General features: G+C 43.0%; 38 protein-coding genes and 7 pseudogenes. 14 read left to right on the plus strand and 31 right to left on the minus strand.

Going from position 1 to position 45,967, the window contains the following annotated elements; genetic code table 11:
- Positions 1 to 15 precede the first annotated feature (15 nt).
- Entirely contained in the window at positions 16 to 939 is a 924-nt protein-coding gene (locus SU60_RS18575) for a cation diffusion facilitator family transporter (RefSeq protein ID WP_000167917.1), read from the plus strand.
- Positions 940 to 1,195: 256 nt separating this feature from the next.
- Here SU60_RS18575 and SU60_RS18580 read toward each other — a convergent pair whose 3' ends face one another.
- Entirely contained in the window at positions 1,196 to 1,837 is a 642-nt protein-coding gene (locus SU60_RS18580) for a recombinase family protein (RefSeq protein ID WP_001567361.1), read from the minus strand.
- A 167-nt stretch (positions 1,838 to 2,004) separates the two neighbouring features.
- On the opposite strand from SU60_RS18580, the pseudogene SU60_RS18585 reads away from it, so the two are divergent.
- A pseudogene (locus tag SU60_RS18585) lies at positions 2,005 to 4,991 on the plus strand (Tn3 family transposase).
- A gap of 116 nt (positions 4,992 to 5,107) precedes the next feature.
- Here SU60_RS18585 and SU60_RS18590 read toward each other — a convergent pair.
- The 4 genes and pseudogenes from SU60_RS18590 to SU60_RS18605 form a co-directional block, all read right to left on the minus strand.
- Positions 5,108 to 6,001 (minus strand): DNA replication terminus site-binding protein, encoded by an 894-nt coding sequence (locus tag SU60_RS18590; protein ID WP_041156837.1) that lies wholly within the window; start codon positions 5,999 to 6,001, stop codon positions 5,108 to 5,110.
- Positions 6,002 to 6,444: 443 nt separating this feature from the next.
- Positions 6,445 to 6,719 (minus strand): annotated as a pseudogene (locus SU60_RS18595) (transposase); the annotation flags it as partial.
- A gap of 85 nt (positions 6,720 to 6,804) precedes the next feature.
- Entirely contained in the window at positions 6,805 to 7,323 is a 519-nt protein-coding gene (locus SU60_RS18600) for a helix-turn-helix transcriptional regulator (protein WP_041156838.1), read from the minus strand.
- A gap of 2 nt (positions 7,324 to 7,325) precedes the next feature.
- Complete coding sequence (locus tag SU60_RS18605; protein ID WP_041156839.1) at positions 7,326 to 8,060, minus strand: cytochrome b/b6 domain-containing protein; 735 nt, start codon at positions 8,058 to 8,060, stop codon at positions 7,326 to 7,328.
- Between the two features lie 275 nt (positions 8,061 to 8,335).
- On the opposite strand from SU60_RS18605, the pseudogene SU60_RS18610 reads away from it, so the two are divergent.
- Positions 8,336 to 8,946 (plus strand): annotated as a pseudogene (locus SU60_RS18610) (VIT1/CCC1 transporter family protein).
- A gap of 128 nt (positions 8,947 to 9,074) precedes the next feature.
- Here SU60_RS18610 and SU60_RS18615 read toward each other — a convergent pair.
- On the minus strand, positions 9,075 to 9,338 hold the full coding sequence (locus SU60_RS18615) for a copper resistance protein B (RefSeq protein WP_041156840.1): 264 nt from the start codon (positions 9,336 to 9,338) through the stop codon (positions 9,075 to 9,077).
- 499 nt (positions 9,339 to 9,837) lie between these two features.
- A complete protein-coding gene (locus SU60_RS18625; RefSeq protein WP_052481564.1) occupies positions 9,838 to 10,146 on the minus strand; it encodes a hypothetical protein in 309 nt (102 codons plus the stop codon).
- Here SU60_RS18625 and SU60_RS18630 point away from each other — a divergent pair.
- Positions 10,145 to 10,723, plus strand: a complete 579-nt coding sequence (locus SU60_RS18630) for a Tn3 family transposase (RefSeq protein ID WP_041156842.1) — start codon at positions 10,145 to 10,147, stop codon at positions 10,721 to 10,723. The two genes, SU60_RS18625 and SU60_RS18630, sit on opposite strands and share 2 nt — an antisense overlap.
- Before the next feature lie 577 nt (positions 10,724 to 11,300).
- Here the strand turns inward: SU60_RS18630 and SU60_RS18635 are convergent.
- Both SU60_RS18635 and SU60_RS18640 read right to left on the minus strand, forming a co-directional pair.
- On the minus strand, positions 11,301 to 11,582 hold the full coding sequence (locus tag SU60_RS18635) for a hypothetical protein (protein WP_041156843.1): 282 nt from the start codon (positions 11,580 to 11,582) through the stop codon (positions 11,301 to 11,303).
- 303 nt (positions 11,583 to 11,885) lie between these two features.
- Positions 11,886 to 14,863 (minus strand): annotated as a pseudogene (locus SU60_RS18640) (Tn3-like element ISShfr9 family transposase).
- A 161-nt stretch (positions 14,864 to 15,024) separates the two neighbouring features.
- Between SU60_RS18640 and SU60_RS18645 the strand changes: the two are divergent.
- On the plus strand, positions 15,025 to 15,513 hold the full coding sequence (locus SU60_RS18645) for a hypothetical protein (RefSeq protein ID WP_032073030.1): 489 nt from the start codon (positions 15,025 to 15,027) through the stop codon (positions 15,511 to 15,513).
- Here the strand turns inward: SU60_RS18645 and SU60_RS18650 are convergent.
- The 5 genes from SU60_RS18650 to SU60_RS22695 all read right to left on the minus strand — a co-directional run bounded on the left by SU60_RS18650 (position 15,510) and on the right by SU60_RS22695 (position 19,116).
- Positions 15,510 to 16,298, minus strand: a complete 789-nt coding sequence (locus SU60_RS18650; RefSeq protein ID WP_041156844.1) for a hypothetical protein — start codon at positions 16,296 to 16,298, stop codon at positions 15,510 to 15,512. The two genes, SU60_RS18645 and SU60_RS18650, sit on opposite strands and share 4 nt — an antisense overlap.
- A gap of 1 nt (position 16,299) precedes the next feature.
- Positions 16,300 to 17,268, minus strand: a complete 969-nt coding sequence (locus tag SU60_RS18655; protein WP_089204968.1) for a tyrosine-type recombinase/integrase — start codon at positions 17,266 to 17,268, stop codon at positions 16,300 to 16,302.
- 58 nt (positions 17,269 to 17,326) lie between these two features.
- Positions 17,327 to 18,010: a dual specificity protein phosphatase family protein gene (locus SU60_RS18660; protein ID WP_243750276.1), complete on the minus strand. Its 684-nt coding sequence runs from the start codon at positions 18,008 to 18,010 to the stop codon at positions 17,327 to 17,329.
- A gap of 7 nt (positions 18,011 to 18,017) precedes the next feature.
- Positions 18,018 to 18,260: a hypothetical protein gene (locus SU60_RS18665; RefSeq protein WP_245228438.1), complete on the minus strand. Its 243-nt coding sequence runs from the start codon at positions 18,258 to 18,260 to the stop codon at positions 18,018 to 18,020.
- Positions 18,261 to 18,987: 727 nt separating this feature from the next.
- Positions 18,988 to 19,116 carry a hypothetical protein gene (locus tag SU60_RS22695; protein ID WP_280806735.1) on the minus strand — a complete coding sequence of 43 codons (129 nt, stop codon included), beginning with the start codon at positions 19,114 to 19,116 and terminating at the stop codon, positions 18,988 to 18,990.
- Between the two features lie 205 nt (positions 19,117 to 19,321).
- Between SU60_RS22695 and SU60_RS18675 the strand changes: the two genes are divergently transcribed.
- Both SU60_RS18675 and SU60_RS18680 read left to right on the plus strand, forming a co-directional pair.
- Positions 19,322 to 20,305: an AAA family ATPase gene (locus SU60_RS18675; protein ID WP_041156846.1), complete on the plus strand. Its 984-nt coding sequence runs from the start codon at positions 19,322 to 19,324 to the stop codon at positions 20,303 to 20,305.
- Positions 20,306 to 20,329: 24 nt separating this feature from the next.
- Positions 20,330 to 22,828, plus strand: a complete 2,499-nt coding sequence (locus SU60_RS18680) for a S8 family peptidase (protein ID WP_041156847.1) — start codon at positions 20,330 to 20,332, stop codon at positions 22,826 to 22,828.
- A 193-nt stretch (positions 22,829 to 23,021) separates the two neighbouring features.
- Here SU60_RS18680 and SU60_RS18685 read toward each other — a convergent pair whose 3' ends face one another.
- The 4 genes from SU60_RS18685 to SU60_RS18700 all read right to left on the minus strand — a co-directional run bounded on the left by SU60_RS18685 (position 23,022) and on the right by SU60_RS18700 (position 28,013).
- Positions 23,022 to 23,426, minus strand: coding sequence for a hypothetical protein (locus SU60_RS18685; protein WP_041156848.1), 405 nt, complete (start codon positions 23,424 to 23,426; stop codon positions 23,022 to 23,024).
- Positions 23,419 to 25,224 (minus strand): site-specific integrase, encoded by a 1,806-nt coding sequence (locus SU60_RS18690; protein WP_041156849.1) that lies wholly within the window; start codon positions 25,222 to 25,224, stop codon positions 23,419 to 23,421. Before SU60_RS18690 ends, SU60_RS18685 begins: the two co-directional genes overlap by 8 nt.
- On the minus strand, positions 25,221 to 26,753 hold the full coding sequence (locus SU60_RS18695; RefSeq protein ID WP_209419724.1) for a hypothetical protein: 1,533 nt from the start codon (positions 26,751 to 26,753) through the stop codon (positions 25,221 to 25,223). Before SU60_RS18695 ends, SU60_RS18690 begins: the two co-directional genes overlap by 4 nt.
- 126 nt (positions 26,754 to 26,879) lie before the next feature.
- Positions 26,880 to 28,013: a tyrosine-type recombinase/integrase gene (locus tag SU60_RS18700; protein ID WP_041156850.1), complete on the minus strand. Its 1,134-nt coding sequence runs from the start codon at positions 28,011 to 28,013 to the stop codon at positions 26,880 to 26,882.
- 598 nt (positions 28,014 to 28,611) lie between these two features.
- Here SU60_RS18700 and SU60_RS18705 point away from each other — a divergent pair.
- Together SU60_RS18705 and SU60_RS18710 are read left to right on the plus strand one after the other, a co-directional pair.
- Entirely contained in the window at positions 28,612 to 30,021 is a 1,410-nt protein-coding gene (locus SU60_RS18705) for an FIST signal transduction protein (RefSeq protein ID WP_041156851.1), read from the plus strand.
- Complete coding sequence (locus tag SU60_RS18710; protein ID WP_041156852.1) at positions 30,018 to 30,542, plus strand: methyl-accepting chemotaxis protein; 525 nt, start codon at positions 30,018 to 30,020, stop codon at positions 30,540 to 30,542. The genes SU60_RS18705 and SU60_RS18710 overlap by 4 nt, the downstream gene beginning before the upstream one ends.
- A 329-nt stretch (positions 30,543 to 30,871) precedes the next feature.
- Here SU60_RS18710 and SU60_RS18715 read toward each other — a convergent pair.
- Positions 30,872 to 31,231, minus strand: a pseudogene (locus tag SU60_RS18715) (TolC family protein); the annotation flags it as partial.
- A 32-nt stretch (positions 31,232 to 31,263) separates the two neighbouring features.
- Positions 31,264 to 31,503, minus strand: a complete 240-nt coding sequence (locus SU60_RS18720) for a LexA family protein (RefSeq protein WP_041156854.1) — start codon at positions 31,501 to 31,503, stop codon at positions 31,264 to 31,266.
- A gap of 73 nt (positions 31,504 to 31,576) precedes the next feature.
- Here SU60_RS18720 and SU60_RS18725 point away from each other — a divergent pair, with 73 nt between their 5' ends.
- Entirely contained in the window at positions 31,577 to 32,701 is a 1,125-nt protein-coding gene (locus tag SU60_RS18725; protein ID WP_041156855.1) for an IS630 family transposase, read from the plus strand.
- A gap of 12 nt (positions 32,702 to 32,713) precedes the next feature.
- On the opposite strand, the pseudogene SU60_RS18730 reads toward SU60_RS18725, so the two are convergent.
- The 5 genes and pseudogenes from SU60_RS18730 to tnpA form a co-directional block, all read right to left on the minus strand.
- A pseudogene (locus SU60_RS18730) lies at positions 32,714 to 32,926 on the minus strand (TolC family protein); the annotation flags it as partial.
- A gap of 124 nt (positions 32,927 to 33,050) precedes the next feature.
- Positions 33,051 to 33,293 carry a hypothetical protein gene (locus SU60_RS18735; RefSeq protein WP_041156857.1) on the minus strand — a complete coding sequence of 81 codons (243 nt, stop codon included), beginning with the start codon at positions 33,291 to 33,293 and terminating at the stop codon, positions 33,051 to 33,053.
- Between the two features lie 367 nt (positions 33,294 to 33,660).
- A pseudogene (tnpC, locus tag SU60_RS18740) lies at positions 33,661 to 35,222 on the minus strand (IS66 family transposase).
- Positions 35,223 to 35,289: 67 nt separating this feature from the next.
- The gene (gene tnpB, locus SU60_RS18745) at positions 35,290 to 35,655 is read right to left on the minus strand and encodes an IS66 family insertion sequence element accessory protein TnpB (RefSeq protein WP_041156858.1); all 366 of its coding nucleotides are present in this window, start codon (positions 35,653 to 35,655) and stop codon (positions 35,290 to 35,292) included.
- Positions 35,656 to 35,964, minus strand: a complete 309-nt coding sequence (tnpA, locus tag SU60_RS18750; RefSeq protein ID WP_041156859.1) for an IS66 family insertion sequence element accessory protein TnpA — start codon at positions 35,962 to 35,964, stop codon at positions 35,656 to 35,658.
- Positions 35,965 to 36,197: 233 nt separating this feature from the next.
- On the opposite strand from tnpA, the gene SU60_RS18755 reads away from it, so the two are divergent.
- Entirely contained in the window at positions 36,198 to 36,452 is a 255-nt protein-coding gene (locus SU60_RS18755) for a helix-turn-helix domain-containing protein (RefSeq protein WP_041156860.1), read from the plus strand.
- 86 nt (positions 36,453 to 36,538) lie between these two features.
- Positions 36,539 to 37,234, plus strand: a complete 696-nt coding sequence (locus SU60_RS18760) for a DUF6933 domain-containing protein (protein WP_041156861.1) — start codon at positions 36,539 to 36,541, stop codon at positions 37,232 to 37,234.
- Positions 37,235 to 38,016: 782 nt separating this feature from the next.
- Here the strand turns inward: SU60_RS18760 and SU60_RS18765 are convergent.
- The 3 genes from SU60_RS18765 to SU60_RS18775 form a co-directional block, all read right to left on the minus strand.
- On the minus strand, positions 38,017 to 38,520 hold the full coding sequence (locus tag SU60_RS18765; RefSeq protein WP_041156862.1) for a hypothetical protein: 504 nt from the start codon (positions 38,518 to 38,520) through the stop codon (positions 38,017 to 38,019).
- Between the two features lie 249 nt (positions 38,521 to 38,769).
- Positions 38,770 to 39,264, minus strand: a complete 495-nt coding sequence (locus tag SU60_RS18770; protein ID WP_041156863.1) for a TIGR00645 family protein — start codon at positions 39,262 to 39,264, stop codon at positions 38,770 to 38,772.
- A 413-nt stretch (positions 39,265 to 39,677) separates the two neighbouring features.
- The gene (locus SU60_RS18775; protein ID WP_041156864.1) at positions 39,678 to 40,304 is read right to left on the minus strand and encodes a recombinase family protein; all 627 of its coding nucleotides are present in this window, start codon (positions 40,302 to 40,304) and stop codon (positions 39,678 to 39,680) included.
- A gap of 262 nt (positions 40,305 to 40,566) precedes the next feature.
- Between SU60_RS18775 and SU60_RS18780 the strand changes: the two genes are divergently transcribed.
- Together SU60_RS18780 and SU60_RS18785 are read left to right on the plus strand one after the other, a co-directional pair.
- A complete protein-coding gene (locus SU60_RS18780) occupies positions 40,567 to 40,917 on the plus strand; it encodes a type II toxin-antitoxin system RelE/ParE family toxin (RefSeq protein WP_041156865.1) in 351 nt (116 codons plus the stop codon).
- Positions 40,907 to 41,212 carry a helix-turn-helix domain-containing protein gene (locus SU60_RS18785; RefSeq protein WP_041156866.1) on the plus strand — a complete coding sequence of 102 codons (306 nt, stop codon included), beginning with the start codon at positions 40,907 to 40,909 and terminating at the stop codon, positions 41,210 to 41,212. The genes SU60_RS18780 and SU60_RS18785 overlap by 11 nt, the downstream gene beginning before the upstream one ends.
- A gap of 312 nt (positions 41,213 to 41,524) precedes the next feature.
- On the opposite strand, the gene SU60_RS18790 is transcribed toward SU60_RS18785, so the two are convergent.
- Genes SU60_RS18790 through SU60_RS18800 form a run of 3 tightly spaced genes read right to left on the minus strand, consistent with a single transcriptional unit; the run spans position 41,525 to position 45,708 of the window.
- Positions 41,525 to 43,858 (minus strand): AAA family ATPase, encoded by a 2,334-nt coding sequence (locus SU60_RS18790; RefSeq protein ID WP_041156867.1) that lies wholly within the window; start codon positions 43,856 to 43,858, stop codon positions 41,525 to 41,527.
- On the minus strand, positions 43,833 to 44,498 hold the full coding sequence (locus tag SU60_RS18795) for an ABC-three component system middle component 1 (protein WP_041156868.1): 666 nt from the start codon (positions 44,496 to 44,498) through the stop codon (positions 43,833 to 43,835). The genes SU60_RS18790 and SU60_RS18795 overlap by 26 nt, the downstream gene beginning before the upstream one ends.
- Positions 44,479 to 45,708: an ABC-three component system protein gene (locus SU60_RS18800; protein ID WP_041156869.1), complete on the minus strand. Its 1,230-nt coding sequence runs from the start codon at positions 45,706 to 45,708 to the stop codon at positions 44,479 to 44,481. Before SU60_RS18800 ends, SU60_RS18795 begins: the two co-directional genes overlap by 20 nt.
- Between the last annotated feature and the right edge of the window lie 259 nt (positions 45,709 to 45,967).

Raw genomic sequence — 45,967 nt, forward strand, 5'->3', positions numbered from 1 at the left:
GGGAGGAAGTTAATAATGACTAAAACAAAAGGGTTACCTCGTCCGCTGACGCACTACGCTTGGCTTTCCATTGCCACGGCTATTGCCACTATCGGACTCAAAGGTGTGGCGTGGAAAATGACCGGTTCGGTCGGTCTGCTATCTGATGCCATCGAATCCGTAGTTAACCTCGCAGGAGCCCTAATGGCGCTCTGGATGCTGACCTTGGCTGCGCTTCCGGCCGATGAGAACCATGCATATGGGCACGGCAAAGCCGAATATTTCTCGAGTGCTTTCGAAGGATTTCTGATCCTATTGGCGGCAGCCAGTATCGCCTATACCGCAGTTGAGCGGATGTTAACTCCACAGCCGCTTGAGGAGATTGGTCTCGGATTACTGGTTTCAACAGTCGCATCAATCCTTAATTTTGTGACGGCTCGCATTTTGTTAAGGGCTGGCAGGCAGCACAACTCTATCACTCTTGAGGCAGATGCTCATCACCTGCTGACCGATGTCTGGACGTCGGTCGGTGTCATTTTTGGTGTCGGACTGGTTTATCTGACCGGCTGGTTTTGGGTCGATCCGATCGTTGCATTGCTGGTCGCAGCCAACATCGTTTGGACTGGTTATCAGCTTATGAGTCGTTCAGCTGCAGGTCTGATGGACGTATCGCTACCCACGGAAGAACTCAAAAAAATCGAGTCACTGCTGGCAGGATATCGTGAACAGGGGCTTGATTTCCATGCACTACGTACACGCCAGGCTGGCGGGCGGGCGTTTATGACAATGCACATCCTAGTTCCTGGGCGATGGACTGTTCAATATGGGCACGACTGGGCCGAGCGTATAGAGAATGATATCCGCACCGCACTGCCTTTTATCCATATCACCACTCATGTGGAACCGTTGGAAGATCCCGCGTCAATGAACGACCAAACGCTCGACATTTCTGATCACTAAACTAACCACATGTCGCTGGTCGGGCAGGGTAACAAACCTCGCTCTACAAAAATTTCAGGTATTCTCTATAATTCTGAGGGTACTTGATGTGACCTGCGCCCAATTGTTGGGCACGCAATATTTTTAAAAAGTCCGCTTCTGGCACACAGCGGACTTTCCTTACATAGATGATGCGTCAGGCTGCTAATCACAAAAGTTGTTACAGGGCGCTAACTATTAGGCCATGACTGCAAATAAACACCGTTATTCCAGCCTTTCAGGCAGTTTCATTATTTTTATGAAGCGCTTGTATCCGGCAAACCTGTGAAGCACTGTAGCCTGTAGCATCCGCCGTTTCCCGGATACTCAGTTTCTTTACCTGCCGGTAGTACAGGACTTTCTGATGCCGTTCCTGATCGGCCTGCTTACCCCGGTACTTTCCAATTGTATGAGCCCGCTCGATTCCCTGTTTTTGCCGCTGGCGGCGGCTCAGCCAGTCCTTATGTGACATTGCGGCCATCAGATCGATAAGCATGTTATTGATGGCGGTTATTACTGCGCGGGTTATCGGGTCGGCCTGCGAAGGGTCCTTATCTGACAGTGCCTGCCATGATGTGGGCACATCAAGACTGACAATTCGCAGCTCATGTTGTTCTATCTGTTTTTTTAGCGTCATCCAGTCGCTGTTGCTGAGACGTGTCAGACGGTCTATCTGCTCGACCAATAAAATATCATTGTGGTGACTGTCCATCAGTAAGCGCCCTAGTTCCGGGCGCTCAAGTTTTGTGCCACTGATATTTTCCCGGTAGTAGCTGGCGATTTTATGCCCCCGTTCCTGGACGAACTGCTCCAGCATCTCTTTTGCCCGATCGGCGAACTGGTCTTCCGTCGATGCCCTTAAATAAGCTCTGATGAACATTTTCCCACCGCGTTATCGCATTTAGGTTATTGCATTTATTCTATCGCATATAGGTTATGTCATTTATCGTGTGCCGTCACGTTTTGGTTGTGGCGTCAAGGTGTACCCTTATGCGATAAGCATTTTTGTTAAAAATACCGAACCGAATAATTTATGAAGGAAACTATATGGCAAGGAGGCAGATTCTTTCTCTGTCGGAAAGAGAATCATTATTGGCATTGCCAGACGATGAGTTAACGCTGACCCGAATGGCCTATTTCAGTGAGCATGATTTGGCACTTATCAGTGCTCACCGTAAACCTGCCAGCCGTTTTGGTTTTGCCGTCCTTCTTTGCTACCTGAAAAATGTCGGCTTTGCTCCGGATAAAAAAATCCCGCCTTCTGATGCGCTACTGAAGCATATCGCCAGCAGGCTAAATCTTACCTGGGATCTCTGGCCTGCTTACCTTTCCGGCAGGGATACGACCCGGCGTGAGCATTTAACCGAACTGTACCGCTATCTTGGCGTAAAGGCGTTCACCGGCAAAATACAGCAGGACTGTATTACGCACCTGTTGTCGATGGCGACGCGCACCGATAAAGGTATTCTCCTGGCCGAAGAGTTACTGGTCTGGCTCCGGCAGAACAACGTGATAATTCCCGCAATTGATGTGGTGGAGCGTACCTGTGCGGAGGCCATGGCTGGCGGAGATAAAATCGTATTTCAGACTCTGAATGCCCCGTTAACTACGGCGCACAGGGATGCCCTGGATCGTTTACTTGAATCATCAGATAATCAGCCTTCCAGGCTGACATGGCTTCTGCAACCGCCGGGTAAAATCAATGGTAAGAACGTGCTGCAACATCTTGATCGGCTCAGCAGCATTGAATCGCTGGCATTACCTGAAGGTATAGATCGTACCATTCACCAGAACCGGTTGCTGAAACTGGCGCGGGAAGGCCGAAAGATGAGTAGCCGGGATTTGACCCGATTTTCAGCAACCCGCCGTCATGCGATCCTGGTCTGCGTGCTGGAAGAAGCCAGAGCCACACTGACAGACGAAGTGATTGAGCTGCATGAGCGAATGCTGAACAGCCTTTTCAGCAAAGCCAAAAGAACACAGGCTGAGCGCCTTCAGCAGACCGGAAAGCTGATCCAGTCCAAACTGAGGCAGTACATCGATGTTGGTCAGGCGCTGTCTGATGCCCGCGACTCCGGTGGCGATCCATGGCTCGCAATAGAAAACATACTGCCATGGCCTCAATTTGTCGCCAGTCTGGAGGAAACACGCCATCTCGCCAGGAAAAATAATTTTGACCCGCTGCATATTATTACTGAGAAATACAGCACATTACGGAAATATGCCCCGCGCATGTTGTCCGCTTTACAGTTAGTCGCCACCCCGGCAGCGCAACCTCTGGCTGATGCGTTGGTTGTGATCAAGGATATGTACCGGAAGCAGTCACGTAAAGTTCCGGCGACTGCGCCGCTTGAGTTTGTCCCTGAAAGCTGGCGCAAGGTGGTGATTACACCTGCGGGTATTGACCGGCAGTACTATGAATTTTGTGCGCTCAGCGAGCTTAAGGGTGCATTGCGCTCCGGGGACATCTGGGTTAAAGCTCACGCCGCTACAAAAATTTTGATGATTACCTCATTCCCGAAAAGGACTTTGACAAACTCACACCGGCGCTGCCACTGCCCGTATCAGCTGATTATCATGAGTACATTACCAGCCGTATGACCCTACTTCAGTCCAGACTTGAAGAGGTTAATGCTATGGCTGCCCTTGGTGAATTGCCCGATGTGGAAATATCTGACAAGGGCGTAAAAGTCTCTCCGCTGGATAACTGCGTTCCGGCACAGGTTTCACCGCTGGCAGAACTGGTTTACAGCATGCTACCGCGACCTAAAATCACGGAAATTCTCGACGAGGTAAACAGCTGGACGACGTTTACCCGTCATTTTTCACATATAAAAAATGACATTACCCGTCCCGATACCCGCCTGCTCCTCACCACCATTCTTGCGGATGGCATCAATCTTGGCCTGACCAAAATGGCAGAAGCCTGCCCCGGGAGCACCAAATCATCACTCGAAGATATTCAGGCATGGTACATCCGCGACGAAACCTATTCAGCCGCTCTTGCTGAGCTGGTAAATGCGCAGGGAAAAAGACCACTGGCGGCATTCTGGGGAGACGGAACAACGTCATCATCAGATGGACAGAATTTCAGAACAGGCAGCTCAGGCCGCTACGCAGGGCAGGTTAACCCAAAATATGGGCAGGAGCCTGGACGTCAGTTTTATACCCATATTTCGGATCAATACAGCCCGTTTTACACCTGCATAATAAGTCGGGTTAGGGATTCAACCCATGTTCTCGATGGCTTGCTGTATCACGAAAGCGACCTGGAAATCAGGGAGCATTACACCGATACAGCTGGTTTCACCGATCATGTCTTTGCTCTGATGCATCTGCTGGGCTTTGCGTTCTGTCCACGAATCAGGGATCTCCACGACAAGAAGCTGTTTATCAAAGGGAAAGCAGACCAATACCCGGTTCTTCAGTCACTGATATCAACAACCAGCCTGAATCTGAAAGAGATCGAAATTCACTGGCGTGAAGTGCTGCGCCTGGCAACTTCGATAAAGCAGGGAACCGTGACGGCATCCCTGATGCTGAAAAAACTGGCCAGCTACCCCAAGCAAAACGGACTTGCCAAAGCACTGAGGGAAATTGGCCGTATTGAACGAACGCTGTTTATGCTCGACTGGTTCCGCGATCCGGCACTTCGTCGGCGGGTCCAGGCGGGACTGAATAAAGGTGAGGCCCGTAACGCGCTGGCGCGTGCGGTATTCCTGCACCGGCTGGGAGAAATCAGGGACCGAAAACCGGAAAATCAGAGCTATCGCGCCAGCGGGCTGACGCTGCTGACGGCTGCGATCTCGCTGTGGAATACCGTGTATATGGAAAGAGCGATCGATGCCCTGAAACGTAAGGGGCTGAAGATCAACGAGCAACTGCTGTCGCATCTGTCGCCATTAGGCTGGGAGCATATCAATCTGACAGGCGATTATATCTGGAAAAGCAACCGGATACCGGCTTCTGGTAAGTTTCGTCGGCTGAGACCAGCTAAAGCCGAAAGGTCAAAAAATAGCCTTAACGTACAATAATTTTCGATATCCAAACTGACCCCTATTGGGCTATTGACGACAACATCTAACAATCCTTAAAAGCATCAGTGTTCGGTTTAACCGAACAACTGATATCAATTTCTTCTGTCTTCGTTTTACTTTGAATCTTCTTTATTTAACTTTTTGGGAGCTATCTGCTCTATTTGTCGGCCAGCGAACGTGCCAAGGATAGTTGAGCTTTGTTTGTCCGAGCGTTGCTTTCTCTCCACTGCGGCCACAAACGAAGCGATCTGTCCAGCCTTGAAGGGTTCATCTTGTACCACGATGATCGGCAACGGAGCAGTCATGGTTTTATGCCCAGAGAGTTTTACCACATTGGCCGCTGGCTGTACTTTAACATCCCGACGAATTCTCAGTGTCATATCCGGGGCGCTGGCGACTTTCTTGATGAGCTGGGTCAGGGGCAACTCGTTCTCAGGGTTGGCTCGCTCCAGTTCTTTGATCATTTGGGTTAGTAGTGCTGCTTTGTCCGGTTGGTGCAAAGCATCTTTTCTCTGCCAGCTGAACTTCACTGATTTGACGTCAGCATCGACTAGGCAGTGGATTTGCCTGTAGAGATGTTTCGTCATGACGCCAGGACAGTTGTCATGGATTGCCTTGAACCGTGCTTGCCGGGTTTCGTTTTCAGTGATCACCAACTCCTCGATGTCTGCCTTGCCTTTGTTGATGCTATGTATCAACTGAACAATCTCAGCGCTGTTAGGGTTAGAGGGCAGCAGGTGGATCACGCCAACATACCGTCTGGCAGATTTCTGCGAGTAGGGGTGTTTGATGTGCAAGTCCATGTAGCCTTTACCCGCCAGCTTCATAGCGGCCATGCCGGAATGGTGTTCGGGCATGACGAGCTTTATAACCTCATGCTCATTGCCTTTATGTACTGGAGGTATCCGGCTTACTATCGCCATGCTTGGCATAGTGCTCGTTAGTAGTTTGTTCAGACGAGACAGATTAAGTGTCACTTCGTCAAAGAGCGTTTTTATCTGGCTCATCACTTGTTCCTTACGTTGTTCTGACGGATCATTGATTACATTTTAGCCGTCTTTAGACCATCATGCAAAGTGGGGTATAAGCTCGGTCGTCGCTAACGCTCCTCCTTCGGCTTTGTTGAGCCGGGGCTCGCCCCCGAATTTAGAAAGAGAGAGATAAATAGAGAAAAAGAGAGAAAAAAAGAGAGGTCTAGCAAGGTGGTTAGGGGGGAGGTGTACTTTCAGTTTTCTCGGTGGTGGAGGGGATTGGAGCTGTATCCGGTATTGCATGATGGTCTAAATTGCTATGTTTATGGGATTATATTATGATACTGTGAATTAAGTTAAACAGAGGGGATAATGAATGTCGCAAGTACATAGTGAAATCCGCAAGGCAGTTCAGGTAATAGAGGCGGCTAGATATCGTATGGGAGTTGCCGAGTTTGTTTATACGTTTATCGACCACTTTGGCGAAGAACGTTGCCGCTTCGCGCAAAAAATCCCGTTCCTTTTTAACTTTGGCAAGTTCTCGTTTCAATCTTGCCATCTCCTCATCACGAGGGGAGCCGCTGCCTTTGAATGCTTTATCTTTAGATTGCTCAGCTTCACGCTTCCAGCGACTCAGGAGATTGGGATTGATACCGATATCCAATGCAATCTGGCGACAACTGGCATCGGGCTGCTGGGCAAGTAATACCGCTTCGCGTTTGAACTCTGGGGAATACTTTCTTCGTTTGGTCATAGACACTCCTTTCAGGCACAGTATGCCTCTTTATGGATGTGTCCGTAAAATCTGGGTAGAACCCGTTAATGGTTGTCGAGAAAATTCATGCTTTTACATTAGAGCCAGGAAGCAAATCCTCCAAGAAAAATGCAGCAAACTCAGCTCTATTTTTTAAACCTGCTTTTGCGTAAATGGCGCTAAGCTGAGTTCTTACGGTTTTCTCTGATGTATTCCGAAACTCACCAATTTCAACCAAGCTAAAACCTTTCAGCAACAAAAAAGACACTTGTTTTTCGGCCGGAGTAAGTCCCCATGCTGATAATTGATTTTCTATCATCAGGGACACTCCATCTATGTGTTCTTTCGCCTGAGAACGCCATTGCTCAGCTTCACGCTTATATGCAGCAGAATTTAGTTTTTCTTTGGATAAACTTACTCTTAAATTCAGCATATTTTTAAGAACAAAAATAACGCCAATAATTGCCATTAATCCAGCGCTTGCCTCAATAAAGACGTGCCAAAATGGCACGCCTTCATCAAAGTCTGTGATTAAGTCAGTAACGACCATAGCGCCAATTAAACCGAAGGTGGCTAATAAAAAAACTCGCTCTTTATTTCTCATTCTCAGTCGTGTTTTTCATACTCTTCATGTCTCTCATATTCTTCGTGCTCATTTCCTTCATTTTCTGCTAGCTGAAGCTTAGTTCCGAACACAGATAACGTCCTTGAGGGTTGGTCAAAATTCCCAACTAAGTATGCCGAAAAGCCTGCGATCAAAAACAAAAATAAGAGACCAATCCCGAAATGCCTAGAGACAGACTCAGTGGTTTCGGCTAAGTCTCGTTTGTAACCCGTTACCATGCTCATACCGATCGAATCTTTATGTTTGAGTTGGTGAAGAATAACACCAGCTATATGCAAAATGACCACAACGATAAAAGTATTGGCCAATAGCTCGTGAACCTCCTTCCAAGACTCCCCTACAACTCCGGTAGCCATCAAAATACCAACTCCCCCTAAGCCCAAGGCCAATATCATCATTACCAATGCAGCCCAACTAGATGCAGGATTGTGACCGACCCACGTTCTATTTGTTCCGGTTAATATTCCTTTAAGATATGCAACCAATCCGGACACATTCAAGGAAAAATCGGTAAACCGAGCGTGCCTGCTGCCAATTATTCCCCAGATCCCCCTCAATAATACGCTGAAGACCATTATTAAGCCAAAAATCATATGATAAGAAAAGGCCAGGTTGTCATCATCAACTGTATTTGAGATGGTAAAGGCGGCAATAAAAGAACCAGCAAAAAGCCAATGGAAGCACCTTGTAGGTAAATCGTAAACTCGAGTTTTCATTATTTCACCAATAGTGTGGAAAAAGAGGGTTCAATTTAGAAAATCTTCGAACACTATCAATCATATCGATGCCCTATAAACCAAAAGTTTTATCGTACTTATGTCTTATATGGCAATGTAATAGCATTTTTACGCCTAGTTTTCCATAATTTCTTTAACTAACATGTAGGTTAACAAAGCAATACAGAGGAATTTTCGTGAGCATTCATGAAGAACATAGGTCCCATCGTTCAGGGTGGTTGAGAGCCGCAGTATTAGGAGCCAATGATGGTATCGTGTCGACTGCAAGTTTGATTATAGGTGTTGCTTCAGCTGAGGCGACGCAGCAAAGTATTGTATTAGCAGGCGTTGCAGGTCTGGTTGCTGGTGCCATGTCCATGGCTGCTGGTGAATATGTTTCAGTTAGCTCTCAATCTGACACTGAAAAAGCAGATTTAGAACAAGAAAAAGAATCCCTTAAGAGCAATTATGAGTTTGAACTTAACGAACTTGCATACATATATGAACAACGTGGTGTAGATGCAGGCTTAGCTAAACAGGTTGCTGAACAGTTAATGGCGTACGATTCGTTAGCTCTCATGCTCGTGACGAAATCGGGATAACCGATATTTCAATAGCCAGACCTCTACAAGCAGCTTTTTATTCAGCAATCACCTTCACTCTTGGCGCTTTATTGCCACTTATCGCTGCTTGGTTGGTTCCTCATCAGTGGATCATCCAGTCCGTTGCAATATTATCTCTTCTGTTTTTAGCTTCTCTGGGAACCATTGCTGCAAAGGCAGGAGGAGCTCCCATCCTTAGGGCTGCAATAAGAGTTTTATTTTGGGGAGCCCTAGCCATGATAATGACTTACATGGTTGGGCAATTTTTTGGGGTATTGGTTTAATATTAAATTAGCCGCGCAATTAATTTTAAATGGTAATAAGGCTTAAGTTACCGGTCGTCCCCAAAGACCGCTCTCATCCATTGCTCTTAAAGAAGCAACTTACTCGAAATTTTAATTGCTAAATAGAACTAAAACCAGACGCGAATACCTAATATAACTTCCATGAACTCCGTTGAATTTCCTTCCTGTAGTGTATAATCTGCTGTAGCACCAAATTGACGTTGCCATCGGAACCCAATATAAGGAGCGATTTCTCTTTCGAATTCATACCGCAGTCTTATACCCAATTGTAAATCATTAATTCCCTGCCCAACTCCAAAGTCTGGTACGTCATTTGCCGAGGCATTCAGTTCTAACCGAGGCTGAAGTATTAATCGCTGGCTAAATAGCATGTCGTAAGAAGGCTTTTCCTAAACAAAACTTATTTTTCACACATAGCAAATGAGAATTATTTACGTCGTCGATCGCAGTTAATTTAAGTCTGTGCGAGAGTTAGATGTTGATTAATTTTGCGATTTCCAGGTCAACCATTTTGAGACCATCAAGGCTCTCAAGCGCTAAATCGAGAGGTCTTGCTCCATTGAACGCATGGTTGTGATTTACCATCCTCATGTAACCATTAATATTCTCTTCAGAATTGAAACAGATTTTTAATGACTCATCTATTGCTGTTATCAGGCGGCATCGCTCTCTGAGCTCACAGGTAATTTCAAGTTCTGAAACATCTAAAAACGAATTCGAGCCAAGTAGATTATTTTTCTGTGGCTGGCTCAAACCCCATTTGTTGAGTATTTGCTCGGCATGCGTAGCTAAGTCTGAATTGGAACTTTGATTCAGATTCTTAATTTTGGATATCGCTAATAATTGATTGCTAGCCGCCAGGCTCCCAAATTAAGTCAACCAATCTTCACTCACTTCCCAATAACGAATTGCTGTAGAAAAATCGTCTACTACTAATTTAGAGTCTATTAGCTTAACTTCTAGTTTTCCCTTTGTTCCGGCATAAGTCCAAAAGTGACCAGAGAGTCTCTTTTGTTCGCCAAATTCAACTAAAGATAGCTGTGCAGCTCCCTTTCTAATATTGTTTTCGAAGTCGCTATCTTCCTCATTAAATATGTAGGCTAACAGCTTCAGCCCAGCATTTTCATCATAAATAAGTTTCTCAACTTTAGAAGCGGTGTTTGCAGGTTTGCACTTCATGGATGTTGCCTTCGCACCTCGAATAAAGAACGTTCATAGTCAAACGCTGTATGCCTATGATTCCAAAACTACCCAGAAGCATTTCGATTCTCCATTGGATCCCAAAACACAAATTAATAAGAAATTGATATTGGAAAATTGGGACGACATTTTACGACTTATGGCATCAATGAAGTTAATGCGTTGTAGCGCTTCACAAATGCTGAAAATGTTATCTGGTAGCGAACGGGACAATATTTTATACAAAGCATTTAAAGAATTTGGAAGACTACTGAAGACCCACTTCATCTTGAATTACATCGATGATGAAGAGCTTAGACAGAATATACAAAAGCAGCTGAATAGGGTTGAACTCGGGCAGAAGCTAGCGGACAAGGTATTGTTCGGTAGGAATGGAAAGCTTCAAGTAGGCTTGCAGGATGAAATACAGCTGGTTATGGCTAGCAACACGTTACTGCGTAATATCATCATATTGTGGAATTACCTGTTTTTATCTGACTACTGCGTGTCGCTCAACTCCCAGGATGAACGCGCTGAGGTAATTGAATCAATATCTACTGGCTCAGTCATTTCATAGGCGCACATTAATTTTATGGGAATTTATGAATTTAACCCTGAAAGTAGAAGCCTGTTTGCCGCAAGCTTAAAACAGATGAAAAACGTAGTTATATAGCATTAAAAACAATTGGTTACGGAAATTTATCGTAATTTAGTGACCTAAACGGTATTTCAGCCAATTTGGCTCGTCTCGGGAACGACAGATCTAATCGTGAAATGTCCTCGCCAGCCCTAGACACTCTTTGTCTCGCAGCATCCGGAGTTAGTTTCAACGTGTTAACTAGGTACTCCGTTATTTCAGAGCTCAAAGCTGGTCCGTGTTTTTTTAGGTATTTATGAACCAAATTATTCATGTCACACTGCGCTATATATACAAGATGAATTAGTAAAGGACCAAAAGAAAAAGCCTAACAGAGACCCCTTTAAAATTGGGGGCTACAGAGGTGTTCTTTTTGGTTTTTAACTAAGAGTGTCACAGTCGCCAAAAAAAGGCTATGGCTTGTGCTATAGAGAGAGCGGGAAGTTCAATTTGGCATGCCAAATTGAGAATTAGTTAAATAAATATATTAAGTACTTTATAAGTATTTTTAAAATACTTATAAAGTACTTTTAATGTGTTGGCTCTTTTGCGACATTTGTTTCTCTGCGGCTAATAGTGCTTGCTGCCTTATATAAACAGCGACTGGAACACCAAGCTGTTCAGCTGCTTCTTCTATTAACTTATATTCAGAGTCATTCATATTCATAGTAAACCTGGGCTTTCTTTTTTTCTCTTCAGGAATAGAAGGCCTGCCCATTTTTACTTCTTTATTATTTGAACCTGACTCCCAGCTGCTCTTTGAGTCAGATTTTGATTCTGTTATCCAATCCTTAGCCATTAGACATCTCCAGGATTTTTGTAACCAGAGTTTTTACTTCATTTCGGGCTCTGGTTGTTCCGTTTAAGTTATCGGTGTTGCGTGTGAAAATAGTTTTGTAGTCATTCATGGTTCTTGCATATATTGCTAAATAACTAATTAGCTCGTGTTCCGGCGCTAAATGAGTTCTAACTTCTTTTTGATCACTCACTCTTTTGTCGAAGCAACTTGGGGTTCTAGGGATTTTCCCCTCTAAAAAGACATAATCCTCTGTAGACCACACCAATAAATGGCTGCGGAGGTGGTTTACTTTCAGCTTGGAGCCTAATCATCCACTATCGGCCTTGTTATTTCGCCAATATTGGGCAATTTCCCAGTATTAGTGAAGTTATACGTTCCGCTTAAGTTGATATTTTGCCACGCAACGGGCGAAACAGCACGAGTGATACCCGCTTTCTCTTCATCTCCTCTCGCTTCAAAGTGTCCCAGCAGATGACTCAGTATCGCGGAGTTGAAGTAGATGATCGCGTTGGCAAGCAATCTTGCACATTCATTCCAGATAGCGATTTCACTCTCGTTTTTGCCTCGGAACTGATCGCCATTCACCGACGCAATAGCCCGTCTCAGGAAGTGCCACGCTTCTCCCCGGTTAAGGCACGCTGAACGTACTGCCGCAAACTGGCATTGTCTATGTAATCCAGTAAATATTGCGCTTTGACCAGTCGATTATACTCCGTCAGCGCCTGTAATGTCGGGTGCCCCGAAGGATAACCAGACAACTTTCTTACCAGCATTGCCTGTGTCGTTCGCTTTGTCTGAAGTGACAGAACAATGCGCCTAATATCCTGCCATCCCGTTTCGATGACATTCGTCCTGATGGGCTTTTTCAGGGCAAGGTTGGTGCCGCCGTGTTCATTTTCAGTTACGTCAAACAGATCATTGATGACACTACTGAACTGCGCGTATCGCGGTGCAAAACTGTAACCGCATAGATCCAGTAAGGCGAAGTTAACATGATTGACACCGTGTGTATCTGTCGAGAGTACGTCAGGTTTGATTTCACTGCTGTTGGATTGTAACAGGTCATAAATATAGTGTGATTCGTGCTCGTTGGAACCGATGATCCGAGCATTGAGGGCGCTGTGGTTGGCCACCAGTGTCATGGCCGTGATCCCTTTGTTGGTGCCGAAATACTTAGAGGAGTACCGGGTTTTAAAGGTTTCCAGATGGGTTTCGAATTTCTGACCATCCGCACTGGCATGCAGCTGGTCCTCCTGAATATGGTAGTGGCGGAAGATGGGTAGCGCTGCAACCGCATTATTGATCACGTCGCTGGCGTCATGCAGCGTTTCAGGCCGGATATAGTTGGCCTGCACCGTACTCAGGTGTTCATAGCTTCGATCGGAGATCTGCGCCATGCCATACACACCACGGTGAGTGGCGTTGGCAATCAGAATGGCCAGTAAATCATCCTGATGAGTGAACCCTTGTTTTTGTATCGGAAGTACATGAGTCAGACATTTCATGAACCCGGTTTCGCGCTCTACATACCGCAGTACATCCGCGATACCGACCGGTTGCATTCGCTTAAAAAAGGGATTGTTGACCAGAGATGTAGCGCTTTTGGTCGGCAGACGCCAGCGGGTACCGGTACGATTTTTCATGATCACATTTCGATTGTCTCCCTCATCAATATGGAGAGCAACGTCTTTGAGTGCACTTTCCAGCCGGTGTTGTTTCTCCTGTAACAATAACTCTGCGGGCTGTTTTAGTCTGTCCAGTGTTGATGAGGCCAGCAAGGTATCCTGCGATGTCTGGGGGATCAGGTCGTCTTCCAGTGCGCGGTATTTGGTAACATTTGGCAAATAAATGCGTCCATTCAGTCGTGAGGTTAACTGCCGGTAGAGCAGCCATTCGTAACGTTGCGGGTTAACGTTATCCTGTTTAACCAACCATGGGAGGTGCTTTTTCGGGATGAGCGACGTATCCATCGTCTTCAGTGGTCCACCGAATGCGATTTCCGTCTGCATCTGTTGAAGTTGGGCGACGACGGCTTCTGAGCCTTTACCGGCCTCACATTCAAGGCACAAGAACACCTGCCTTAACAGTTGCTCCAGGAGATTGCATTGTTCATCGTAATGTTGCCACTGGTACTCTTCCACGGTCCGTTTCTGTTTTTTCAGGTAAAGGCAGAGGGTCTGGATATCCCTGTCATTCATGACCTTCAATGCCTGTTGTCTGACTACTGAGAAGGGTTGATTATCATCAATGTTCTCATCCACAAACAGATGCAGTAACTCTGCCGCTTTCGTGACATTGTCCGCGGCTGACTGCCAGGACAGGAACACTGCTTGTTGTGCAAAGGTGTTGGCAGCTTCTTGTTGCTTGCGGATATGGTAAATGAACCCATCAGTTAACCGTTCCAGTGCCAGTTGTATCCGCTCTGTCAGGTGACATAGCAACCATAGATGCTGCTGTGCGCGTTTGAATCGTTTGAGTTTACTACCGTAATAGTTGATGAGCTCACCGAAGTGTTGTCGATTTTTAAGAGACAGATTAAGCCCATCGATAACGCCATTGATTTGCGTGCGCCATGGCGCTAACTGATGATAAAGGGCAAGCTCTTTTTTAAGTTCAGGTACGGTCAGACTTTTTGCACCGCCTCTGAGCTGGTTCAGGCTTAGTCCGTCATCAATGGCTGTTATGCTGTCCAGAAAGACGTGAAGTTCAGGACTGGTGAGTTGATTAAGTTGGTGCGCCAGGTCTTTTCTGACCTGCTGCATCGCTCTGCTTATCAGTCTCTGGAGTACGGTGTACCTAGGGATAGCAATGCTGTGACTGGTTAGGAATTCAATAGCAGTATCAAAGAGGTAACGCGGCTCCAGCCAGGCATTGCCCACCTGAACAAGGTGGTCGAAAAGAGAATTGAAGTGCTGACTTTCGTCCCATTTGTGATAACCAGCAAGGTCTAATACTTTTGCGTAGAGTCGATCTTTTTGTTTTTGTGAGGGAGTGAATGGTCTGAGCCCCTTGCCGCCAAGCAGCTCTTTACTGATGAACATTAAATCCTTAGAAACCTGCGAGTAAGCGATATCTAGGATGACGGGCTTTGATTTGAAGTATCCCAAAATCGCGACAAAGTAACATCTATGAGCTCTGAGACGAATTGACCGAAAAACTGCCAATTCCGCATCGTTCAGAGAAAAGTACAGACGTTGTTCTTCGATTGAAAAAATGGGTGGGGAATAAAGATTTGCCTGTTCTGCTCTCGTGAGAATAGTAATTTCGTTTTTGATGGCCATATCAGGGCTGTTCCGTATTAAATGTACGATATTTACCTAATTTGCCACACTTATAAGTAGTAACCCACCTCCGCAGCCATTTATTGGTGTGGTCTACAGAGAATTATGTCTTTTTAGAGGGGAAAATCCCTAGAACCCCAACTTGAGGTGAAAGATTAGTTATGAGCGAAACTAAATTGTTTGGTGAAGCTTTTAAAATCTATAACAAACACCAGCGTGTTGTAGTTCAGTTCCAGTATACAGAGACCCAAAAGGATGAATATCCTTCGGTCACAATCGAGATTGCGCCACTTCTTGGCACTGATGCAAACTGGCAGGAAAAAATTTCCGTCCAGTTGACAAGGTATGAGCTTACCAGCTTTACTCAGGTACTGTTCGGCCTTGCTCGTTTATCTGAGGGGGCTTATCACGGTTCTAAGCGTAACAAAGGTTTCAAATTGCAACATAATGGACCCGAAGGGATTTCACTATCCTTATCAGAAGCAGGGCAGGTTAAACAGTGTTTGTTTAATCCGCAAGAACGTACTGAATTAGGTTCGTTTATCATTCGACGTCTTGCTATGGGATGGAAAATGACGGTTGCTGATGTGTTGGCAATACTCCGCCAAAGCGCTTTGCTTGAGAGAACAGCTAAAAAAACAGAGAGCTAGCGTTTTGAAACCATAGCGATCATCAGCAATATTACCCACCAAGGCATAGAAAATACAATTGTGGCAGACATAATAGATACACTGTAAAGCCAATAACCAACCACCATTTCGGTTAGTGGATAATAAGCCTCGAAAATGAAGACAATCCCCGTTAATAACACTCCTACGGCTATCGCTCCCTTCCATGCGCTCTGCATATCAGCTTTGCTTGGTGTCGAGTGAAACGCCACAACGCTGCTGATCAGCATCCAGAGCCAGAACTGAGGCTCCGAGCTCACGGAAAGAATCGCAATACCAGCACCAGAAATGCCGTACTGCACAGCATAGAAAGCATCTTTGACTGGATCGCCCGTTATTCCCATAGGAATTTCTACTATACGCCAAGCCAGCGTATCCAATAAGCCTGGAAGCATTAGCTTTGTAGTTAAGTATATAACTGCACCAGCTCCTATCAAAGGAGCAATACCAATAAAGAAAAGCCCGACATTTTGCAACGGTGACAACACGTTCCATTGATGCTCGACGTATCCCAAGCGGCCATGCCCAGCAGTGTATTCAAAAAACTTTATTTTGGTTATTCGGTGCCGAAAAAGGAACGCGGCAATAGCATGACTGAGTTCATGAATAGGCACTCCAATAGCTGCTGTAGCTAAGTACACCCCCCGGCTGCCTTTATTGCTAAGCGCAATAGGGGTTAACAACTTTCCAATAAGGTTTTGAATAATGACCACCAGCACAATGGGCAGCAAACCAACTAAAAACCATGTCAGGAATGATACGAGCATGTTAAATTACCAACCTCTTACTTGCATTTCGCATTTGCTCATCTTTGATGCGAATATACCGTTGAGTGGTAGTAACGCTAGCATGTCCCATCATATCCTTTAAGGTCATGATATCAACGCCAGTTTCCAATAAGTCGTTCGCGTAAGTCCGACGCAAGTCATGAGGAGAGCAATGCTCTAACCCAGCTTCCATTCGTCTAGTTCTCAAGATTTCGTAGATTGCCTGATCTGTCATTCGACTGTCTTGTACATCATCATGTCGTCGAATTCTTGGAAAAAGAGGCCCAGGCTGTTCACCTCGAACATCATTAACCCACAATTTTAATCTTCTAAGCGTTCCGTCGGGCATAAAGGCCAATCGTTCTTTATTACCTTTCCCCATAACTGTAATTGCTTGTTCTCGCCAATTTATATGACCTAGATCTAGGGCCACTATTTCACTTCTCCTTAAACCGCAGCCTAAAAGCACCCCAAAAATTGCACTATCTCTAACTCCTTTACATCGTGAGTCTTCATCACACACTTTGAAAAGCTGGGCAACTTCATGACGTTCTAGCGCTCTCCCTTTGGGAATTCTTTCGCCACGCACATTCTTTATTTGCTTGATATGGTGATAACTTTCCATATCAATCTGCTTCATTGTCCATGCTTCAAGAGCGACGCCTTTTAACCCAGCAAGATAGGTGTTAATGGTGTCTGGGGCTCTTCCTGCATCAATCAGCAAGTCAATAATACCCTGGACATGGTGGCGTCTCATTGTCCCCCAGTCACAATGAAACATGCTTTGGTTGCCCGTCATTTTGGCTACATTATTCAGGAAGTAACCCATTTTTTGACGGCTAAGCTTTGAGCGGAGACTAAGTAAATAGGCTGATGCCGCGTTAGTTTTTATACTGCTCTTAATCTGTTCTGCGGTGATCAGCTCTCCTTGTTGTTCCGCAGTTATTATGTTGTTAGCGTGATATTCCATGTTGGTTTCTCTTCTTTTCATGCACGTTGTATCGAGAGTAGGGGGCCACATTCACTAGTTATTTTTTAAGCCCTAAAGCTACCATCAATAAATCTACGAACTTCTGGGATATTGTTGGTTGCTTTTCTTCTTTAGGAGCTTTAGCAGCTTGTTCATATTGCTGGATCAAGGGTTCAAACCGTACTGGATTACATAGCAATTTATATACAGTCATATTTGGGCTCTCAATTGGTTTATTGCTTTCAAAACCAAATTGATCCACCAGGTATTTAGCAACAGCTCCGCTGCGTGAACGACCAAAATAGCAGTGAACGTAGATTTTATTCACTCCAGAGGAGATTAGTTGAGATATGAAATTTTTTAGTTTCTCTGCCTGTTCTGAATCAATATAAGAACAATAGCGCATTCGAAACTCATCTTTATGGATGTGGATAGCGTCTTCACTATAGCCTCCATCAAAAAAAGAATCTCTGTATATCAGCTCCCAGGAACCGAGTTCAGCTAAAGGTTTTCCCGGATCGGTGATAGAAATCATTGCTACTCCGAGCTCTGGGTGAATAGTCTCAGCCTCTCTCTGGCTAACAAAAATAACTTTTCCGTTACACATTGGTTCCTCTTTGAATGTTCTTTTGGGACAATAAAGTGGATTTAGTCTTTGTTTTAGTGGAACAGCTTTGTATCTGGCTGTTTTTTTAATTGCTTTTACACTTTGTTCGTGTGGTGCATTCTTGGTTTTGCTCATTGTTTCATTAGAACAGTGAATATCTGCTTGCGTCTTTAGGGTGGGAATCTAATAGTTCTTTGGCCTGGCGTTCACCTTTTGCTGTATTAACAGAGAAGTGGACCCCAATGGTTGGACACTTCTCAGGAAGGGTTGTATAAACACCATAATGGCGCATGTCTACAATATAGTCTCTACAGCATAGAGCCACATTATGAACTTTGCCCTCTGCATCGAGACCACCAAAGGTATGACATGGCTGAGTAAACATTCGCTTGCACTTTGAGCAACGAGCGCTGTTTTTGTTGATCACTCTACTTAGAACTTTTTCAAACTTTGTTTTATTTAGCATATGTCACCTCCAGAACCTAAGCATCTTACGTGACCGCGTAACAAATGAAATCCATAGCTCCTCGTTAACACCGTGCGTGCTCAAGAGTGTGTTTTTTCATGTCCTCTTTTAGTTTATAGAACTCCCTTTTAAACAAGACATGCCGTATGAGGGTAACTGCAAAACCAAGAGTTGAAAGTACTGCTGCTACTAGTGCCATTTCAGTTAAATCCACGATTTTCCGCCTCCGTACCTTGTTGTACCGAAATATGAAAATGAAAGTGTGTAGGTAAAATAAAGTTTGCCAACATACAACTCTATGTAGAATAAAGTTCGCCAAAATGGATAACGCCACTGCTAAACCACCCGGTATATCATGGTTTTAGAATAGGACGGCTATCGTTCCTTTTATCCACTCAAAAAGGTGCTTATACGTGACTTTATGCCCCTCGTGCGCGAAAAGTGAGTCGCAAACTATTCGACCTTTAAATTTTGCAAGCTCTACTTTGGAAAAGGTACATTTTCGTAAGTAGAGAATTTAAGGTTAATATTACACCAGTTATTGGTTGTTTTGGAACAATAAAGTTATGCATCCTTGAAAGTGTAACGTCTGTCTTAATGGTTAATATCTACGGTTGTAAGGGTGAACTGAACTAAAGCATAGTTCTTATAGAGGTAGTGCTTTCTGTGCTGATTGGAATCTAACAGAGGCGACAAACAGAGGCGATGTTGCCAAACTCATTTCTGCCCCAAAGTTTGCTGCGCCGTTAAACACGACATCAGATAATCGGTCCATTTAGACATACAAAAAGTAATACTTGTCAAAAGATATGGCCTGAACCCATCTACTCATATGAATCTAGGTAAATCAATTGAACGCTAATTAACCAGTTAGTGACAGCTATCTTGAAAGACACCGTAATGAATAGATGTTTTTAAGGTACTGTGTCAAACTATAAGAGTTAAGTGTTATATCAATTTTATTTTAAAGAAGACGTCTTATGGCCAGTTCAGAGCAATTAAAAGCATTGTTGCAGTCGCATCTAGAAAAGGATGACGACCGATTTATGTCTATTGCTTTGCAAGTCGCAGCACATGAAGCTCGTAGTGGTCATGGAAAACTTGCGCAGGAGCTGCGAGATCTTGTTACAGTAGCTAAGAAAAAGTCTTCTGCAGATAAAAATGCCCCAATTTCAATTGCAAAAGGAGTTCAGGATGCTAGTGGACTTCTTTTTGCGTCTCAGCCTAAAAACAGGCTTGTTGACTTGATTGCAAAAGACGATTTGAAAGTTCGGCTTGAGCGATTGGTCAGAGAGCAAAAATTCATGACGAAATTAAAAACTCATGGATTGTCTCCTCGTCGAAAAGTGCTATTGGTTGGTCCTCCAGGAACAGGTAAGACGTTTACTGCATCAATCTTGGCTGGAGAATTGGATTATCCTTTGTTTCAAGTAAGACTTGATGCATTGATAACTAAGTTTATGGGAGAATCTTCTGCTAAGTTAAGACAAGTTTTCGATGCAATTAGCAATGTTCGAGGTGTGTATTTTTTTGATGAATTCGACGCTCTAGGTTCACAGCGGAATTCTCAGAATGATGTGGGTGAAGCTCGCAGAATATTAAATAGCTTTCTTCAAATGATCGAACAGGATGAGTCTAATAGTTTAATCGTATGTGCTACTAATCATATTGAAATATTGGATAATGCGTTATTTAGACGGTTTGACGATGTTATCCGGTACGAATTGCCAGAAGATGACGAAATCATAACTTTGTTTAAAAACAGACTTAAGCCATATGTAGTAAAGAGCTTTCCATGGAAAAAATTGCCAGAGTTAGCTAAAGAGTTGAGTAGTGCAGAGATCAGTCGAGCTGCGGATGAATCAATCAAAGATATGCTGATTAATGGAACGGATCGAATCACGTTGACCACTGTTAAAGATGCTATCTTAGATCGAAAAAACATGAGAAAGGATCTGTTTTAAATTTTGTATTAATGGATAGGAATAATGGAAGGAAAAAAACATTTATTTGTAGGAAAGAACGGGAAAGCACAGAAATATACCTATCCAAGACAAGTCATAATATCGCCTACCATACCAAAGAGAAACCGAGCTTCTCATGGTGCTAATCTTTCATCTCAGTTAACATTAGCGAAAGTTGCCGAAGAAACTATCAGTGAAGAAATTGATAATATTGAACTAGATACTCCTGTGGGAGTTCAACTCTCATTTGAAAGTTTCCCTGGTATTGAAATCGCATTTGAAAAATTAGCGGATGTTCGCAGTGGAATAGAGCTACTGAGCGTAGTTCAAAAGGAAGACATCTATGTGGCAAACGTGTTGGTACCTCTGGGGAAATTTGGGGTTTTAGAGAAAAAAATTTCGGAATACTTAAATTCAAGTAAAGACAATAAATCAGGTCCTAAGCACGCGGTTCTTTTGAACGCAGTTTCCACTATTCGTAATACTGTTATAGAAAACCTTTGGACGGATAATCCAGAGCTATTTCCAACTTCCAATCAGGAAGTTGATTGGTTTGAAATATGGTTACCTGTGGGTGATGATCGGCCCGCCGTAATTAATGATTTTAAAAAGCTTTGTGGTATTCATGAAATAACCGTATCAGATAGTACACTTGAATTTCCGGAAAGGACGGTATTACTCGTTAGGACATCTTTAGACCAGCTAGCAAGTTCAGCTGCACTTCTAAGTAAAATTTCTGAAATACGTAAATCAAAAACAACAGCTGAATTTTTTGATTCTCTGGATATAGAAGATCAGCGCCAATGGGCTGAGGAACTAATTGAAAGAGTTGAATACAATTTTGATGATGACAGCGTCCCATATATTTCTATATTAGATACTGGTATAAATGTTGGTCATCCTCTTTTATCTGCCGTTTCTAATACTAATGATATGTTTGTTGTTGATCCTACTTGGAATGACGCTGATGCTAATGGTCATGGAACCTCAATGGCGGGGCTATCTATTTGGGGCGATTTGACATCTGCTCTGGAAACGTCTGACCGAATAAATATCAATCACAAATTAGAATCCATTAAGCTTTTACGTTATCCTGGTGATAACAGAGATAAACACCTTGGGCAAGTGACAGCGTCTGGTATTTCGTTATCTGAGATAGAAAATTTTGATAGAAAACGAATTTATACGCTTGCTTTATCAGCAAAAGATTCAAAAGACCGAGGTAAACCATCAGCATGGTCCTCAGAATTAGATGCACTGGCAGTTGACTATAGCGGAGAGAATTTATATCCGCGTTTTTTTGTCGTTTGTGCTGGCAATACTGAAGCAAATTTAACCCAATTAAAAGAGTATCCTCAATACAATGAGTTACAAGATATTCATGACCCTGGTCAGTCATGGAATGTTTTGACTGTTGGTGCATGCACTAATAAAACACAGATAACAGATGATGGTGGGGAAAATTATACTCTGCTTGCTCCCAAAGGTGGGTTGAGCCCATATAGTACTACCTCTGTGACCTGGATGAACTCAATGCCTATTAAACCAGAGGTCGTTTTTGAAGGTGGAAATATGGGTGTTGATGATTATTCAGCGGCTTCTATGTCAAGTCTGCAGCTTTTGACTACTCATCATGACTTCCATACACGACTGTTTTCAACATTTAATGCAACTAGTGCAGCAACTGCGTTAGCTGCAAAATTTGCCGCAGAGATAAGTGCATCATATCCCAATCTATGGCCGGAAACGGTAAGAGCTTTAATTGTTCATTCAGCGAACTGGACTGAAAGCATGCTTAGTCAATTCTCCTATCCAGGGAAAACCGCGCGGCAACGAGCACAACATTTAGCCAGATGTGTTGGTTATGGTGTTCCAAATCTCAGCAAAGCGTTGTGGAGTGCAAGTAACTCGTTGGTAATGATTGTTGAGGATGAGCTACAACCGTTTGAAAGGATAAAAGGGAAAGAGCCATCGACTAAAGATATGCATATCCATGATATCCCTTGGCCGAAAACACAGCTTTTCGAATTAGGTGATGTTCCAGTAAAAATGACTATTACTCTGTCTTACTTTATTGAACCTAATCCTTCTAGCCGTAACATATCAAGCAAATATCGTTATCCAAGTCATCAATTGCGTTTTGATGTAAAACGTCCGACAGAGTCGAAATCTGAATTTTTGAAACGGTTAAGTCGAGCCGCTAGAGCTGAAGAAGAAGGTTCGTCAACTCCTCCCCCAGATCCTAACTGGCTATTAGGTGATTTTCGTAATAAAGGGTCCATTCATAAAGACGTTTGGGAAGGTACTGCGGCTGATTTAGCTGAACGAGGTTTGTTAGCTGTTTATCCTGCAATGGGTTGGTGGAGAACCCGTAAAAAATTGGAACGATATGATAAACAAGCTCGTTATTCATTGATTGTGTCGATTGAAACACCATCAACCGATGTAGATTTATATACCCCGGTGGAAACTGAAATCAGGAATAGGGCTGTTATTGAAAATGTGGTAACTGTTGAAAATTAGTTGTCGGAAGACAATATAGTTTGATCGATTCCAATAAAGTCTGACCATTTACATTAATTATAAATAGTTCGTTACATGTAACTGTAGCTAACCTTCTGTTTTATATAACTTTGTTTAAGGTTGCACTTTTGGATGTTTTTAACCATCTCAAAAGTAACCTTAATTTGAAATTATTACCATTAAATTCAGGCAATTAGCTGTATATTAGTTGCGTTACATTGCTATTGTCCGCACGAGCATTGCTCAGAGCCATGTTTTTTCGTATTAACGTAGCATTTTGTGATTGAACTTTAGCGAGCATAGCTTTCAATTCTGCCACCTCAGACCGCAACTCTCGATTGCGGTCTTTGTATTTATTAAGTTCAGTTTGTTTGGCATCACGTTGCTGTCGAATGTCTTTGTTTACACCGCCTTTAATACGCTCTAATAGTTCAGGGCAGTCACGGTGAATCAATGCTCGACTTACACCTGCTTCTTCGGCAACGGCAGCGACACTCATTTTACGTTTATGAGAAACAGTATTTGGACGACCTTTTTCGATTCGAACAATGGCAAGTCGAACCGCTTTATGTGTCGCTTTTTCTTTCTGGTTAGACATTTATCACCTCGATATCCTTTCTCTCGTTAATCTCTTGCTTCATAGCTTCAACATCAATACCTAATGCCACTAGAACCTTTTCACAGCGTTCCATGCCTTTTTTTACCGCCGCTCTACCAGCTTCACCAATATCATCCAATTGCATCAGTTTCATTTGCTGCACTAGCATTCCCTCCCAATAAGGCAGGTGTCGCTTATCTACAATGCCGCTTTCACAGCTATCAGGCTTACCACACTTACACTCATCATCATTGGTGCACCACCCAATACCTGTTGAGCGAATTGGTATGGAGCTAGAGTATGCCTTTGCCATAGCACTAAGAGAGCCAAAAGATTTAATTAACTCTTTATCCTCACGGACCTTCATGATGTTTTGAGCTATGTCGCCACCAGTGATAGGCATGTCTAGTTCAAACCAATCTTGCTTAATTTCTTCTTCAACCAGATATTTCTCTCGAAGCATTTCTTCAAACAATTCAGCATCCAAAGCATCATTAAAGGCATACAAAGTGGTCATGGTAATTGACCAATGTTTAAAGTGGTCTTTTAATGCTCTCAAGTCACCTAATTCAGAGTGAACCGCATAATTAGCAAAGGTACGTCTGAATTGGTGCGCTGATAGGTTCCAATTACTCCCTATCTGTTCACATAAGTTTGGCAACCTAGTGTTAGTCATTGCCACCCCTGACAATAGGTAAATTGCGTTTCCTTTTCCCAGGTTTTTCGATAGGCAGATGTGGTTTGAGATTTCCTCAAGTCGATGTGCTTCCACATGATCGTTGCTTGCTTTCGCTTTTAGTAAATCACACTCAAGTTGATCTTGAAGTGGAGCGCTCAAACGGCCAAGAATATCAATCGCTTCCGTGGCTATCCTTGGCGCAATCCACTCAGCTAACCCTGTATGTGTTTTCTCAGAGACAGTTTCGATGTGGTAGTAAGTGGTGTCACCTTTCGTTTCAGAGCGATACGCATCACGCTTAATGCCTAATATTTCATGGATACGCATACCCGTTGTGAGTAACAGCCAGAAGATACAGCTATCTCGCAGTAGCAATGTTTCTCTCTTTTTTGACGATTTCAGAATTTCATCAGCTTTATCTAGGTATGATTTAGTAAACTGGCACAGCGGAATTAGCACTTTATTTGGAATAATGGGGGTCTTACCTTTGGTAATGGCTTCCCGATACGCTTCACCAACATACCCTGCTTGCTCATTAGCGGTTGATTGAGGCCAAGGATGCTCTTTGACAAAATCAAACTCTTTGCAGTGGTAATAAAGGTCTTCTAGAACGCGGAATCTATCCACCTTGGTGACTGCTGTCAGTGGTTTAGTCTCGCCTTTTCGTTTTGAGTGCAGGGTATTTACATGCCTAACGTAGGCATTTGAGGTAAAAGCTGTCAGCCCATGTGTAACTGTAGTATCTGAACTTAAAACCCACTGAAAATAACTTTTCAACTTGTCCAATGTTTTCACATGAGTATTAAGAGCTAACCCCTTTTTGAATTTGCTCCAGATTACCCACTTTGCCATGCGCTTCATTTGAGTATCATCAATCGTAGAAAAAGTAAGGTTTAATGCACTTGCTATAGTTGCTTTCGTACCTTTACTAGCAGGAAACACCCATACATCTTCCTCAAATCGAGATAGCGTTTGGTATTCACCATTGGCGAGTTTAATGTAGGTCACGATACCCGTTAGAGAGCCATCAATGACTTGCTCAAGCGCACTGGTGCTTGGCTTTGGACATTGCTGAATTGCAAACTCAGCTTGCGTGAGTATTAACTCAATTGAACTCATTGCGTCACCTTCAACATATCAAGGTTTTGCCAGTACGGATGTGGATTAGATCTTGCCCGTTCTTTTTCAGCCTCTACACGCTGTAGCTGGCCAAGCTTAGCAAATTCAGGGACAACTTCTTCATCTACGATTCTTAGAACATTTTTTAAATGACGCTTCCAGTCTTTACGACCAAACTCGTCACGGCTTCGAATAATCGCCCAATAAAAACTAAAGAGTTTATACAAATCATCACCTGTAATAACGAAGCTTTTACAGCGGAAGCAGCCTAAAAAGTCATTACAGAACGAGCCATTTTTCGGTGCTTTATCGCCATTCTTAGGGTCTTTACAATGCCCTACAGGGACGCTTGGCTCTGCGCACGTTAGCTCTTTAACTCGTATCTCACCCATTAAGCCCAAGTTGCGCTTTGATTGCTCAGGAGCTTGCAGGTAGTGGTCAAGCGTTCCTGTCCCACTGTGTTTGGCTTGCCGCGCAGCAATTAACAAACTCTCACCACTTAACTCATAAATACCATTGATGAACGTCTTGCGAAAACGGCTTATATTAAGTTTTATGGTGCGTCCATCTTCATCTTTTAAGTCGTATTCTTTGATGAACTTGTTAATATTACTTAGCAATGATCGGTCTGAAAGAGAAGTAGCAGTACCTTTCTTCGCACCTCGTCCACCTCGTAAGGTTTCATAGGAAAGTATTAAGTCGGTACCAGTAAATTCTCTCACTTGGGCATTGCGCTCAATCATCAACTCAATTAGATAAGCAACATCAAGTTTTATCCCTTGTACTACCTCAAGTTTTTCTGATTTACGCAAGTTGTGTAACTGCATTGCATTGCTTCGTTTCTTAAATACGGTCAATAGCTTACGATTATCTTTAAGTGGATGGTTACTCAATGATTCGGTAGTCATATTGAGAAGCGGAGATGTGTTGATGCCTGTCTGAATCGCCACAGCTAACAAACACAGTGTTAACTGATAACCTGTTAGTGGTTCGGTCTTTTGATAAATCGGCTTAATTGCTTGTTTTAGCGCAACTACCACCTGCCTTTTTTCATGGGAAGTCAGGGGTTTCGCGCCCTTTGCACGTTTATTTGAATTTGGAAATGGGCTCTTCGGAAAGAAATCACTGTTTAGGTTGATGTCACCAATGGCAGGCCAGTAGCCTTTTTCTTTCATACGTGTCAGCAATGATTTGATGTATGTGTAGACACTCTTTTGGGAGTTATACCCTAGCTTGCTGCCTTTGAGATGCAACAAATATTGCTCTATTAAATTGGAGGTAATATCAGCTTGCGTCAAGTCCTCACCCAATGAATGCCTAAATATCGTTAAGTATTCAGCAAAATAGGTAAAGCCAGCGGTCAAATAAGCGTATTGAGTTCTCTCTGTAAAAGCATCAGTATTTTTCAGTAGTGCTTTTGCGGTGTAGTACGCTCGATTGGTGATGTCATCATAGCCTTCGCCGTAATATGAACTAAAGTCAAAATTAGTACCATTACCACCTTTTGAACCGATATTGGGATAGTTCACAACAGGGTTGATTGGTCGTTCTATTTCTCGATTTTGATCAGTGTCAGTAGTTGCTCTACTGCCGACGTTTTCTTTAGCTTGTTTTTGTTAATTGACAGTTTTTTTCTTTGTCTCGCCATACTTCACCTACACAATCGCATCAATCTGTTGTTGATACTCAATAGACAAGTCATCGACTAAATCATTAACTAAATGCAAATACTTCATCGTGGTTGTAATACTTGAATGTCCAAGCCGAGCTTGTAGGTACATCAAGGGTTCAAATCTACTGCTTTTATGTTCTAACATTCCTTTCAGCATGTGCGTTGCGTAAGTATGTCTTAACATGTGCGGTGATACGTGAAAGGGCAAATTAAGCGACTTGAGAGCCTTACCAAAAGCAGAGCCTTGAGAAGTCCACTCTTGACCATCAGGCGTTAAAAACAAGCAATCTGATACCACTTCTGACTCCTGCTGCTTCTGAAAACGAGCCTCATTGACATAACGCCACAAGTCTTCCATCAGTCGTGTTGGAATGTGTATCTTACGCTCTTTCTCACCTTTGGTTCGCGAAATATTGACCTCGTAGTAAGCTCGATTTCCAGTTGGCTTTCGTATTACGTGCAACGGAAACAACAACAGCTCTTTACGTCTGATACCTGTCTGTAGACATAAGCGAACCATCAGCTTTAAGGTTGGATTTTCAATCGCAGATAGCAGTTCTTTCACTTCAATAGCTGACAAAAACTGAGCTTTCTTCTCAAAGGTTTTCATCATCAAATCAGAGCTGTACTTCTTACCACCATTTCTTTCGGTATGGGCTAAAAATTGCTGCCCTTTATTCACTGAAACCGATTCTAAAGAGTAAGGTAATGACTTAAACCACTTGCCAACTCCATAAGAGTAGAAACGCACTATCGTTCTTAAATGTTGGTTGGTTGAGTTAACTGACATACCAAACTCACCAACACAAAGGTCACGATAAGCACTAACTAACATTTCATCTTCACTGCTTTCGGAAATATCTCGCCAATCTAAGTTGTTCTGCTCACAAAACGTCAGGAATTGAGCTAAATGATTGCCATACGTCCACCAAGTATTTTCACTATTCACCCGACCTCGTTTTAAGCATTCATATATCAAGAACTGCATCGCCTCTACACAAAGCATTCCTGATTCAATCCCTAGTTCTGAATTATCACTCTCCCAAGTTAGTAAGGGGAAGTTAGGGTGTTTGACGCTTTCTATCTCAAAGTCAGATGTGGATTTGATGCAGAGCATAACAACCTCGCTGGACTGTACATGTATACATATATAAAGGGTGGTTCTATGCTTTGCTATGAGAATTGGAATTTTTTATGCGTACCGTGATATGTAACACGTTACTGGACAGAAATCATTTAGGGGCTTCGGGCGGATTCTACCTTCGGATAACTTTTGGTATCCCAAAATGACGAACGGCACCTCTTTCTGAGATGCCCATCGTGGAAGCTTTTGGACAGAAGCTTGCAGCACGAACCCAGTTTTTCACGTTTAACTTATGTGGTTAACATGACTACCTATGCCACGCACAGCCTCGCTCCCAGGCATAAGCCAGTCAAGTATATCGGTGACCTTTTTGTGCTTAGGCAAAGATTAAAAATTCTGTCCCAGACTTAATAATGCAGCAGAAAGAGCAAGGGCTATCAACGTGGCAGGAAACAAAGTACGCGCAATCATTAAGACCTGATGGTGAATTTTATCCGATTTTGCAAAATGTGAAGTCGAATGCATATCGACACTAATTACATATAAAAACTCATTGATATTTGTATTGACCATGTATTAGCATTGACCGGTTATGACCCAAAACGTCACACGGTTAAAAAAGAGCTCAATTATGGTTTCACTGTTTAAGAAGAGTACTAAATCCAGAGATAAGCAGGATCAATCTAGTGTTGAAATTCTGGTCTCTACTCAGGAGCAAATATCTGGTATTACTCTCAAAGGAAAGCACCGACTTGTCATCGCTTACTTGTCTCCAGACTGCCCGAGTCCGGATAATGTGGTCAGGGAAATTGGCAGAAAGTTCTCTGATATCCCATATCGTTTGGTGTTAATGAGCTCCGGAGTTTTAGGTGGAACAGAGCTCTATAATCAATCTGCGGGCTCAAATCAGGTTCTGTTTCATTTTTTCCCTGAGTCGCTGATAGAAAAGATTTCAAGTTTCGAAATCCCTGTATCACAAGATGCTGAGGCCGTAGAAAGGTCAATATCTTCTACTGTAAAAGTACCTTTTAATATTGATACCAGAGACACCTTTGGTTTGATCTATTTCCCGGGCTTGACTGCTGCGGAATCCTACTTCTCGGAAGCGATGCTGAACTCATCAGCTCCTCTGACTCACCTTATCGGAGGTAGCGCAGGGGGGAAGCTTGATTTCTCACGTGCAGATGTTTTCTTAAATGAGAAAGGGCACTCGGACAAATGTGTTCTGCTCTACTGTAAGCTTGCTCCTGACTATTATTACGACATCTTCAAAAGTCACAACTTTAAGGCCACCAGCAACTTTTTTGATATTGTGGATTTTGATGCATCCAGCCGTGTACTTAAAGCGGTAAATATTCATGGAAGCTGGGAAGTCGTAAACCCGGTAAATGCACTTTGTCAGCTATTCTCTTGCAGCAAATCACAACTTAATGACAACTTATCAAAACACTCATTTGCGATTAAAAATCGGGCAGGCGAACTATTTATCAAATCGATAGCAAACGTAAATGATGACGGCAGCATTGCATTTTTTAGCGATATGGACTTTGGCGAGCGCTTATACATAGTAAAGCAGCATGAGCTGTCTAATCAGACTGAACAGGATTTAAGACAGTTCCTTTCAGGCAGCAAACCTGAAACCATGCTCCTGAATGACTGCGTACTACGCAGACTCAATAATGGTAGCTCACTTGGTCGCGTAAATTGTTTTGATGATATCAAGGCATCTGGGTTCTCAAGCTTTGGAGAGACCGCTTTTAGTTTGCATCAAAATGAAACATTAGCGGCGCTGGCTATTTTTAAGCGCGATGACAAGCGGAAACTCTATTCTCCTTTTGAGTCCGCTCTATTGTCTTCTATGCAATACAAGGCCGAGTTAGGAAACAGAAGGAGTGAGCAGATCATCGCTGTTCAATCTGCCCTTATTGAGGAACTAAAAACCTACGAAACTGCAATTGCCCATACCTCCAGTAGCCTTAAGCAGATCCACGACATTATTATTAAATCATCTGAGACCTATAGTGCTTCGAAGGCCAGATGAATAATTTAGCAGTACAAACAGGGCAGCAATCCGCACTCCGTTCAGATACGCAGGATAAAGTCCAGACGCTGATTCAGCACAGCAGTCAGGTGAACACTATTATGGATGAAATCGGAAAAATCGCGGATCAGACCAATCTGCTGGCATTGAACGCAGCAATAGAGGCGGCAAGAGCTGGTGAGCATGGCAGAGGTTTTGCGGTTGTAGCAGATGAGGTTCGAAAACTCAGCCTTACGACACAAACCAGTCTTGACGAGACCCGAACTCTGTTTACTCAAATGCTATCAAGTATTGATGGTATCGAAGGCTCTTCCAACTCACTTTCCGGAGTTACTGAACAATTAACTCAGTGCCAGTCTGAACTTACTCAGATCTTCGATATCATTAAATCTGACTCCCACGAAGCAATTCGCCACGCTGAGCGATCTTATCAAGAAGCCAGTGAATCAGAAGAGAAAATCGAGACGATTAAGGAATCATCTGAAAAGCTAAATGCTTTCCTTATGTATAGTAGAAAATAGTCTGGTACATAGAGAAAACTTCAAATGGCACCTTTAAATAGTAGGGCTCATGTTCGATCTAATAGTGCATCCTCTGTAATTGAGTAGCTCCATAGATGCTAGAGGTGAATATTTTATAGGATAGGCGACACTCGTTGCTGAGTGATCTGCCCTAGCCAAACAGGATGATCACCCAAGTGAATCATTATGCAAATGTGATATATAGGGTGGAATGTTAAAAAATGACAGCTTTTGGGAGTTTTCTGCCACGTTCTCTTAGCGGGTAGCCATGAACAAAAGTACGGTGATCTCAGTGGCACGATTCACCACTGAGTAATTACGTTAACAAACTTTGGGGCATTATCTCTGTGTTGGGTTAGGCCTTGTTCAACGGCAATGCGAGTATTAAGCACTTCTTTTGCCAGTACCACACTGTAGTAATACTTCGCTAGATCTTCATAGCGAGCTTGAATGACCATGGCAAGCTGGCTTTGTGCTTCTTCTTTTTTTCCTTCAGCAGCGGTTTGTGCTGCCGTAATTCGGCCACCTGTAAAAATGGGCCAAACGGCTCGAATGGAAGAACTGAAGATATCGCGTTCTGTCATCGTCGATGTTAGGGAACCCAGTTTATTGAGTGCCCCTAAACTTGCATTGCTGCTTTTTTCGATTTGTTTTAAGGATAGTGTGACATCTTGATCTAAGCGTATGTAGTACCGTTTCCATTTAATTCTGATCGATTGAGCTACCAATCCAATGGTAGCTCTTTTACATCAATAACCACCTTGATACTTCGGCTGACACCTGCTTCTTTCGTTATCAATCCACGCTCTTCAAGCTTCAATAACATCTGATGAACACTTGGTGGTGATACCTCAAAGTAATCTTGTAGATCTGCATGAGCTGGCGCTCGTCCATTCACTTTGGTGTAGTAGTAAATATAGGCCAGATACTGCCCTTGTTTTTTGGTGCATTTTCCAGACATTTTCCCATCTTAGATCGACATTTTTACCGGAGTATGATCAATTATTGGTTTTAAGAATGAAGCCTATAATGCCATGAATATTTCCTACCGTGTTGAACTGACTTGTGAAGAAATTGCTGAACTTAACGAACTCACCAGTAAAGGTAAGCACAACGCCAGAAAGCTAAAGCGTGCCCAAATCCTTTTACTGGCAAATCACAGGCAACATACAGACGCTGAAATATGTCAGCTCTTAAATACCAGTACTTCAACGGTCTATAGAACCAAACGCGGCTTTGTTGAAGAAGGCCTACAATCTGCACTGGAAGAAGGAAAACGTCTTGGGCAGTCGAAGGCATTAAGCTCAAGCGAGGAAGCCACGCTTATCACTATCGCCTGTACCAAGCCACCTGAAGGGGTCGCTCGATGGACGCTTTCTTTAATTGCAGACCGGCTGATTGCTTTGACAGACTTAGAAAGTATTTCTCTGGAAACAATCCGCTCGCGACTTAAGGAAAATCAACTCAAACCATGGCAGAAGAAAATGTGGTGTATTGGTCAACTTAATGCGGACTTCATTGCACAGATGGAAGAAGTTTTGGAGTTGTATGCTCAACCTGCCAACCCCAAAGAGCCGGTCATTAACTTCGATGAGGCCATGAAGCAGATGGTTTCCCATACAAGAGAGCCTATTTCAGCTAAACCTGGACAACCAGAACGGATCGATTATGTATATCGCAGGGAAGCGGTAGCGAATATCTTCCTGATGTATGACCGACATAATGGTTGGCGACATGCGAAAGCAACAAAAACCAAAAAGTTCGAAGACTTTGCTTGGTGCATGAAAGAGTTAGTTGATGAACATTACCCGGATGCAGACCAAATTCATGTTGTGTTGGACAATTTTACCACCCACAAGGCTGGCGCACTTTATCACACGTTTCCTGCGGGAGAGGCTCGCCGAATATTAAGGAAAATCACTTTCCACTATACCCCTCCTCATGCCAGTTGGCTCAACATGGTGGAGATTGAGATCGGCGTTATGAATCAGCAATGCCTTAATCGACGTATCGGGAGTTGGGAGGAATTACATCGGGAGCTTAAAGCTTGGGAGACTATGCGCAATGCAGAGAAAGCATCCATCGAATGGTTGTTTGATGTAGACAAAGCCCGGAACAAACTTCACCGGGCTTATGATGAACTAACCATTCAAAACTAAATGGAAAAGGTAGTAGTTTGCACTGACGGTAACGGAAGGTAAATTCAAATTAAACGTTGAATCTTGCATGTACTGATAGTGTTCAACATTGGCTCGTTCAGCGGCTAAAGAATGGTTACTTTGCTGCAAAATTTCCCAAGCTTGCTGGAACGAAATGGGCGCAGCGGATACCGATGAAATACCCAGCAATGAGCACATCAAGAGAGTGAGTGATTTTGGCTTCATACTTTCCGTTCAGAATCAGGTTTAGAGTTAATGCTCTATATTATAGATTTTCGACAGGGCTGAGTAGTATTTTGTTGTAACAAAAGTCGAATTGCTGATTCGAAAACCCGAACCAGCAATAATGTTATATATGAATATTATGAGAATAGTAGGGACATAAGAAATCTGCGCGCCATATGAGCTTTTTGGTCCCTTGCATTGTTGTGAGTACATCTTTTCCAGACATTTGTGGGAACGCAAGCAAGACACGTAAGTTTTCATGATCTTCGGTTTCTAATTCATAGGCCCGGACATGAGTAAACGTCGAAAGGAGATGCTCGTTTAGCATGTCTCGTGAAAGGCATATACCTAAAGCATCTTTTTCCATTGTTACTTTCCTCCTGACAATGTATAGGGTGAGCTATCTACCACATTAGTCATTATAATCGAGCGTAGAATGGCAATAACTTTTACTCCTCACTGCTCCATTTAGTATATAGGTAACCACGCAATTAGGCAAAAAATACGCGAATCTTAATGTGATCAATGACAGATTTTCGAGTGTAAATAGGGAAGAGTTATTAGCTAATAAATTTATCATTAATGAATCTTTGTCTTCCTTTATTTTATATTTATAAATCATAGCGTTAAGTATTATTATTTCGAATGACTGACTTTCAACCAAGCCAAGTTAGCTAGAATGATTTTGGTAAGCGATTAATTATCAGCGTTATTGATCAGAACCAGCAAGCCTTTTAGGCTTTACCGATATTCCATGGTAGAAGGGATTCGATTTGTTCGACTGTTTCGGCATACGGCAGGTTCGTCAGAACAGTATGAAGATACTCATATGGCTCCAGGCCGTTTAGCTTCGCCGTTTCTACAATGCTATAGCAGACCGCACTGGCTTTTGCCCCCTGTGAGCTATCTGCAAACAACCATGCCCTTCTCCCTACCACGAACGGGCGGATAGCGTTTTCAGCCAAGATATTACTGATACGTAACTCGCCATTCGTACAGTACACGACAAGCTTTTCCCACTGGTTTCGCATATAAGTGATCGCTAAGCCTGTCAGACTGTCTGCGGGAACTTTGTTGGCATTATTTTCGAGGAAGATTTTCAGCTTATCCAAAAGCGGAACACTGTGCTCTTGACGATAAGCAACGACTTGCTCTGGGGTGTATCCCGCTTTTTCTTTCAGCTCATTTATCTGACATTCAATATGATAAAGCTGATTAATATGCCTGAGTGCGGTATCGGCATTGCTAACTTTGGCTTTTTTACCTTTCGGCTGCGCCGCTTGCGCTTCAATAAATTTCCGGCGCGCATGATCCATACAGCCACTGGAGTTAACTGATATTTCTTGCAGGCAGCGTTGTACCCCGCATAACCATCGGTTTGCAGGTAACCTTTAAAGCCGTCAAGCAATGTAATTGGAACCTCTCCGCTTCGGGATGGGTCATAATGGAACAGAACGCTCCGCTCACTGGGTGGCCCACCCAGTGATACCCACATCTGCTTGTCGGACGTAGCTGGCTTACCCGGCTCTTTCAACACCTGGATGCGAGTTTCATCCATCGCAATGATATGGCCTGCATTTTGATGCTCCCTGAGCAGATTCACCAACGGCTGAAGCACCTGCGCCGATTTCATCACATAGTTGGCGAGTGTGGCCCTGGAGATATCACCACCGTAGCGGCTGAGCATTTTTTCGATTCGGTAAAGCGGAAGACCGTCCACATATTTAGACGTAATGGTATGAGCAATCAGGCTGGTGCTACCCAGTGAACCTGGCAGTGGATGCTTTGGCATCGGCGCTGTCACCATAGTCTGGCCATCTTCTGTGTCGAACACCGCTTTTTCTTGCATGTATTCCAGGACACGAACTTTGGCGGGTACGATATCTAACTCTTCTTTCACTTTGGCGAAGAAGGTGCTCTTAGCGCCAGTTTTTTCTGCATCTGTCAGGTACAGGAAGATTTGTTCACGCGGTAAATCGTTAGACAGTGGCTTACGGCCACGAGGTTTAGATGTGTTCTTTTTCTTCTGGTCTTCATCCTGCTTTTCATGAGCGTCAAGCACAGGATCGGTACACAGTTCCGCTTCGTCAAACAACCGGAACTGGCCAGGATGGGTTTTCTCGCTACTTGGGGTAAAGCGTTTGATTTTCAGGTGGCGAACGATTTCTTCTAAAATCGCAATGCGGTCTGACTGAGATTTCAAACGTTCAGACTGGTTTTGAAGTTGTGCTTCTTTTTCTGCTAACTGAGCACGAAGTTGCTCTATTTCACTCAGGTTTTCAGAAGAGGAAGTCATGATTCAAATTGCCTTTAACGGCTTTTTTCAACAGGGTTTATTGTACCAAATTCCCGTTAATAAGTCGCTAAAATAAGGACTCATATTCCAACTTTTTATGCCCTTGCATCAAGGAGATATCGTAACCATCAAGCAGCCAGTTTATCTGTTGACCCGTGAGTGTAATGACTTCATCTGTTCGCTTGGGCCACTTGAATTTTTCTTCAGCAAGTGCTTTGTAATAGAGCACGAAGCCGTTGTTTTCCCAGAAGAGACATTTGATTTTGTTGCGTCGCTTATTGGTAAAAGCATACAAGTTGCCACTGAAGGGGTTGTGGCCTAACTCTATTTCAATAAGCGCACTGAGTCCCCGGTGCGATTTGCGAAAATCAATCGGATCGCGATAAAGATAGACGCAATTGAGGTGCTGAGCTGGTCGGAGTGTCGGCTGCATTTATCGAAGCTCCCTGAAAAGTTGGGCAACTATCAAGATATTCGTGGCACTGACATCCGTGATCTGAGTTCCATCGGGTAAGCAAATCGTCGGCCCTGACTGGGTGGATATCCGTGTTTCGAATTGAGCCACGACAAATCCAGACCGAGTTTCTCCTTGGTTAGTTTGCTGAGTGGCGTGATATTTTTGTTTCCAGTAAGTGAACTGGTGAGGGGTAAGCCCATGATGACGGCAATAGTCAACTTGAGTTTGCTGGGTTTGCATCCATGCCTGGATGTGTTCAAACCAGGTATCCGGTGATAGTGACATAGTGAAGAACTCTTGTAGTGGTAATGACGGCGGTCATTATGAGCCTTCACTGAAAATTGGGAATGATGTCGAGAATTAAGCGCTTACGAATGAACTAAGGCGCTTTTGTCCCGGAGCTAAGAGGGTAAGAGAACATCTGGGTAGGTTACTAAGGCTCGACACATTAGATCCGCAAGGATATAGTGCATCGTTTCTCACTAACCCACTAACATCCGCTTTTTAACAGAACACCTATGAATAACCATTTATCCCCAATCGACAAAAATCATTTGAAGAAACTACTTCGCTTAGAGTTAGATCCGACATGGTCTGATAGTCTGTCGGCAACACCTGATATGTCTTGGGTTACGCCCATAGTGTTAGAAACACTATTTACTGAGTTGATGATCCACACCCGAGGCAATCAAACAAAGGCTGCAAAAATGCTTGGTATTAACAGAGGAAATTTAAGCTCAAAAATCAAACGGATATCAAATCGAGAGCTATGAACCTCAACAGCAGATTTAAACGCCAAGTTAAGTGCATCTAAGCCGCCTTGTCCAAATTCAATGTTATTAAAGCTGGAAAATACAATATGTTAGTCTTTAACTGCACTAAAGCTGCTGCTGAATTTTTTACGGTGACACGTCAAGGTCAAAAGTGTTCAGATCTAGAACCTGCACCACATAAAACCATCTCAGAATCAATTGAAACGCCTATTTTCCCAAATGGGGTTGATGCCGACAAAAATGGTCAATTTCAATGGCAATGGGTACTTCATTGTGTATCCATTAAACGCAAAAAATACTTAATGGCAATGGACTATCAAAGCCGCTTTTGTATTACGGTACTTGCATGTAAGAAAGGTGATATTTATCAGTTTCTCAACACCTTTGAACCCATGCTTAAGGCATGTTTTCACAGTTTAGCCAATCAAAGTGGTGTCGATGCCGTCGAGATTGAGAGCTGCATTGACCATTACGACAGAGCGGTGAATGATTGTGCATTCCATCCTAGAGGAGACCGTAGCGTGCAGGCACACATAAATGACGTGCTTTGGCACCTTGAACGCCACTGCTATGAAGATGGCATGTTACTTGAGGATGTTGACCTACTTGGGTTTAATTTGTTTGCCAATCAGTTTCCTCGTAAGAGTAAGCATCGAAAAACGTTCTTTTTTTCAACTGAAGAGTTTGTCAAACACTGGCGCGAATGGGTATTTGAGAGCGTCCCCTTGGATATGAGTAGAGTCATTAATCTGAGTGATTACAAGAAGGCAAACAAAGAGTAATGTCATGCATGAAAGTTCGTAATTGAGGGCATTCAATTCAAGGTATGAACTGTACCACCGATTTTGGACACCAGTTAAGCGAATCTAAGGCGCTTCTGTCCCGAAGTGACCTTGCCAACATAAAAAATCATTTTTACTGCATGATTGTTGTTGCCGTCACATGAGCAGGATTTGGGCAAATTCCGGTTATCTTCTAACATGTATGTTATAGCTGAAAACGATTTTGGGGCAGATATGAGTTTGCCAACATCGCCCCAAATCGATCCCAATCAGCAAAGAAAACACTACTCCTATAAGAACTATGCTTTTTTTTAGTTCACCCACATATATATTTGATATTGACCATTATGATGAATGTTACACCCTTGGGGATTCATAACAATAAAGTTTGTCACTTTTTCTTCTGTCAATTCACTTGGCAGAGGAAAAGTGAAGCGACTACAGCAAACACGCCTTTGCCCCAAAGCGCGTTAACGTAATTACTCAGTGGCGGGTCGTGCCACTGAAATCACCGTACTTTTACTCATGGTTACCAGTTGAGAGGCCGTGACAGAAAACACCCATTTCCTTTAACTTGTTAACATTCATTCTCCGCATAATTCTACATTCACATATTTATGCGAGTGACTACAGTACAGAACCAAGTTAAAGAAGGTATCAATCGTTTCTTTCCTTAATCTCAGACAGTTTAATTGCGTTAACGGACTTAGAAAGTACAAAGAAGTTGTTCATGCTGAGATAAACCCGCTCCATTTGCACCGACAAGGAGAGTACTCTTATCATTAGTCAAAGAAATTATAACCAGAGCTGAATGGTTCACCGTTCTTAGAGACTTTATCACTGTTCACAACATATTTAACTTTGGTCACTTCATCTCTCTCAAAACCTTCAATGATAACAATAGACCCGTTTTTTCTAATGCTTTTTGTACCGCCACAAACATCAAGCCTTTCAGATACAAACTGATAATTCTCTTTAAACCTCATAACAGAGTAGACCTCTGCACAAGCGTTACCAGCAGGATAGCCCTTTACTAACACTGAGTGTAATCCCCCTGTGTATCTGGCAACTCCTAAATCAAAAGTCTTTAGTTCAATGTACTGTTCAGTAGTACCGATGGTTTCATTACCAAAGCTGATTTGGTAATTATGGGTTAAAGACATACTTTGTCCCAGATCCTTTACTTGAAAAGTACCGAGTTCAGTGTCGATTGTTTGTGTCTCATTAGCAAATACACTTAATGAGCATGTTACAGAAAACAACAGAGCTAATTTTGATAAATTCATAACACCTCCTGACAAGAAAAATACACGATATATCATAATGATAGAAAATCAAATGAGTAAGCTCTGCATAATGCTATTTCTGCACCCAAAGAGCACTCTGCACATTCTTGTCCAGTACCGTTCTCGGTTGTCTTATCAAGCGATGCCATTCTGTGTTTTACAATACCAGAAGTTATCTGAAGGGTAGATTCCGGCCACAAAGTCTGAATTGTTTCTGTCCAGAAGTGACATACGGTATCTGCTATCAAACTAATTTTCTTTTTTCGTTAATTTGTCTAAGTATCCCATTGCAAAAGCGGAAAGAACAAAAGTAACGTGAAGTAGTAAGTACCACTTAATCTTTTCATCAGGAATATTCTCTGTGTTCATAAAGACTTTGAGTAAGTGAATGGAAGAAATAGCCACTATAGAAGCAGACACCTTGTTTTTGAGAGAGCCTGTATCTAACTTGCCCAGCCACATTAACTTATCAGCGTTGTTACCAACATCGATTTTAGACACAAAGTTTTCATAACCAGAAAACATAACCATGATAATCAAACCACCCACTAGTGAAATATCTATCAAAGAGAGTGTCACAAGTATCAAGTCAGTTTCTTTAATCGAAAATATGTTCGGTAAAATATGCCACACTTCTTGGAAAAACTTGATACCTAAAGCAAGAAGTACAAAGCTTAAACCCAAGTAAATAGGTGCCATTATCCATCGGGCTGAATACAACAATTTCTCAAACAAACGTTCCATAAAACACAACTATCCTTAACTTATTCAATGAATTGGGAGGTCAGATGATAATGACTTACCGATAGGAAAGAAACATTATTGTAACAGAAAAACCTACTTGATACTGAGGTTCAAGATTCACTTCTGGCTTAGTACTATAAGTAACTCCTTTCCTATCTATTAAAACTGTTTAAAGAACAATTGCAGAAAGTGGCGCTTAGAGCAATTTGGTTTTCAATTCGCTTGATGACTTGTGAAATAGCTGACTTACTTTTGTTGCTTTCAATTGCAATGCTGGTCAGAGGCTCATGCTTAGCTAGTTCTTCCAAGATTGATTGAGCTTTACGGGGTCACACGACGATTCGGAAAATATTGTACGCTAAGAGCATAACCTTATATTCCTAAAGGAAAAATTTGCTTCGATTAATTCCTTCTTACAAAGTGAAGTCTTTGTCAGAGTTACCCTGCTTTTTGACCTTTGCAATAGTTGATCGGCTACAGCCCAAAAGGTGTTGAATCTGAGACCAACTTTTCCCCTCACTAAGCAAAAGTGCTACATTTTCTCTCAGCTTGAGATCTGGTTTTCTTCCTTGGTACTTACCCAAGGCTTTTGCTTTCTGTATTCCTTGTGCTTGTCTTTTACGTCGAGTCTCATAATCATCCCTGGCCATTGCCGCAGCGAGATCAATCATAAACTCAGTGAGCACTTTTGAAATCATAGAACTTTCGGCGTTACCGCTGAGGGCAGCATGAGTCATTGGCTGGTCAAGAACAACAATATGAAGTCCCGCATCAACTAATTGATGTTTGAGCAGCTTCCATTGTTCATATGGTAATCTTGATAACCTATCAACCTTTTCGATAAGCAAAATATCATTTTGGTGAGAATCACCTATTAAACGTGATAGCTCAGCTCTTTCTAGTCTAGAACCTGATTGGTTTTCAATATAGAAACTGGCAATACGTACACCTTTTTGATTAGCAAACCGCTCTAATTCAGCTTTAGCACGATTAGCATCCTGTTCATCAGTTGATGCTCTTAGGTATCCTCGTATGAACATTTTTGTTACTTCGGTCTGTTTTAAGTATGGTATTCAATATTAGTTCACATAGGGTATAAAACCAATAATAAACGAACCAGTTTTTCAAAGATGCGATATGGTTTGCTTGAGGTGTACCCAATTCAGACTGCCGAGGCATTGCTTAATCATAAAATTTGCGCTTGTTATCTGTAGGGTTGAGTGATTATTAAAGTTGACGTGATTGTATATAGATAAAAATCTATATAGAATATAGTCTATACTAAGAAAGCAAAGATAAAACATGTGGAATGTAGTAACTAGACCACTTTTTGACGAGTGGTTTCTATCACTAGATGAAAGCGATCAAATTAATGTCCGCGCATGCATCCAGGTTCTTCTTGAAAGAGGGCCTCAGCTGAGCAGACCATACGCTGACACTGTGGAAGATTCAAAGCACAGCAACATGAAAGAGTTGCGAGTGCAAATCAATGGGAAACCTATACGAGCTTTCTTTGCTTTTGACCCAGAAAGAACAGGAATTATCTTATGTGGCGGTGAAAAAACTGGCGATAAGAGATTCTACAAAAAGATGATTCCGATTGCTGATGCAGAACTTGATGAGCATTTAGAGGAACTTAAAAATGAAAAGTAACCCATTAAGCGTACTTGACGCAAAAATGTCACCAGAAGCACTTGCTGCCGCTAAAGAAAAAGCAGCGGATATGCTTCTTGATATTCGACTTGCTGAGCTTCGAGAGATCACCCATCTATCTCAAGTAGAAATCGCTAAAGCTATGGGCATTAGCCAGCCATCAGTTGCCAATTTAGAGAAATCTGGCAAAGATTTACGTCTTAGCTCTCTAAAGAAATACATCGAAGCGACCGGTGGTAAGCTTCGCATTGATGTAGAACTGCCAGACGGAAAACATTTTAGCTTCCCGGTGTAAAGCTGGAATGCTTGTCTGAGTTGTATATTAGGTTGCTTGCCCTGCTTGTAGGGACGCAAGTGCGGTAACAAACCATATTAAAATGGCAGCGAAGCATCGGGACGCTGCCATTTCTAACTTAAAAATGCCCCAAAGTAAGTTATGACGGTCAGAAGGTACATTAATAGAGACCTGATTTTGCAATACTTAACCTAATGAAAGAACGCGCAAAATCAGATCCTATTGTTGTTTGTGACATCCTCTTCAGGATGGTTAACCCATCCATATGAACATCTCGGACGCCCAGCTCTATTACATTGATATGGGCTGCTTTTACAAAGCATCTTTCGCCAATAGCTGCATGTTAAGTGAACTTGTCTTTAAGCCCGCTCTGTTGAACCGATAGCGCATGTAAGCAGAGATATCGTCCTCGTGGGATGAGACAATTAGCTGGCAGTGCTTGAGTTCGCAACGGAGTAGATCGGTCAAGGAAGCGATGTTGACTTCATCCAGAGATTGAGACGGGTCATCAATCAGGATGAGAGGCACCTGAGCATAGACCTTATTGAGGGAAAGGAAGAAGGCAAGGCTGAGGGCTGACACCTGACCAGAACTCATAGACATGACTGCGTCGTGTTCAGACTTCTCAGCAGTCAGGAACCTCAACTGCGTACCTTCGCGGCTCTCGATAAACAGGCCCAAGCCACGCTGATAGTTTTGGATTAACCGGCCACTGTAGATGTGGAATATGAGCTCAATAGCCGAAATTGTCTGGTCGGTATAACTCTGTTCTGTCTTCTTCAAAGTGTTTCGGAGCTTTTCGATTTTACCTTGAGCTTTTTGGGCCGCCAGGGTTTCTTTTTCGATAAGATTAAGACCGGAAATACAGGTTTGGAGCCTGGAGTTTTGAGCCTCATTGGCTTTAATCGATATGTACTGTTCTTTGTCTTTTAGGTCTTCAGCCGTGATTATGTAGAAGTCCTGCAGGTCTTTGAAGGCGCTGTTTGTTGTATCTCGCCAGTCCTCCGGCAGCGCTAAAGCATCAGCTTCAACCTGTTTTTTATTCCTTAGAATCGCTTTGAGCTTTTCAAGCCGCTCATTTACTACGTCATCAATTTCCGTAAATGAGTCAGTAAATTGAATATTGTCGCTTTGCAGCTTCTCCATTAGCTGGGTTATTGCCGGGAGCCGAAGCTTAATTTTGGTCAGCTCTGCATGAAGATTTGGTACAAATGTAGGCTTGATAAGTTTCAAACTGTCTTGTATATGGGTGTCAATGAGCTTCAGCTCAGCGTCCATAGCAGTGACAAGGTTAACTAAGTCCTTACCGTCTTTGCTTAGTGATTCAGAGATCCGCTTGGTTCTTGCTTCAATGGCATCCACCATTGATTTGTGATCTTCCCAGTCCGCGCCACAGAGGGGGCACAACTGGTCATTGGGATAGGACTTCTTATGTTCATCAATCAGCTGCCTTTTCAGGCGTTCCAATTCGGCTATGACGTTCGCATTGGCGCTGCTTTTTTCGCGTAGGCTGTTTCGGGATTCAATTTGTAATTCAAACCACTCAAGGCGCCCATCTGCCCAGTTTGGTAGTGCTCGAGCTTCTTCAAAGCTAATTGCCGTAGCACCGCGTTTGATGATGTTTGCTGAACGTTCTAACTCATCAATCCCCTTCTTGATAGCATCAAGCAAATCAAGCTTGCCAAGATCCTTACCAAACTGAGCCAAGCTTCTCAGGGATTCCTCGTTATGATCAATCTCGGCATCAATTGCCTCGTTGTGAACCCTGGTTTTTATCGTGGCTTTGAGTGGCAGAAGGGTGATAATCTTGCGAACAGATTCCTGGTAGGTAGTATGGTCTAACGCAGAATACGTCGAGAAGAGGTCCTCCTTGTCCCATCCTGGCTGGACATCAGTCGTCGAGAGCTTTTTGTACTCAACGATCCCAGCCTCAGCCTGCAATGTGTCTCTTAGGATGGCTATCTCTTCCGTGAGTGTCTCGACTTTTGCCTTACGCTCAGGATCGTTGATGTACTTTGTAAGTTTACTGTATATGGTGCTGCAGCTTTCGATCTCAGCTTCGATATCGCTGATGTTAAAGAGGTTTCCTAGTTTATCCTTACGTTCGTCTACTCGAGTGTGTAACAGCCGGTTTTGTCCCTGCTCCAGATAGTTAAGGAAAGAGAAGTTTTCCCTGAAGTTTTTACCGAAAATTTCGTCAAGGAAGTTGTTGTCGCGCAGATTGATCTTCGTAAAGTCAGATGATTCAAATTCCGGTAGCTCGTAAAGCTTAAAGTTTTCATACTTGTCTGCACGATTGTTCGCTGGTTTTTTGAATATCGCAGTTGGGCAATGTCTTGCTAAAACAAGTTTACGATCACCATTAATGAATTCAATTTTAATGCAGAGGTCATTTTCGCCGGAGCGGTTGTTCCAGAAGAGGTTGTCCGCGTAGTCTCTTTTGTTCTTGGTTAGTAAAGTAGAGAATAGGTTTTGTATTCTATTGATCTGGCCGGTGAGCAGTAGTTCGATGGCGTCGAATATGCTTGTTTTTCCATAACCGTTAGGACCGTCCAGAGTTAGTAAGGACGACTCGCCAAGATCTAAGTAGATATGCTTGAATGCTTTGAAGCTAGAGACTTCAATCTTGGATATTTGCCAGTTCATTGTTAATCATTTCCTTGATAATGTCGTCGGCATTTTTGCCTGTGACTGTCTGGATAGTCGAATACATATCGTTCAGACCGGCTTCTGCAACGGCCTCAGCTGCTTGTAACCTCAAGGACACGAGGTTTCCTTGATGGCTAGGTAACTCTAAGAAAGGAAGTTTGATAAAGGTCTTCGCCGCGAAGCTGTATTGTGTGGCTACAAGAGGTTTTTCTTTGTAACTAAGAAACTCTTTTTTATCAGCAATCAAAGTCTCCAGTTTTCTGTAAGTGAAATTGGTGAGAGCGCTTTCTTCCGCTATGCTGTAGTAGAGAACGTATTTTTTATAAAAATGCGGGTCTTCCTCGATTGCGAAGATTTCTTCTTCGTGATCCTTGAACTCGGCCAGAACGTCAAGGCGATAAATGCAAATCAGATCGCAATTCTTCTTGAAACTTGGGTTTCTAAGAAATTCATCAGGAGCAAGGTGATTGATTCGGTTATTTAGCTCGGCTGGGTCAGGAAGACCGTCTAAAGTATGTACGACTGCGAATCTAATAGCAGACCCAGACTCGCGAACATAAAAGCTTGTTGTGTCCAGTTCTCGCTTACTCACAAAGCCATGGGCAACAAGTGCTTCATCAATGAGTTGTTTTATCATTCAGTTGACCCTCTGCGTCCTCTTTTGTCATTACGCTAATGCATAGCGATTTGATGATGTTGCTTTCCAGCTTTTCAGTAGCTGGCTTGTTATCGAAATCATCTGAGTTTGTGAATTTTGTATTAAAGGTGAATGAGGCTTCCGCTTTGCTGGCGATTAGATGATTGTACTCAAAAAGTAGTCTCAGCAGATCCCCGTTGTTTTTCATTTCTCTGATCATGTCAGACTCACACTCCTCGCTTTCATCCACGTCAAGAGCGGTAGGCACGTAGAACCGATTTTCGCTGTCGAGGTAGTGCGGGAGATGGTTGAATATGGGCTCCACCGAAATAGCTTGGATGAGCTTGGTGTATCGCCTGATGTCGTTCGTCTGAACGTCTTGAAACCGCTCGGATGGCTTCATCATCTGGCATAGCGTTTTTAACTCGTTGATGGGCGTTTCGCGTATGTGCTCGCACAAACGCCTAGCTCTCTCATAAGTGGCGTCACTCATTGTTGGTAGCGCCTGATCTAGCCGTTCTTCTAGGTAGGTTTGAAGCCTGGCCTTCAACTCAACGGTATAGTAGTCGCGATTCTGATAGGGGTTTTCGGTCAGCAATTCCTCTAGGATATCTTTTGCCTCGATACGGCCTTCGTAAGCAGCTTTGTTTTCTGAAAAGCCGTCCTCTTGATTTAGTTTGTGATTGTGTATTGCCTTGGTACTTATTTTTTCTGAGAGTAAGCAATAGTTAAAATTTATGAGATTATCACTGACCGTGATGGACTGTTTCTCACATATATTTTTTATCAGTGCTTTGGTCAGTCCCTCAATTTCACCCAGTCCACAATGAAAGTTGTCTCCATAGCGGTAGAATTTCACTATTTCTTCGCTAGTCCCTTTGTGATCATCGGTATTATCTAGCTGTACGGATACGTGAAAGTAACGGGGCGTCCCTTTTATTTTGTCGTGTTCGATCAACGTGGATTGCTCCAGAGCCTTGGAGTAGCCACTACGATATTTACTAATCTTCGCTTTTACTTGATGGGCGGTTTGTAGCTTTCCATCTTTATAAATAGCGAAGTCGTCACTACTATCAAGCTGAAGCTCGAAGTCCAAATCACCATCATGAATAAGCTTAAGCGAATGATATAGTGCAACTTTTCCTTGATAAACGAACCCGCTCCACGAAGATATCGCGCTGGCTGGGTATTTTTCATCTTCTTGACTCACATGAACTCCTTGCTGCCAATGTGACGGAGTCATATTACTGCATTTATGGGGTTTTCTGTATTTGCTTCGTTTATTTGGCGAACATATTCTGCATTTTCCCACCTTTATCAATAATATTGTCAGAATAGACACATAATCAGTAGACACTTTCGAACTTTTTTTGCCCAAACTCAGCTTATGCGATGCTTGTAGTTTAGATCCCTAACTCTAACTGATAATTGTCCATCAACGTGTCAGCTTGCTCTTAGCTGGCACGAAA

The organism is Vibrio mytili (genome assembly GCF_000830505.1).
In the GTDB taxonomy this organism is placed as follows: domain Bacteria; phylum Pseudomonadota; class Gammaproteobacteria; order Enterobacterales; family Vibrionaceae; genus Vibrio; species Vibrio mytili.

Bases quoted from the DNA above. Each gene is read 5' to 3' on its own strand.
- SU60_RS18605 (WP_041156839.1), bottom strand. From the start codon at position 8,060: ATGAAAACTCGAGTTTACGATTTACCTACAAGGTGCTTCCATTGGCTT.
- SU60_RS18645 (WP_032073030.1), top strand. From the start codon at position 15,025: ATGAGCGAAACTAAATTGTTTGGTGAAGCTTTTAAAATCTATAACAAA.
- SU60_RS18705 (WP_041156851.1), top strand. From the start codon at position 28,612: ATGGTTTCACTGTTTAAGAAGAGTACTAAATCCAGAGATAAGCAGGAT.
- SU60_RS18590 (WP_041156837.1), bottom strand. From the start codon at position 6,001: ATGAGCCAGATAAAAACGCTCTTTGACGAAGTGACACTTAATCTGTCT.
- SU60_RS18660 (WP_243750276.1), bottom strand. From the start codon at position 18,010: ATGAGCAAAACCAAGAATGCACCACACGAACAAAGTGTAAAAGCAATT.
- SU60_RS18625 (WP_052481564.1), bottom strand. From the start codon at position 10,146: ATGAAGTGCAAACCTGCAAACACCGCTTCTAAAGTTGAGAAACTTATT.
- SU60_RS18790 (WP_041156867.1), bottom strand. From the start codon at position 43,858: ATGAACTGGCAAATATCCAAGATTGAAGTCTCTAGCTTCAAAGCATTC.
- SU60_RS18635 (WP_041156843.1), bottom strand. From the start codon at position 11,582: ATGGCTAAGGATTGGATAACAGAATCAAAATCTGACTCAAAGAGCAGC.
- SU60_RS18760 (WP_041156861.1), top strand. From the start codon at position 36,539: ATGTTAGTCTTTAACTGCACTAAAGCTGCTGCTGAATTTTTTACGGTG.
- SU60_RS18615 (WP_041156840.1), bottom strand. From the start codon at position 9,338: ATGCTATTTAGCCAGCGATTAATACTTCAGCCTCGGTTAGAACTGAAT.
- SU60_RS18700 (WP_041156850.1), bottom strand. From the start codon at position 28,013: ATGCTCTGCATCAAATCCACATCTGACTTTGAGATAGAAAGCGTCAAA.
- SU60_RS18630 (WP_041156842.1), top strand. From the start codon at position 10,145: ATGGATGTTGCCTTCGCACCTCGAATAAAGAACGTTCATAGTCAAACG.
- SU60_RS18580 (WP_001567361.1), bottom strand. From the start codon at position 1,837: ATGTTCATCAGAGCTTATTTAAGGGCATCGACGGAAGACCAGTTCGCC.
- SU60_RS18725 (WP_041156855.1), top strand. From the start codon at position 31,577: ATGAATATTTCCTACCGTGTTGAACTGACTTGTGAAGAAATTGCTGAA.
- SU60_RS18650 (WP_041156844.1), bottom strand. From the start codon at position 16,298: ATGCTCGTATCATTCCTGACATGGTTTTTAGTTGGTTTGCTGCCCATT.
- SU60_RS18690 (WP_041156849.1), bottom strand. From the start codon at position 25,224: ATGAGTTCAATTGAGTTAATACTCACGCAAGCTGAGTTTGCAATTCAG.
- SU60_RS18765 (WP_041156862.1), bottom strand. From the start codon at position 38,520: ATGAATTTATCAAAATTAGCTCTGTTGTTTTCTGTAACATGCTCATTA.
- SU60_RS18655 (WP_089204968.1), bottom strand. From the start codon at position 17,268: ATGGAATATCACGCTAACAACATAATAACTGCGGAACAACAAGGAGAG.
- SU60_RS18685 (WP_041156848.1), bottom strand. From the start codon at position 23,426: ATGTCTAACCAGAAAGAAAAAGCGACACATAAAGCGGTTCGACTTGCC.
- SU60_RS18710 (WP_041156852.1), top strand. From the start codon at position 30,018: ATGAATAATTTAGCAGTACAAACAGGGCAGCAATCCGCACTCCGTTCA.
- SU60_RS22695 (WP_280806735.1), bottom strand. From the start codon at position 19,116: ATGGACCGATTATCTGATGTCGTGTTTAACGGCGCAGCAAACTTTGGG.
- SU60_RS18780 (WP_041156865.1), top strand. From the start codon at position 40,567: ATGTGGAATGTAGTAACTAGACCACTTTTTGACGAGTGGTTTCTATCA.
- SU60_RS18735 (WP_041156857.1), bottom strand. From the start codon at position 33,293: ATGGAAAAAGATGCTTTAGGTATATGCCTTTCACGAGACATGCTAAAC.
- SU60_RS18795 (WP_041156868.1), bottom strand. From the start codon at position 44,498: ATGATAAAACAACTCATTGATGAAGCACTTGTTGCCCATGGCTTTGTG.
- SU60_RS18680 (WP_041156847.1), top strand. From the start codon at position 20,330: ATGGAAGGAAAAAAACATTTATTTGTAGGAAAGAACGGGAAAGCACAG.
- SU60_RS18755 (WP_041156860.1), top strand. From the start codon at position 36,198: ATGAATAACCATTTATCCCCAATCGACAAAAATCATTTGAAGAAACTA.
- SU60_RS18675 (WP_041156846.1), top strand. From the start codon at position 19,322: ATGGCCAGTTCAGAGCAATTAAAAGCATTGTTGCAGTCGCATCTAGAA.
- SU60_RS18600 (WP_041156838.1), bottom strand. From the start codon at position 7,323: ATGAGAAATAAAGAGCGAGTTTTTTTATTAGCCACCTTCGGTTTAATT.
- SU60_RS18770 (WP_041156863.1), bottom strand. From the start codon at position 39,264: ATGGAACGTTTGTTTGAGAAATTGTTGTATTCAGCCCGATGGATAATG.
- SU60_RS18665 (WP_245228438.1), bottom strand. From the start codon at position 18,260: ATGTTTACTCAGCCATGTCATACCTTTGGTGGTCTCGATGCAGAGGGC.
- tnpA (WP_041156859.1), bottom strand. From the start codon at position 35,964: ATGTCACTATCACCGGATACCTGGTTTGAACACATCCAGGCATGGATG.
- SU60_RS18775 (WP_041156864.1), bottom strand. From the start codon at position 40,304: ATGTTCATACGAGGATACCTAAGAGCATCAACTGATGAACAGGATGCT.
- SU60_RS18720 (WP_041156854.1), bottom strand. From the start codon at position 31,503: ATGTCTGGAAAATGCACCAAAAAACAAGGGCAGTATCTGGCCTATATT.
- SU60_RS18575 (WP_000167917.1), top strand. From the start codon at position 16: ATGACTAAAACAAAAGGGTTACCTCGTCCGCTGACGCACTACGCTTGG.
- tnpB (WP_041156858.1), bottom strand. From the start codon at position 35,655: ATGCAGCCGACACTCCGACCAGCTCAGCACCTCAATTGCGTCTATCTT.
- SU60_RS18785 (WP_041156866.1), top strand. From the start codon at position 40,907: ATGAAAAGTAACCCATTAAGCGTACTTGACGCAAAAATGTCACCAGAA.